Genomic DNA, 41,086 nt, shown 5'->3' on the forward strand with positions numbered 1-41,086 from the left:
CCGTCTGCGGTCGCGGACGGGCTCGGTCGGTGCACCTGTCTGCCAGACGAGCCACGTCCGCACCGCGATCGCAACGTGGTCGAACGATGTTTCACCCGCCTCAAGCAGTTCCGCGCGATCTCGACCAGATTCGACAAGCTCGCCGATCGCTACCGCGCCGGTATCGCCCTGGCCTCCCTGATCCTCTGGCTCCGCGAACCAGCCAGGTGATCATTTGTCAGACACGCCCTAGCCCTGCCCTAGCCCATCCGGCACCACAACGATCACTAGGGCGGCAGGACATCCGGCGGCTTGGCACCGTGCGCGCCGAAGTGCGTCGGCACAAACCGCTCGTGGCACCAGCCGCGCACCGGGCTGGCCGACCGCGCCCGCGTACCTTCGCCACGAGGCCGAGCAGTGCCTGGGCAGATCTTGTCGGCATCGCGCCGGAACTTCGCCTGGGGCCGGCAGTCCGAGATCATCCAGTTCGGCGAAACCAGCCTGCCGTAGCGCTGTCTTGCAGGTCGGGTCGTGTGAGAGATGATGCCTGCGTGGAGGACCAAGGGAACCGGATCGCTGGGGCAGGAGCGCAGATCCCCGAGCGGCTGCGTGCCGTCGGACCGGGTTGGCATCCTCTGCTGGAACGCCTGCACGCGCAGCTCAACGTGGTCGTGCCCGGCTACCGGGTCACCGATGTGTCGGAGAAGCTCGGCGGCTTGCGCATCCATGTCACCGCTGGCACGCAGTCCGTGCCCGAGGCGGCGATGGCGTTGGTGGCGGCGTCTGTCACGGAGGCGGCCGCCACGTGCGAATTCTGCGGGGCGGTTGGCCGACCGCGTGCACGCAAGGACTTCCCCGGAGGTTGGATCAAGACGGTCTGCGAGCCCTGCCACGCGGACTGGTCCGCCCACAAGATCCTGATCGTGAGCGGTGCCGTACGGCGCCGCTCGCTCTAGCCGCGGGGGTGTCCTGCGGGCATCACCCGACGGGATCGTCGAGCCGCAGCTGCACCGGCGTGATCCGGTCGTGCCGGGCTGTCCAGGCCGCGCCGACCCAGCGGCGTTCGGAACGGGCGAGGATGACCGCGATGACGCTGTGGAATCCCAGCTCCGGGTCGTCGAGGAGTTGCCGGTAGGTGGCGGTGTCGCGTGCGCTGGGGACCGGCCGGCTGGTGGGGTGGGTATGCCATTCGCCGACCCAGACACTGCCGTCGGCTGTGAACGCCCGGTCGGCGAGGGCCTGCGCGTGGGCCAGGTCGCGCAGGAAGTAGGTGGGGGTGCGGACGGCGTCGGGGCCGGGGGTCCCGGCGTGGTGGATGGTGACGGTGTCGTGGGTGTGGTGGCCCAGCAGGATGCCTCCGGTTTCTGTGGTGTGGTCGGCCGTGCGCAGCTCCGTGGTGATGACGCGGGTGGCCTGCGCGGTGAGGTGGACGGTGGTGACGGGCTGCTGGGTCATGGTGTTTCGCAGGTGGGGCAGCCGGGTCGGGGCGGGGTGGCGTCGAGCCAGCGCAGTTCGGCAGTGCGGTCGAGGTCGAAGGGTGGGGCCCAGTCGGGTTGGCGGCGCAGGCCGAGCAGGGCGTGTTCGCCCGGCAGGCGCTGGTCGGGGTGTCCGGCGCGTTCCAGGAGGGTGGCGACGGCGGTCTTGGCCGCGAGATGGGCGATCAGGTGCAGGTCGGTGCCGACGGCGGTCATCGGCCGGTGGGTCGTGCCGGTGCCGTAACCGGCATCCAGGGTGGGCTCGGGATCGAGGCCGCCGGCCTCGGCGAGGCTGTGGCGCCGGCAGGTGAGGCAGCCGTGATCAGGCCAAGGGCGCAGTCGGAGGATCTCACCGAGGGCGCCGTCTTCCAGGACACAGGCGAGAACGGCCGTGAGACCTGCGCGGCGGGCCAAGTGGCCGGTGACACGGCGCGCGGCCACCCCGTCTGCCGCGCAGACGACAAGGTCGGTGTCCGTGAGGAGGGCCCGGATCCGGTCGGCGTGTTCGATGACGTCCAGGGCGTGGGCGGCGACTTTCGTGTCGGGGCGCAGTGCGGTGAGTTCCTCGGCGAGAGCGGTGACCTTGTGCCGGCCGATGTGCCTGCGTGCGCTGGTGTGCCGGACGAGGTTGTGCCAGGCGAGCCGGTCGGGGTCGATGAGGGTGAGAGAGCCGATGCCGTAGCCGGCGAGGGCGTGTGCGGTGGCCGAGCCGATGCTTCCTGCTCCGACGAGCATGATCCGCTTGCTCTGCAGCTCGTGCACGGGCCAGTGGTCGTCCAGTTGCCGGATACCGGTGATGTCCGGTTCGACGGACACGGCGATGGGTTGCGCACCGCCGGGCGTGACGTGCCAGGCAAGGAGGTCCGGGAGACCGTGTTCGGGGTAGGCGTCCTTCAGCCCTGGGGCGTAGGTGATGGCCAAGTAGCCCGGCGCTCCGGGTGCCTTGTAGCCGCTGGGCACGGCGGCCCTGAAAGCGTCGAGGGTGAGAGAGGTACCGCGTCGTGCCATCAGAGCCAGCCACATCAAGTGCAGGTCAGGACTGACGCTCAGCCACCAGCCGGTGGAGACGGCCGGGTAGCTGGCCAGCAGACGGTGCTCGGGTGACGGTTCCACCGGAAAGATCGCCTGGCCCTGCTGCGACAAGCCCCGGACAACAGCGAACTGTTCCGGGTCGTTGATGCGCAGGGACAGCCGCCCCCACGATCCCAGAGAGCGCACCTTTTCCGCGGCCTGCTGTGGGATGAGGATCAGCATGCCGGGCCGTCCTGTCCGGCTGTGTCCTGGTCGCTGTGCTCGGTGTTGTCGGGCGGGACCGGAGGCTGGGTGAGGAGGTGGTCGAAGCGGTCGTCGTCGACGATGCCGTTGTCGGTCATCCGCTCGATCTTGTTGTGTTTCATGAGGGCGTACTCGACTCGCCAGCCTGCTGCCTTGAGTAGCAGGTCAACGATCGAGTCGCGGCCGGTCCACAGGGCGGCCTCGCGCAGGAGGCACAGGGTGGCGTCGCCGTTGACGTGCCAGCGGGTCTGGGTCCACTCGTACGGTTCGGGCAGCGGATCCAGCGGGACGAGCCGGGGCGCCACCATGGGGTAGGCCTGGCTGTACTCCACACGCAGCCGAAGTCCTTCCTCACCGACCCAGCTCGTGAGGTGCGCGGGCTCCGGCCGGTCGAACGGCCAGAGGGGCAGTGTTCCCTCCCAGATGCCGGCTCCTTCCTCATTCCAGGCGAGGTTGGGGAAGTGGGCGGCGATCTCCTCGCGGTCGCGGTGCAGCCGGCGCGGTTCGCAGGCCCACCAGGAGTAGTTGGGCGCAGTGCCGGCGGGGGCGGGCGCGGTCGTCATCCCTGGGGTGCGTCCTTGATGGGGCGCGGGGTGATGAACGCGGGCGTCCCGGTGATCAGCGTGGCGGCCTTGGCCGGAGCGGCGGGAGCCGGGAAGCCCTCGCCGAAGATCTCCTGCCACAGCCGCAGCGCGTCGTCGGTGTCGCCCTCGGCCGCCGCCGCGCAGGCCCGCTCGGCGACGTCCGCGACCTCGGCGAACACCGCGGACAGGCCCGCACGGTCCAGGTCCGGCTGGATCTCCCCGCACAGGCCGGCCGGATCCCACACGCCCTCGTTGACCTGGACCGCGGCGGCGGTGAAGAACGTCTTCAGTCCCTGGGACCGGTTGCCGGACCTGGGCATGCAGTTCAGGGCGAGGACCTCCATGACGAGGGACTTGATGCGCCCCTCGACCGGGACGGTGTGCCGCCACTGCTTGAGCACCCTCACCAACGGCCGGAAGTGCGACCAGGCACGCTGGTGGTCGGCCACCTGTGCGATGAGGTACTCCGGGTCGGCCGGCACCCACCGGGTGCTCAGCGTCTCGGGGATGAGCAGCGAGCCGTCCGCCTGGCGCAGTGCGGCCATGACGTCCACGGTGAAGGCGTCCGGGTCGTCCGGGTCGTCGAGGAAGCACTTGACCGCGTGGTTGCGCAGCAGGGTGTGCCTCACCACGTTGCCGTGGGTGCCGCTGCTCTGGCTCAGTAGCCGGTTGACCTGGCCGCGGATGTGCTCAAGGGCGTCTTCCGCGCTCGGCCCGTCGGTTCCCCACTCGGGGTGCTCGTCGAGGTCGTAGATGGCGATGATGTCCACGTCGTGGATGGGCTTGAGCTGCGTGCTGCGGCTCAGCGAGCCCGAGCCGAACGTCTCCAGGACATCCGGCTCACCGCCGAGGGCGCTCTTGAACAGGTCCCGGCGCTCGCGGGCCAATCTGGTCTTGCCGATGTCCTCGTTGACGGTCTTCTGGAGCGCGTCGAACGCGTCGTCGATCCCCATGGTGGCATGCCTCCTCGGGCGGGTCGTCCAGCCCGGGTGCACGCCGCGGCCACAGGCTCCCGGATCGGGTGCCGCGACCGCAACAAGCATCGATGGCTGCTCGTCCACCACCGTAAGACCCACCACTGACAACGCCCCCGGGCCAAGGTCTGCTGATCATCGCGGGGGGTGTCTCCGACGCCACGCCTATAGGCCGAGCAGGGTCTCGGTGATCGGTCCGCCGGTGACACCTGGCTCAAGCACGAGAGCTGGGGTGTAGCGGGGCGGCCCCTCGGGGGTCGCGTTGTCCCATTCGTAGACGACGGTGCGCAGTGTGTTGAGGTATCGCCCTACAAGCAGGGCCATCGCGTAGGGGCCGTGGAAGGCGAGATGCACCTCCGCACGGCCGTTGCGTGCGGCCAGCTCTTTGATCTGTTGTGCGATAGCCGTGCTGAGGCGTGCGGCCTCGCGCGGGTCGAGCCGGTTCTCGCCGACGACAGAGACTACGGCGGCGGCCGCGAAGCCGTCGCTGGACTCGTGCAGGAGTTGTTCGAATGCGGTCCGGTCTGGAGCGGGCGTCAGGCTGACGAAGATCGCGACGCGGTTGTGGCCATCGGATGTCTGGGCTGGCGCGAGGTCAACGGGTTGCGTATGAAGTTCACTGGTCAGCGGGTCGTCGCCGGCTTGTACGGATGTCCACAGGGCGTCGCGGAGGTCGACGGCCTCAACGTTGCCGATCTTCGTCTCGGGCAGGGCGGCTCCCAGGGCCAGGGCCACCGACAGGTGGGCTCCGCCGGTTACGCGTACCGTGTGCGCGCCGGTGGCGTAGACGGCGTCGCTGATCAGGGGCAGTGTGGTCTGCAGGAGTTTGAGTCCCTCTCGTGACGGCAGACGCCCGTCGTCGGCGGCCCTGATGCGGATGTGGAGATCGTCCTCGCCGGCGTCCACGGCGAGGGGGTCAGGGCGGGTCTGGACTCGGATCGTGAAGGCGCGGCCCTCGTTGCGGATGGCGGACTTGCGTTGTTCGACCCGGTGCATCAGCAGGTCCCGCACGATCTCGCGCTCGCCGGACGGCTGGAGCATGTTGCTTTGCTTCTTGTCGGCGAGGGTGCGGGAGGGAGCGAGTCTCAGGAGCCGGTCCGGTGCGTCGTAGTCGCACTGTGCATCGCTTCCCGCTCTGGCGATCTTGTTCGCGATGCACAGGCTGAAGGCAGGGTCCTCGTCCAGTTGTAGCAGCCGAGGCAGCTCACGTTCTCGAACGATGTCGCTGTGGACGATCTCCGGTGTCACGACGAGCACGGCTGCCGAAAGCCCGGTGGTCAGGGCCTGCTCGAGGCGATCGATCGTCGTGCCTGGGCGCAGGTCAGTGCGGTCTCTCCACACGACGAGACCGGCGGCCCTGAGCAAGTTCTCGATCGAATCGGCCTGCGGGGAGCCATCCGACTGCCGGTAGGAGATGAACACCGCGCCATCACGCCGAACCGCGCCCTCCTGTAGTGGCCCCAGTGCCTCGAATCTCTGTGGTGGCGGAAGGACCGTTGCTGCCTTGCTGGTGACGCATCCCCATCGTTGGCGCCGGGTGATCAGCCCGGAGAAGGGATCCGCCCCGCCGGGAGCGTAAACGAGGAGCGCGACCGGGCCGTCGTGCTCCCGGGCCGTCGCCCGCATCGCAGCAACATCTGTCGAACTCGGTCCGGACGGTGCGGGATGGCTGTGCCACTCGCCGACGTAGCCGGTTGGATCGTCATCCGCTCGCTGGGCCAGGAACTCTGCGAGGAGCGCGTTCGCCTTGACGTCATCGCGCACGTACCTGCGGGTGGACGCTCCTTGTCCGTCAACCACGAGGGCATAGGTGACAGCGACGTTGGCGTCTTCCCGGTAGCCGAGGAGGATGCCACCCGTTTCCCGCGGCAGCTGCCGGGCGGTCGCGGACGCGATGACCTCGTATGCCTCCTGGCGCAGCTCGATCCGTGGTGCCGGCCGGGTCACTGGTGGCTCCCTTGTGAGGCGGAGTGGAGGTGCCGCGTCTCCCCAGCAGGATGGAGAGGGCGGTCCACGAGGAGGCCGATGGCGTGGCGGACGGTTGCCGCTGCTGCCTCGATCACCGCGTGGGGCGGCGTTGGGGAGATAGGGCTTCCGCAGCCTGCTTCGAACAGGGGCGCTGCCTCGGTGTCGGCTCCGGTCGTCGAAGGCGGCAGCGGTGCGGCATCTTCGAGCGGTGGCAGTACGTCGATGCGATAGGTCCTGCCGTCGTTTTGAAGCGCCGCGGACAGGACCCGTGTGCCCACTGCCCGGGCGCTTACGTGCAGGAGTGCGGTGGTGGCGAAGTCGGCGGTGGCGTTCACGACGAGGTCGTGGTTCCGCAGATGGTCAACCGCCTCGGCACCCGAGGTAAGCGCGCCATTGATGATGACGATGCCACCGGCCAGCGCCTCGTTCTGCCTGACGAGGTGTCGCTTGACCGCTTCGACTTTCGGCAGTCCGACCGTATCGGGTCCCACGAGGTGGCGGACGAGGTTTCCCGGCATGACGACATCGTCGTCGATGAGAGTGAGGTGACGGACCCCGGAGCGCACCAGCATGTCGGCGATGAACGAGCCCAAAGCGCCGAGGCCGACCACTGCGACCCTGGATTCACGCAGTGCGGGGGCCAGGACGCCTGCGCGAGCAGACCGGGCTGCCTCGGTGTCTGCGCCCGAGCGCAGACGTGTGACGGACGTGCCGTCCTCCTTCGTGGGCGCTACGTCCAGCACGATCGCGCCCTCGCGGGTACCGCGTCGGTAGACCAGCACGACGACTGCGACGGACTGCTGGCGGATTCTGCGGTCCAGCTCCGCGTTCGAGTCGAGCCGGGCACAGATGTCTGCCCAGGTTCGCGGCGGCACGTCCACCTCGCCGAGGTCGGCCACGTACCCAAAGCGGTCCTTGCTCTGCTTGAGAGCCTTCCTGGGGCGGGTGCCGTGCCTGATCCGCATCGTGTTGTTGCTGGATGGGCTGAAGCGGACAGAGCGGTTGAGGTACTGGCCGAGGTCGTCGTAGAGGTAGAGGCGCCGGTCCGCGGACTGATGGAAGTACCGGTCGAGGTCGAGGTCGGGCCGGTCGTCCGTCCAGCCGGTGTCCGCGTGCTCGAACCACGCTGTGACGTGTTCGAGGAACGCCGGTGCCTCCGTCCACCACAACCCTTCATGATCATCCTCGGCGACCAGGCACAGAGCGCCGTCCGGGTCACGGTGCCAGGACCAGGGCACCGCGTCGTGGTCGACCGGCGCCACCCTCGGCGGCCGAAACGGGAAACGGGGCGGCAGGTCGATCACGACGCGAGTCGTGCCCGCCGAGTGCGGGACCGCCCCTTCCCATCCTGCTTCAACCTCGCGGAACCCGGCGCGGATCAGGCCCTCCTCGAAGTGCTGCCGTGCGTGTGCGACGTACTCGTCGAAGCCGACAGAGGTCACCCGAAGGTCCTCTTGCCGGCAGGCACAACGCGGGCGCCGGGCGAGATCGCGGATGCCTTCTTGCTGCCGTCCTCGTTGAAACCGGGAGGCATCGGGAAGACCGTGTCCCCATCGCCATTCGTCCCCAGCAGTTTCCGGAACGCCAGCGCGGCCTGGCCCGCGTCCTCCTCGTCGAGCGCAGCTTCTGCCGACGCCGCGGCGTCGGCGAACCGCGTATGCGCGGTGTTCAGTTCATCGTCGGTCGCACGGATGCGGATGGTGTGCCCGGGCAGGGTCGGGTCGGTCACCGCGATGCCGTAGGTCACGAAGTCATCGATGATCCTGCTGACCTCCCGCAGCGCGGAGACGTAGTACTCCGCCTGGTCGTCGCCCGAGACTGCTCCTGAAGCGAACGCCTGGTAGACGGCCATCTCGAGGAAGAATCCGCCGGGCTTCTTCGTGCCGAGCAGGGCACGACGAGTCTGGCGAAGCAGCTTGACGGTCGGTACGTAGTACTCGTCGTGGTCCGCATTCATCGCGCTCGACAGGCCCGTCAGCCCGTCAGGGTTGGTGCGCACCCACTCGTTCTCGTCGCCCTTTTGCGGGATCTCCCACGTCCCGTCACCGTAGGGACGGGCGGGCACCGCGTCGACATAGAGGTCGTACTCCGGGAAGGAGACCTGCAGGCTCCGGTCCTGACGCTTGGTACGCCGGTGCCCGTCGGAGTCGGTGCCGAACTCCGCATGCAGGACCTTGAAGAACCTGTCGAGGATGTCCTTCGACGTGACATCCCTAGGGACATCGGCAAGACGCACGAACACATCGACGTCCTTGATCCTGCGGATCGACACGTTGCGCTTGTAGGAGCCGATCAGCACAGGGCTGACACCGTACTCGGCGAGCTTCGCGTCGGCCTCGAGGGCATCACGGACGAGGCGATGAGCCTCTGGCGCATTGGCCTTGTCGTCACCGGGCTCGATGGAGCTCAGCGCATCCTTGAACTGCTGCTTGAGGTGAGCCATCGGGCCCTCCGATCCTAGATGTGACTGCTTTGGGTAGCGCTGAGCCTGGCTCACACCCCTGACAGTGCCAGGCCGGCCGGGAGAGGGCTGGCGACCCCGTTGGGCCGTCAGGAACGAGTCAAGAAGCTCGCCGTTCCCCATGCGTTGTGCCTCCTCGGGCGCGTCCAGCCCGGGTGCACGCTGCGGCCGCTGGCTCCCCGGTGGGAGATCCGCGGTCACAAACAGGCATTTACGGCTGCTCGTTCACCACGGTACGACCCGGCACTGACAATCCCTCCTGCACCAGGACCAGATGATCGTTTACGGTGGCGTTCGTGCACATCGAATCCACGTTCTTTGTGCAGGTGGGAGGCACTCGGGCTGCTGTCCCACGGTGAGGAGCAGGCAAGACTCTGGCTCCAGGGCCGATGCGAGCCCGATCAAGTACCCGACGCGGTCGGACAGCAACGTCATCGGATCGCGCTGATCGTACGCCTGGCGTCCGCTGGTTCCACGGTCGACGACGCCCACCTGCCCGACGATTCCGCCCCCCCCTACGCCGCGGTGACCACCTACGTCTGGGAGTGCTGGCAGGCCGCACAGCAGGAGTGGGCGCAGCGTCTCGGCGGCACCACCGCGGTGGAGGGGCTCTTCTTCCACGACCCGCTGCCGATTGCTGTGGCGCTGGGCTGGCTGACGGCGCGTGACCGCCTCACTCTGGCTTCACTACGACCTGCACCTGGCGCAGGGCGCACCGCCGCCGGCAGCGGGGTCGTAGGGCTTGCCAGCGTCTCACGCGTCGATGGTGAACGCCTTCTCGTACAGCTGCTGGGCGTTGACGTCTTCGTACACAGCGGTGGGACGCAGGCGGTTCCACCGGTTGCCCAGCAGCAGGGACAGCCCCATGGGGCCGGCCTGGAAGAGGTGGATCGCGGGGTGCGTGCGGCAGGCACGGCGCAGCAGGTTCCGGATGCCGACGGCCAGGGCGTTGGCCGCCGCGGCGTCCGGGACGGAGTTGTCCTTCGCTCCGCCGGGCGGGCGCAGGACCAGCAGCTGGGAGACGGGAACCTGCTGTTCGCGCAGGAAGTCCAGCACGTCCTGCGTCGGGTCCATGGCGACCGCGACAGCCACGGCGAGATCGGGACCGAGATCGAGGTGGTGCTCGTCCACGGCCGGTGCCAGCGGCGTCTCGTACGCCTCGGCGGATGACCACAGCTGTCCGCGCTGGGCCACGGCCAGGTCGACGCCGGTCACCATGCGAAAGGCGGCGCCGACCGCGAATGCGGGTGCCAGACGCAGGCTGCCGGTGACGGCGATCGCGGACGTGCCCGGCGGCATCCGATACGGTGCGGCTTCGATGTCCGCCTGCAGCTGAGCCCAGGTCGCTGGGGCCAGCGGGCGCCGCTTCCCATACGGTGAGGCGCCCTCGAAGCGATCCACCCAGTCCACCGCGTAGTCGGCGTCCTCCGCCATCGGGTCCGGCTTCAGGGTTGCGATGGATACCACCGCACGCGATGAGCCTGCTTCCAGCCGCAGAGACCGGATTCCTTCTCTGACGTCCGCCAGGGACAACCGGCGCTGGCCGTCGGCGACTTGGCGTGCCACCCAGTCCGCGCCGGCGTGCATCGACTCCTCGTCGAATCGCAGCCCTGCGGCGAACATCAGCATCTGCAGGTGCTCGTGCAGGTGCATCACGTCCCGTGCCAGGTCGAAGCGCAGCACTTTCAACAGGTCCAGCAGCCGCTCCTCGCTGAGCCCGGCGCCCTCGGCCCAACGCGCGCGTGCCTGCCCCTTCTTCGATCTCGGGCCCTGCTGCGCCGCCTTCGGCACGAGTAGTTGGCTACGGGAATCGCGCAGCGAGATCAGCGGATCTTCGGCGTCCGGGGACCGGTTGCTCAGCAACGCGAGATCGACCGGAGTGCCGTCCTCGGTGAGCCTCTGCCAGGCTTGCGCCAGCTTCCGCAGGATCGACGGGCCACCCTGGTCGCTGAGCTTGAGCAGGTAGTCCTCGTTGACCGGGGTGGAACTGTCCGCGGCGTACTTGACCTGCACGTAGGTGTGCGGCGGCGTCTTTCGGTAGAGGACAACGTCATCCACGTTCCCCACGCCGTCGACCTCGACTCCGACCGCCACCACCGGGTTCGGTGCGCGCAGCTCCGCATCCCGGACTGCCGTGACACACCCCTGCCACGCAGCCAACCACTGATACCGGTCACCGGCGATACGAACCCCCGTCGAACTCGGGGCAGGCAGGTCAGGCACGGAACACGATCTCCCACTCAAGCGGCCACCACACCGCAACCAACAACCCGCTCAGTAGAACATCCCGCGCGTGCGCCACACCCGCAACCGGCCGTACCGGAAGTCCATCGCGCTCCTGAGGTTCCAGGCGCGCCGAGGCCATCGATCACGCCCGCCGACGCCACAAGCACTCCCCGAAAGATCGCGAAATGCCCGCATGCGGGCCACTCAAGCCTCCATGATCATCGCCATGTAACACGTCCAGAAGCACTTGATGTCAGTCCAGGGCAAGTTGCGGTGAGCCAGGTCAGAGAGCTCCAAATCAGAGAATCTGCAGGTCAGTTGCTTCCGGGCATCGTCCGCATGTTGTTAAAGCCTTGCAGGTCAAGAGGCACTCAGAACACCAAGATCACTTCATCTGGCTCTGGTCGTGACACAGGTGGACACCCTGGCCGTGCGGGGAGACCGGCTTGCAATTGGGGCTGGCAGATGTGCCGGTTCCGCTGCAGGCGGCACGCGGCTACAGCCGGGGAGTGCACAGCTACGTTCCGCCCGAGCCGGTGCCCCTCGAAGAGGACCCGGTGGTGGTCTGTCTGCTGTGGCTCGATGACCGCCGCATCATCCACGGCCAGGTCGTCCTCCCCTCCCGGGCCTACACTCTGCGCGTCGAGTTCCGCATGGACGCCTGGCCGGACTGGGCCGACCGCCTGGATGTCGAACTGCTATCGGTACTCAGCCCCGACGAACTAGCCGTGCCGTCCTTCTCCCTGCCGCGCCCCACGGCCTGCAGCGACGCGGACCACGGAGCAGAGGAAGGAGTGTCGGTCTGCGGTGAGGGCACGCTGGTGGTGGGATTCACTCTCGGTGCCGGCCAGCCGCCGCAGACCGTGCGCGTGGTGGCACGCTTCAGGTCGGCGGACGGCCGGGTGATGACGGCGGACCTGGCTGGCTACCCCGAGCCGAGGCTGCGCCCCTTCGACGCCACCCGTGACGCGCTGACCGCACTCCCCCAGGTCGATCTCCGTCTGCTGGCGCTGCACGAGAAGGTCCGGGAGTTCACCGACGACGAGGCGACCCTGCAGGCGTTCGGCCGGCTCCTGGCAGCCGTCACTGCCGTGGCCGTCGAGCTCACCTATGACCAGCTCTTCCGGCGCGGCCAGTATGTGTCCGAGGCCCGCTTCCACGACGAGGTCGACCGGCGTCTGAAACAGGATCCGCTGCTCGGCGGCCGGGTCGCCCGCGCCACCCGGCAGGGTCTCGGCATCACCAACGTCGTCCACCACGGCGTGACCTGCGAGCTGAAAGTCGAGCGCCACAAGGCCTTCGACGTCGACCGCTCCCGCCGGTATCTGGGCCAGCCCACCCAGTACGCCGCCGCCGTCCAGCAGCAGCTGTCGATCCTGCTGGTCCTGGACAGCACCAAGAAGCGGCAGCCGGTCGGCATGCGGGAGAACTACCGGTGGCTGATGCGGCCCGAACTGCACGCGTCCGCAAACCCCCCGGCCCCGGCACTGGTGGCCGTGGTCGTGGTCAATAGCTGGCTTCCTGTGCCCAGCAACTGGTCACGCCGCACCATCACGGCTGAGGAAATCGACCTGGACTCCCCCAGGACACCCCGGCAACACAGCACCCGCAGAGCAGACAACCGTGACCATCGGGGACAATGAGGCGTGGCACGCATTCTTCTTCCTTCTCTGGCGCCGGACAGCGAACAAACGCGTAGCTTCCGCACCCACGCTTCCTACATCCGTGCTTTCCGCGAACTCGCTCTGGGAGAGAAGACGTCAGGGCTGGAGGACGTCGTCGCACGGCTGCACGCCTCTGCTGCACCTATCCTCTACCGCCCACCTGCCACCCCGCGGCTGTGCGACCGCGAGCAGTTGTTCGCCTGCCTGCGCCGCGCCTGGGCGACGGCCCGGCTGTTGGAGCACACCCACGAACTGGCCGGAGACTCCGAGATCATCCGGCTCGCCAACAGTTGGGGAGCCGTCCAGGCCTACTACGTCCTGTACGGCTGCGCGCAAGCCCTCATCGTCGCCGAAGGCGGATCCCGCCCGCAGATGCACGAACCCACCAAGCGGCGCTACGTGGACCTGTGGACAACTCGCACCGTGGACGCTGGCCGCCGCCGCGCCCGGGACCCGGCTCGCCGACGCCGACGGCTTCCTCGCCGGCCCCGGACGACCACTCAATCTGGAACTGCACCCGTGGGTGTCCTGGCAGGGCGACCAAGCCTGGGACATCGCCGCCAAGGCGCTGCGCTCCACCCGCCAGCTGCTGGTCGATGACCGCCTCGCCGGCAAACGACGCGAGCTGTTGAGTGCGAAGAAGAAGGCCTGGCGCGCCGACCGAGACGCTCGACTTGCAGCCGGCCGCGCCCCAGTACCAGAGCCGAAGTCGGTCCGACTCACGGCCGCGGAGAAAGACGAGGTCGCCGACGCTGTCCGCCCGGTCACCATGGCGGACTACCTGTACCGGCTGCGCATCAAGGCCAACTACGAAGACATCACAGTGTTCTCTAGCGGACCAACCACTGACCATGAAGCGGCTCAGGTCGGCGCCGACCTCGTCGCCTTGGCTTCTGCCACCCTGCTCGTTCACGAACTACGCATCGCTGCCTTCATCGGTTCCGCCGAACTGGTCAAGGCCATGGATGCCGTACTGCTACAGAACGCCGCAGACTCCGCCAGCGGCATGGCGCAGCGCCGTGAACTCCACGCCCGCATCTGACTCCGCCACCAGCTCCTGTGTGAGGGTCGACGCCCGATACTGAAAGAGGGTCCGGCCGGAATATCGGCTGAACAGGGCAGTTCATCACGATCGACCCGGCACTATGCCGACTTCGGAGAACACACTGTGGGTCGCATGGATGAACCGGGAAGATGCCCCGCATGGGGGGAACACGTACGCGCCGGGTCGCTGTCGTCTTTGTCGTTCTGCAGGCCGCCGCCGCTGCGATGGCGCTATGGCTGTCCAGGCAGTTCCAGGTGGCGCGGATGGCTGCCACCGTCGTCGCCCTCGTGCCCACACTGCCCAGCACCTACCTGGCCTGGGCGGCTTACCGTGCCGACCGCGACGAGGCTTCAGCAGACATCGACGCCAAGGCCAAAACCCTGGCCACAGCCGTGGCCAGGGTCGAAACCCTGCAGCGCGCCCAGCTGATCGGCCCCGGCGCCCACTGCATCCCCCTGGCCTTCACCCACCGGCCCGAGCCCGCCAACAACGCCGCCGGCCCCGCCCCCAACGGACATCTCACCGACATCGTCGCCTACTACCAGAACCTGCGCCCGGGCCGGCTGGTCATCACCGGCGAACCCGGTGCCGGAAAGACCCTGCTCGCCCTCCAGCTCATCCTCGGGCTGCTGGCCCACCCTCAGAACAGCAGCGCCGGCCCAGTTGCGATCCGTCTCTCCCTGGCCGACTGGGACCCCGCACTTCCGCTGCCCGAATGGCTCGCTGAGCGGATACACGATCAGTTCCGCGACATAGGCCTCAGCCTCGCGGACGTCCGGCGGCTGGTGCGGGAGCATCGCGTCCTGCCCGTCCTGGACGGCCTGGACGAGATGGACACCGCCACCACCCCACCCGCCCGCCGCCGCGCCGTGCGGGCCTTGCAGCAGGTCAACGCCTACCAGGACCCCTCGGGCAACGCCCCCGTCATCTTGACCTGTCGCACCGCCCAGTACACCGAACTGGCCATGCTGGACATCCGGATGCGCGAAGCCGCCCGCATTGAACTGGATCCCGTCACTCCTGCGCAGGCCGCCGCGTACCTCACCGCCCGGAGCACAAACCCAGCCCGCTGGCTGAGCGTCCTGCACACGCTGACCGCAGCACCGGAGGGCTCTCTGGCGCAGGCGCTGAGCACTCCTTGGCGGCTCAACCTGGCCGTCACCGCCTACGAGGAACGCCACCCCGCAACCCTCGCGTATCTCCGTGCCCCCGACCTCCTGCCGACTCTCGCCTCCCCCAGCGTGGTCCGGGACCACCTGTTCGCCCTGTACCTGCCGGCCGCCATCAGCCAGCACCCCACCGATCCCGGCCGCTACCGGCCCAATCAGACCCACAACTGGCTTGCCGCGCTCGCCACGTACCTCACCACCACCTCCGCGTCCACCGACATCGTGCTGCACCAGTTATGGCCGATGGCCGGCTCCCGCCGCGTCCGTGGCACGGACGCTCTGCTCGCCACCGCAGTGGCCCTGCTTTTTGCCGGTCTGCTCCTCGCACAGACCTCCGTGAACCTCGGTTCTCTGCGCCAGGTCATGGGCGCGACAGGGTTCACGGCGGTAGCCGCGCTCATCATCATCCGGGCCATGTCAGCGCAGGTAGGCCCGCCCGTGACCATCCCAATACGCCGTCTTCGTACGCCTATTGGCAGACAGCGGCTTGTCCGCATGCTCGTCGTGACGCTGGCCGGAGGGCTGGCAGGAAGCGTAGCGATCGGTATCGCCGCTGGAACCGCATACGCCATCGCCGCCGGCCTGGCTTACGCTCTCGCGGCCGCGCTTGCCACAGGGCTCAGTTGGCGGGCGCACGTTGCAGGACGCGAGGACCCCGTCGTTGCCCACCCCAGCAGCGCTGTCTGGGGAGATCTCGCAGTCGGGCTCGCGACCGGGCTCGTAGCAGGCTGTGCGACCGGGCTCACGGTCGGGCTCACGCAAGGTGTGGCTGGCGGTCTAGCCGCCGGCGTGACCGCCGGCGTCTCGGGCGCGCTTGCCTTCGGGACCGCAGCCGGCCTGGCATACGGGTTGGCCGCCGGGCTCACCACGGGCCTCGCGACAGGTCTTGTCACCGGGCTTGGCACCGGATTCACACTCGGCCTTGCAGGCGGGGTCGTGGGCGGCATCTACCTGTTCACAGGAGCGGGCCGACGGTATCTAGTCTTCCTGTGCTGCTCCCGCGGCCGACTGCCCTGGAGGCTTGGCGGCTTCCTCAACTGGGCCTACGGGGCAGGCCTACTACGGACCTCAGGAACGGCATACCAGTTCCGTCACCGCGAACTCCAGGACTGGCTCACCGCCCACCCCCGCCCGCAGCACTAACCAAACGTCTTCCTCTCGTTGTTGGTCTACCGAGGAAACGCAATGGCCTGTGCAAACGCGGCCTACATGGTGTGGATTTCCCGTGCCGATGCCACCCGACAACCCCACATGCCGCGCCTATACGGTTGTGCAACTCGAGCCTTGCCGTCAGCGGCCCGGCACGCTCATACGGTGGCGAAACTCCCTCGGCCGGGACGTTTCGCCACCGCCGGGCCGTCAGTTCTGAGAGACGGTGAGAGTGCGCTGGTCAAGGTCGAGGTAGACGGTGCCGCCGTTCTGCTCACGCAGCCGACGCCAGGCGGCATAGCCGGTGAGGATGGCGCGCTCCCAGTCTGCGGCGCGGCAGATGCTGACCTCGAGGTGGGCGGTCATGTGGCCGATGGTGGCGAGGAGTTCGTGATCGATGTGCTTGATCTCGGCGAGGTAGCGGTGGCGGGCGGCGTATGAGAAGACGAGCGCGGATATGCCTTCTTCGATGGCGATGGCGCGGCCTCCGTCTTCGGCTTCGTCGGTGCGGGGGTCGCTCTTGCGTTTGCGGCCCAGCAGGAAGCGGGTCACGGGGGACCAGCCCAGCACAGTGGCGTGGGCGAGGTGGAAGATGTCATGGAAGCGGTAGCCGTCTTCGACGTGGGAGGCGCTGGTGAGGGGGTCACCGGCGGGGGTTCCGTCTTCGCGGGTGAGGATGACGACGGTACGGCCGTCGTCGATCTTGGTGGGCGTGAAGGTGAGTGAGGTCTGCCGGGGCAGTTGCTCGTGGGCAGGAGAGCCGGCATCGAAGGGGGCGTGCTCGTGATGAGGGGTGGGGCGCCAGCGGTCCTTGGTCTTCTCCAGGTTGGCGGCAGCCACGTCGTCGAGGTCGAGCCCGAAGCGGTGAGTAAGGGCGGCTATGTACCACAGGACGTCGCCGAGTTCTTCGCGTAACTGGTGTTTTCCCTGTTCGAAGGCGGGTCCATCGCGCAGGAACTTCTTGTAGGCGGTGGTGAGGGATCCGACCTCGCCGGCGAGGCCGAGGAGGGGGACGAGGACGGGATCTGTGCCGCCTACGGGGGGTTGGAGGGTTTTGACGGCCGCTTCCTGGTAGCGCTTGAAGTCCAATACACACACCTGTCTGATCTTGGGACAGCCCTGTTGGCATTCCCGACAGCATGTCGTATGCTACGACAGCGTCGTTGGAAATGCAGACGATTGGGGAGAGTTGTCGAACGCAGGCACACCGAGCATGGACGACATCACCTCGGTCGTCATCGACTTCCTCGCCGAGTACGAGGGCGTATCGCCCGACGAGCTCCGGTCTGAACTGGAGCAGGGTGGTCGGGAGTTGCCCGTGGACTCGCTGCTGGTGGTCGAGATTCTCACGCGCATTGAGGAGCGTTACCACGTCGCCATTCCCGCCGACCGGGAAGCGGCCCAGGCCACCGGGTCGGTGCGGGCATTCGCCGCGGCGGTACTGGACGCCATCGTTGAAAGGCAGCAGTCATGACCCCTCCCCCGGACAGCCGTGACCGTGACCCTGAGCTGGTCCGGCTCGGTGAACGGCTGAAGAAGACCCGCGACTACCTGAACATGTCCCAGCAGTTCGTCTCGGACTCCACCGGCATCCCCCGCTCGGCCATCAGCGACATCGAGCGCGGCGAGCGGCGGGTGGACAGCCTGGAGCTGAAGAAGCTGGCGCGTCTGTACCGGCAACCGGTCGCCTACTTCCTGGCCGAGGAGAAGGACGCCGACGCGAGCGAGTACTCCCTGGCCGGTCTGCCGCGGGCGCTGGCCCAGCTCACCGACGGGGATGCCAAGACGGTGCTGGAGTTCGCCGAATACCTCACGCTGCGGCGGGCGGCAGAACGCGAGGAACAGGACGCCGACGGCGGGAGTCCGACAGCGTGAACTGGGCTTTAGCACACCGGATCGCGTCGATCGCCGCCGTCCAGGCGCACCGCGACCTCGGTATCGACCGCACGCAGTACGTCCACGTGCACCGGGCGCTCGGGACAGCGGAGGTGATCGGGATGGCGCAGCCGATGCCCCGTCTGTTCGGCGTGTACTTCTCCCCCGCCGACAAGGGGCCGGCGGTGATGCTGAACGCCTCGCTGAACGCCATCACCCAGCGGCACACGGCCGCGCATGAGCTGGGGCATCACCGGCTGGGCCATCGCACCGCGGCCGATGAGGAGCTCGATCCCGCGCTGCGCTGGGGCAATGGCAGCTGGCCCGAGGAGGAGAAGACGGCGGAGGCGTTCGCGGCGTGGTTCCTGATGCCCCTGCCGGCGGTGCGGGCGGCCCTGGGACGGATCTGCGGCGGCCGCCCGTCGTCTCCCGAGCACGTCTACCGGGTGGCCCGCGAGCTGGGTACGTCGTACGCCGGAACGGTACGCCACCTGGTCAACCTCCGGCTGCTGGACGCCGGCCGGGCCGGCCAGTGGTCCAAGATCCCTCCTGCCGGCCTGCGCAGTGCGCTGGCGGGCGGGGCCTCGCTGCCCGCGCACGCCCAGGTGCATGTGATCACAGCAACCTCCGCGGAGCAGACGGTGTACGCCGACGCGGGCGATGTGCTGGTGCTGTACCTGGACGACGCGGCCTTCGACGTCCTGCCCAAGGGGCTAGAGCCGTGGACTAGTGACGGCTCGACGCCGCTGGCGAGCGCCGTGGTGACCGACGAACTCCCACCGGGCGAGCAGGGCCTGATCGAGGTCGCGGTGCCGACGCACGGCGCCGCGCTGCGGCTGACGGTGGTGCGCGAAGCCCCGCGTGCCGGGGTCGACGAGACCTGGCCCGCCTGAGCACGACTCCTCGGAACGCACCCGTATGTGTCAGGAGGACTGATGCACACCTTCGCCGTGACCGAACGCGACGTCACCCAGGCCTGGGTCGCCGCCTGCAACAAGCTGGACCGCAAGGACAACCCGGACCGGACCGGCCTGCACACGGTGGTGCGCATCGCCGACCCGACGAGCGACGACCCGGTGTTCCGCGGCGAACTGGACCGGCTGCGCACCGCTCGCGGGCTGTGGCCGCTGGAGACCGTGGCCAGCACCCTGTTCCCCGCGGCCCTGGCGGCACGGTGCGCCAGCCCTGATGACCTCGCCGAGCGCTACCGGCGGATGTATCCGGTGATCAAGCGGTACCCGGGCAATCACCGCGGCACGTACTTCGGCCGCCTGGTGTCCTACCCTGCGGTGTCCAAGAGCGGCGTCGACCAGCTCGGCACCGTCATCAGCCGCCTGCGGGCCCAAGCCGCGGGCGCCAAGATAGCCGCCGCATACGAAATCGACCTGGCCGCAGCCACGGACACGGGAGAGGCTGGCGCGGACCTGCTGGTCCACACCGCCGGGAAGGACAACAGCTACATCGGCTTCCCCTGCCTGAGCCACATCTCCCTCCAGCTGGACCGCGACCGGCGCGTGCACGCCGCAGCCCTGTACCGCAGCCACTTCATGTTCGAGCGCGCCTACGGCAACTACCTCGGCCTGGGCCGCCTGCTGGCCTACATCGCCCAGCAGGCCGAACTGGCCTGCGGCACCCTGACCGTGGTGGCCGGCCACGCCCGGCTGGACGGCCCCATCACACAGCTGCGCCCCCTGCTGACCGGCACCAGCCGCCTGGCGGTATGACGGCAGCCGCCGTACGGCAGGCGGGCGGCGTACGCGGCAACCTCATTGTGCGGGCGGGCCGTTGAGCTGCCACTTGGGCGGGAACCAGGCCGGCATCGCGTCGGCCTGCTGCCGGTAGGTCTGCTTGATGCGGCTGCGGCCGCTGATCCCGGCGATGTCCGGGTGGGCGACCCGGGCGTACTTGTCGACCTCGCAGAACAGGTTCTGGCAGTCGATCAGCTGCAGCGGGCGCCCGCGCAGCCCCGCGAAGGTTAGGCCCAGGCGGGCAATGTGCTCGTCCTGAGTGTCGGCCATGTAGCGGATGACGTCCGCCTCGATGCCGTCGGCCGCTGGCCCGAAGCACTTGCGGATCCCGTCGCGCGCCCCGGGCCCGGGGACGACGAAGTCCATCTCCGAAAACAGCATCGCGGCCGCGTAGTTGAGGTCGATCACGAACTGGTAGGCAAGGAACGGCCCGATCGCCGGGAAGCCCAGCAGGACCTGGTAGGCGCCCTGCAGCGTCGGCGCGGACAGCACGCGCTGCGGTGCGTCCGCCTTCATCATCATCTCCAGCAGCCGCAGGTGGTTTTGGTGCTTGCGCTCCTCTCCGAGCTGCGGCGGGGGCACGATGTAGGCGGCCGAGTACAACCGCTGCCCCGCGGTGAAGGCCTGTGAGAGCACCTGGTCAAAGGCCCGGTAGTCGTAGGCGTCCCACCGCACCTCTCCCAGTGCGCCGTTCAGCAGCCGCCATGTCGAGGTCTTGTTGAAGATCTTGAACAGTAGGGTTCGGAAGAAGACTTCCTCCCACGCCTGCTCTCCCCGGTAAATCACGCCGCCGATCAGGTCCTGGCTGACCCGGTCGGCGGCCCGGAAGCAGTTGGTGAAGCGGTGGCGCTGCAGGATCGGATCGTCCGTGAACGGTCCCGCTCCCCCGGCAAGCCGTGCTTCGTAGACCTTCTGGCGCGCCGCCGCGAAACGCCAGTAGGTGTCGAACACCGGCGTCAACGTCAGCGTGCGGCCTGCCACACGGATCTTCCTTGCCGGGCCGCGGTCTAAGACCCTCTGCTCTGAACGCTCTTGCAGCATCGTCACCATGGGCTCAATATATATTCAATATAGATAGCTGTCAGCGAGGGGGACGTGTGGAACTGCTGTGGCAGCGTCCGCGACGCAAGACGCTGGTCGACTGGCCGGAGGACGTGGACACGAGGCTGGACGTCCTGGTCCGGGCCGCGGCCGCGGCCGGGGAGCAGACATCGCGTTCGCAGGTGCTGGCGGCACTGGTGACGGCGGCCGAGGTCCGTCCCGCCGTCATAGCCGAACTCCTTCACACCTACCGCCAGATGCCCGTCGACGCCCTCGAAGCGGACAACGCGCGCGAGGACCTGCCGTCCGTACGCTCTCCCGGACGCACCCGCACCCGGAGGTGACGGCGAGTCAGTCCCGGTTGACCACCCGAGCCCCTTCGGCGACCCGGTCAACGCCGCCAAACGCCATAAGGTCACGGCTGCGTGCGCCATCCCTCGGCAGGCGGCCGATCGGGTGTCTCTCAGAGCTGGGCCGGTTACCCGAATGCCCTGACCGCCGTCGCCGAGGACAGAGCTAGATGGGCCTCCAGGATGACGGGCTCGGCGCCTGGTGTGCTCCGGGCGGCGCGGTGCCGGTACAGGGCGAGACGACGTGGTCGTTCCTGCATCGTGTCGCCGTCTGCTACGGCCTTGAGGCGGGCGAGCTGCTGGCGTGGGGGTGGTGGCAGTGGGTGAATCCGGTCGCCCAGAGCAGCGGCCGCCGTCCGGACGGCGATGTGCTTCTGAACGTCACGGCCCAGGCACAGGTCGCGGCGTGGGCCGGGGTCCCGGTTGCGCATCTGGCGCGGGCATTGCCGTCGTGGACGGCCGGGCCAGCGTCCCTCGGTGAGCGGGCCCGTGCGGATCGGGGATGGGCACGGTGGCGGGTGGGGGCTCAGGCATGGGGGCCGGTGTCTTTCGGCTGTCGGCTGTGTGCCGCCCGGCGCAGCGGCCAGGTGCAGCGGGTATGGCGGTACGGGCAACGGTGGAATCGGGTGTGTTCCCGGCACGGGCGGTGGCTGCTGGACGTCGGTGATGGCCACGACCTGGAGTATCTGGACGTGGGCGGGTGCCAGGAGCTGGCTGCCGCCCAGGCGCGGTGGCCGCGGGTGGCCCGACGGGCCGTGAGCACGGGAGCGGAGCCGGGGGCTGTGTTCGCGGTGGCTCGGGCGGTGGTGTGCGGATGGTGGCAACAGGAAGCTTTCTGGCAGCGGGAGCATGTGTGGGGCCAGCGCCTTGAGCGCGTCACTCTCGACACCAGCCGCAGAAACGAGGCGGCGGCGCAGTGGCCGGCGGCGTGGTGGCAGCTGGTCGCGCGGGACGCGGTTGTTTTCCCCGAGGTGGTAGCGGTGGCGGCCGCATTGGTGGATCCGGCCCTGCGGCTGCTGGTAACGGATGAACGGCCGCTTGTCCGCCGGTCTCGGCGCCATGACCGTTTCATGACCGCGCTCGGAGACCGGTTGGAGCGCGGCTGGCTGAAAGAGGTGGAGTGGCCGGAGAGGCCGAGCGCCCTGCAGACATGGATGAGGGGTGTGGCCCGCGAGCTGCGCTCACCGTCGCGGTCCGCTTCGCCACACAGCGGGATCTGGTGGGTGCCGGCGGCCCACCAGCCTGCCGAAGTGGGAGCGGGGCTACGTCTGTTGGCCACCACTCCACCAGTCGCCTTCCGAGGGCACGCCGGGGTGGCGGGGTGGCGGGCCGAGCTGTACGTGCCTCGACGCGTGGGGCGGGGCGCCGGGTTGAAGGCCGTGTCCGAGGAACGGTTCTGGGAGGGCCTTGGTCACGCGCGCAGGTATGTGGTCCGGCATGGGCATCTGGCCGTCCCCCACGCCGGCGCCCCACAGGATGGGTTCGACCTGGGCCGATGGCTGGCGAATCTGCGCGCCGCCTCTGCCGGCTTGCCGCCCGAGTTCGTGCGGGCGCTGGCGGAGCTGGACGTGTGGTGGAATCCGCCCTGGCCGATCAGCTGGCAGCGAGCCTGGCACCGGGCCCGTGCTCACGCCCTCGCCCACGGCCTCGTCAGCGGTGATGACAATCTGGCGGGGATGCCGCGCTGGCTCTGGCGGTGGCTGCGCCAGCAGATCGCCGAGTACTCGCGGCTGGCCGCCGAGCAACAGCAACTGCTCGCCCAACTCGGCCTCACAGCCGCAGAGATCGACCGCTTCCACGCCTGGCCCGCGCGGCGCCGCAGCGTGCTGCACGGCCTGGAGGCTGCTCACGACTACGCCGCCCGCCACGGCCACCTGGCCGTCTCCCAGCCCACCTCTCATGACGGGTTCGCCCTGGGCAAGTGGCTCAACCAAGTGCGCCACCGTCAGCGCGCCGCCACCCAACCCACGCGTCTCGGCCGACGACTCACTGCCCTGGACACCTGGTGGAACCCGCCCTGGCCACTGGACTGGCAGCGGTACTACTGGGCCGCCCGCCATCATCTCCATGGCCTGCCCGAAGGTGTGGTGTGGTGGACCGGCGCACCGGACGAAGACCAGGCCCGGCAGTGGTTGCACGCGCAGCAGGCATCATGGCATCTCCTCCAACCCGGGCAACAGGAGCTGGTGAGCGGCGCTGCCCGCGGCGGGGTGGCGCGCTGTCGCTTCAGCAGCGGTGCCTCCGCGCACGAACGCGACACCTGAGCCCGTGTACCGGGCTCATCCGAGGCCTCAGAGATCCCGGTCGAGCACGGGGTTCCAGGCAAACCAGTCCAGCGCTTCGGCTCCCAGCTCGTACGGTGCGTTCAGGAGCGCTCGTTCCACCTCGGGCAGATCGTCATGAACGATGGCAGGGGCCCGTTGCAGGATCTCGGAGAAGTCGATCTTGTAGACGGCCCTGAGGCGTTCCACGAACGCGGGATCCTGTCCGCGAAGTCGGTCCATGGCGGCACGTACCCGTGGCTCCCATGCGGGCATCCCGAAGTGGTCAGAGGCACCGAAGCCCTGAAGCGCGGCAAGGAGGAGGAACTCCTCAGAAGAGAACGTCTCCTGCAGGTACATCAGGTAGTCGATGGACTTCTTGACGTGCTTCTTGATCTCGCCGAGCGCTCCGTATCCGAACCGGGTCAGCGTGCCGGACGTGCCGGGCCAGACGAGCTCGCGGTCGAGGATGCGCTTCTCGAACCGCAGCAGCGCGTACTGCTTGGGACTGTTCACCGCTTCGAGGGCCTGGTGGTAGACCCAGGTGTTGCGGGCGAACATGACGCCATCGTGCAGCTTGTTGCGCCGTCCCCTCGCTCCCGCATGAGCGTCTTCGATGGGCCCGTTGCGCCAGACGAACTCGGTGATACCGACCGCGGCGGCGTTGGCGAGGTTTCCGCTCTCTGCGGTCACGCCCAGTGCGCTCAAGCGCGCCCGTGCATACGTCATCGCGGCTGCGTAGTCGTAGTCCCCCACCAGCTCTCCCATCCGCTCCGGCAGGCTCCGCCCACCGCCCTACTCCATCTTCTCGGAGGAACGGGCTCCCAGTGCCGCCTTTCAGCGGTCTGTACACCGCGTTAGTGCCGGTCCGAGAGGGGTTCTCGGCTCAATGAGGCAAGGAGAAGGTGGATGGGGCCTGTTGCAGTCCTCATGGTGGTGCCAGCGGCCGAGGCGGACGGCGACGTGACGCGCTGATGCGGTATGACCGGCATCACGGTGAGAAGGCGCGACACACAGGCCGGGCTCACGGCTGGGTGCGGCTTTTGCGCGGCGGATGGCATGCTGGGCAGCGTTTACCGGTCCCGCCACGGCGGGACCGGTGATCAGGCGTGGCTTTCCACCGTCCCGGACAGCCAGGCTTCGAGCAGGCCCACCGGCACAGTTTGGTGGAGCTCGGTCTGAGCTCCTTCGCGGTCAGGTTCGGCTCGTCGATCACTTCGACAAGCTCGTCGGCGAGGGCAGGGTGCACGTCCTGCAGGGATTTGCCGGGCTTGGGGCGGACCCTGGCTGCGATGGTGCGTCGGCGGGCGCATCGGGGGCATCCGCTCGACTGACCTGTGCGGCGGTTTGGAGGGGCGGGGTACTCGAAGCGGCAGTGTGGTTCGGGGCACCGCCACTGGCATGTCTTGTTCGACGTGGGGAGCAGGTCGAACGCGGTCCAGCCGGGGTGGCCGACGATCTCGATGAGTTCTTCGGCCATCGTCGGGTTGACCTCGGCGAGTGATTCACCAGGGCCGGGCCTGCTGTTGGCCGCGCCGACCCGTGCGTGACCGCACCGGCTGCAGCCGCGGCCAGCAAGTGCCCGGCTGTGCAGTACGGCCTTCCATTCGTAGCCGCACTCCGGCTTCCCGCACCGCCACAGGCACACGTCGTTGCAGCCGGGCGGCATCCGATCAGGCGCCTTGCCCGGGTTGGTGAGGTTCGCGATGAACTCCTCCTCAAGGTGGGGCGCCACGTCCACCGCCGACACCTCTGGGCCGGCCACGGCCTTCTGCCACAGCTGCGCACCCCTCGTGAGCGCCGCGGTGACCTCGGCCGGTGTGAGCTGCCGCCAGGAAAGGCCGCGGCCCCGCAGTACGGCACCCACCGCCTCCGCCCAGCCCTCGGGGTTCACCCCCGGCCCGGCCTCATGGTGGACCAGGCCGGGCACCGGGACGGGCGGCAAACCGCGGCTTCGGATGCGTTCCACGTCGAGTCCAGCGGCGATCGCTGCCGCGGTCTTGGCGGTGTCACGCTCCAGGCTTCCTGGCCTGTTGTGGGTCCATTCCGGGTCCAGGTCGATGAGCAGGGCCGGCTCGGGTAGGTACAGGTCGAAGCGGTCCTGACGGCGCCCGGGCAGGCGGAGCCGGTGGTCCAGCTCCACGTCAAGCCCGCAGGCGGCCTGGACGAGCATGGCGACGTTGCATTCGAACGGGGAGCGGCCATGCCCGGTGCAGTCCGAACAGCCACGCCCATTGGTGCGATTGGCGAGCCTCGCCGGCCAGAAATGCCCCTGAGCGCACTCCCACACGCACAGGTCATGGGACTGCGGGCGCAGGGTGTCCGGCCCACGGTTGGGGCGGCTGAGATTGCGGCGGAACTGCCGTGCCAGCGCAGGATTCAGATCGGCCAGCGATTCTCCCGGGCCAGGAGCCCGGTTGCGGCGCTTCCAGCACTCAGGGCACCCCGAGGGTTTGACGGTTCGGGTGCGAAACTGCAACCGGGCGGGCCACTGGTGACCGCATCCTTCCGCCGAGCAGCGCCACTGGCACCGGTCCGTAGAAGACAGCGGTATGGCCTCCAGCGCCATATCCGGGCTGGACAGGTTGGACACGAACTCGGCCTTCAGCCGAGCCCGAACTGCAGCCACCTCGGTAGCACTTCGCCGTTTGCCCATGACGGCAGATCCTGACAGCCGCCACTGACAACGGCCCTTCATGGGTCCAGGCTTCCCAGACCAGCTCCCCCGTCATCACCGACGCCGTGCCCGGTGACACCACAGCGGCGCACCCCATACGGGCGCCCGGGCTCCCGGCGGTTACTCAGAGTATGGTGCGAGTCGGGACACCCCGGCAACGACGAGGGCATCAACTACCCGTTGCCAATCGTCAGCCAGGCCCGCGTCGGCGACGGCTCGGCGCAGTTCGATCAGCCATGGTGTCAGGAGATAGGTGCGGTTCGCGATATGGCTGGGATCGGCGAGGACAAGGCTCGCCACCCACGGAAGGCCGACGCGTGCCTGTTCCTCGGCCGGCAGGGGCTTGATGAAGGCGATGAGCTGATCCACGCATGCGACGTGGCCCTGAGCATGGGGCAGCCAGTGGGCGACTGTGTCCTGCCAGGCCAGCGGATCCCACCAGATAATGGGCTTCCCCTGAACTTCCCGGTAGAGGTAGGCGGTTTCGGGGACAGGGTTGGGCAGGAGCGAAGCCAGAGCAGAGTGGTAGTCGCTCCGTCCGGCGAAGGGCGTGTGCCCGGAAGTCTGCAGGGCGATGACGTGGGCGACCACCGTCGGCCACATCCGCCGTGCCGTGGCTGCTCTGTCCGCTGACTCCTCGGCAGCCGAGGACAGCGCGCACAAGAAGCTTTCCAGGCGCGTCGCGTCGTCGGCGTAGGCGTCGAGGTGCTGGAAGACGGGCGCGTCGTCGCCCGTGCCTGCCACCATAAGCAATGCCCGCGCCGCGATCAGGGCGTGGGTGCCGCGACTGTCCATGTCTTGTTCGGCAGCGAGCAGCGCGCGGCGGTGCGCGGCGAGGAGTACCGCGAGGAGTTCGCGGGCCGGGGTCGAAACGCAGATCGACGCCGTCGCTGCCGCGCCGAGGGCCCTGATCGCTGCGTCGAGGCGGTCTACGTAGATGGAGTCGTCGGTGGCTTCGTCGAGTGAGTGCGCGACGGGATCGTCGAGCGCGACGACCCTCCGCCGACTGGTCTGCGGATCCCAGTTACCGAGGATGCAGTCGCGCATCGTCTCAACTGTCAGCTGGAAGGCCGTTTCGTGATGGCAGGCGATGTTTCCGGCTGGGCACGCCGCATGCCAGACAGGGTCGAGGCCGCGGGCCAAGCGCACACGAACCTCGTTGGGGAGGGAACGCGCCAGCTTGCCTGCCGCGGCAGCGGCCTGGCGGTACGTCGTGGAGCCGTCCGTGCCGTCGATCTGGGCGCGGAGCTTCGCGGCGGCGGGCAGAAGAAGGAGCGGCAGTGCCTCTGCGGCAATGCGGTCAGCCCCCTGTTCGAAGTAGGAGTCCTCGGCTTCGAATCGGCGTGGCGATGCCGCGCCCTCCCCGATGCGCAGGAGTGTGTCGACGGCGAAGCGCAATGCGTCGGCGGGCAGTTCAACGCCGTCCACGATCTCCGCGGTGAGTGCCGTCGCGGCCACGACGGCAGGTACGTCCCACTGGCTGGCGGGATCAGGGTCTGGCGGGTTCGCAAGGAGTTCTCGGGCCGAAGCCAGGTCGGAGACCAAGTCGTCCGCGCTGATGTGTTTGTCTGTGCCGTTTCGGGGATCGATGTAGTAGCGGACGCTCAGCCGGATGGCTTCCTGGGCGCGTGCCATTTCCACGTTCCTGACCTGCAACGCTTCGACGACGTCGCTGGGAGGCGAGCTCTTGATCTCCAGGCCGCCTTCCACTTGCTGTGCTTGGTAGGTGTTGCGGTCGAGGCTGCTAGCCCAGGCACGCACAGCCGCGAGTTGTTCTTGGACGGCCGGCTCATCGAGTTCGTCAGGTTCTTCCTCAGCCAGTCGCCTGGCCGTTGCGACAAGTTGTTGCCCGATCAGTCGCAACTCGTCACTGCGCTGGTCGTCAGCGCGTAGCACCATCATCATGGCTGCCTCCCGCAGCGACCAGCGTCGGCGCTCGGGAGCCGCCAGTCCGTCGGCGGATGCCCTCAAGCCGCTCGCTTCTTGGACGACACGCGCGAACTCCAGATGCCAGATCACCGGCTCGGCGAGATAGCGGTCCAGCAGGCGGTCGGCGTGCTCCAGATGGCGAACGAGCAGGCCGACGACCAGGCCGACCATCGCCAGGTTCTCGCAGTCCTCAAGCAAGGTGGCGACCAGTCTGTCCAACGGGACGCCTGCCTCGACCAGTTGGTCACACACCCGTTCCAGAGCTTGCAAGGCGCTCATACAAGGATATGGACCGACGCCGGTTCCGCGGTACCAGAGCCAGACGTGCTCGTCTCCGACGTAGGTCCGGCGAGCCCCTGCGACGTCAAGTTCTGTCCGGTAGGCGTCGAGGTCGTGGTCCTCGATCCGGACACCGTAGGGACGGTGATGGCCTGTGAGGGTGCGTGCGCGCGCCAGTGCGGCGTGGTTGAGCATACGGTTCAGCACCGAGACGCCGTTGTGGAAGTCCGATTGGAACAGCGGCATGAACGGGCCGCGGTACCAGGCCGCAAGGGGATTCACGCCGAGCCCGCGAGCACCATGGCGCCGGATGCCCTCCTCGTGGAATCCTGACCCGTCTTCGTCCTCGTTGAGGTAGTAGGCCTCGGTCAGCTCGGCAAGGAAACCACGCCGATACATGGCCAGAGCCCGGCCGGTCAGCACTTCCTCGACGGCGGGACCAGCCCATGCTGGCGCGTCGCGCGCAACGCGGCGCAGAATAGCCTCGCCGTCCTCACCGAGATCCGGGCCGAGCAGTGCCAGCAGTTCGACCATGAGCTCATCGGTGATCTCACGGGGGAGCTCAAGACGCCTGCGACGGCGCTCGCGCCTACGGTTGTCTCCCATGAAGACCAGCCGCTGCCTCTCCAGGAACTGGCGCTCGGCTTCGGCTTCCTCAGCTGGCTGGGCTGCCTTGGCCACAGCCGCGGCTGCCTGCTCGTCGTTGAACCGGCGCTCGGCAGCGGCGCAGGCGGCAAGCAGGCGGTCGTGCAGCCTGACCCGGAGCGGATACCCAGCGGGTGTTTCCGTGATGATGACGGCGTGGAGCCAGTCCCGCAGCATGTCCTGCACGTGCTTGCCCTGTTGCCAGGGTTCGTCTTCATCGAGGAGCAGGGCGATGAGGGGCTCGGCTGCGGCGATCCGCACCAGGCCCGCTTCGTTGTGTAGCCGCTGGTGCACGAGACGGATCAGTCGCCGCAGGCCGGTGCCAGGCTCAGCGCGCAGCATGGGCCAGGCCTCGCGCAGGACCGGGTCGGGCGCTCCGAGCGTCAGGAGCGCTTCGCCGGGCACGTCGGCCCAGCGGTCCCCGTGGCCTGCCGTGACCAGGTCGTCGAAGGCCTGCTGCAGGCGGGCGAACCTGCCGCGCAGAGGGGCTTTCGGGGTGTCGGGAGCGGCAAGCAGTGCCTGGCAGGCAAGACGTGCGGCACCGAGCGCCCAGCGCGGCACGCCGGCCTCGACCAATTTCGCCGTGAGGTGGCCGGCTGAGAGGAAGAGCCGGGCGATCGCATACCGGCGCACTTCGTCGTGGGCGAACTGCGGGCCGATGGCGAACGGGTCGTCCATGTCCGTGCGCAGCACCCCGTCCTGGCGCAGTCCCGCAAGCGCCGTGGGATCGATTGCTCCGACGACCTCCAGGGGGTCTCCTTGGCCGAGTTCCAGGGCGGCCAGGCGGAGAAGGGCAATGTTTCGGGCGTCCGGGGTCCCGCGTTCAGGACGCCGGCGGAGCACCAGTCCCGACCACACCTGCTGCATGGCATCGGCGTCGCTGAGAGGGGTGCTCTTCACGCCTCCTCGGACGAGCAGGTCCACCACCACAGGTCGGCGCAGCAGCTCACGTGAGCGCGGGTCTGCCGCGAGAGCCGACAACTCGTTAAAGACTGCGACGATTTCGGCTACCTGGGCATCGGTCAACGGTGGTACCTCGAAGCTGGCGACCTCCCCGACGCAGCGATCGTTGATCGTGTCACGGACCACTTGCTGGGCGTCGTTCGCTGTGACGGCGACAACTTTGACGTCGACCTGGCCAGCCGCGTCCATCAGATAGAGGAAGGGGTCCAGCATGCCCTCGGCGAGCGCATCCGCGCCGTCGATGACAAGGAGGCGCCGGGGGGCGCTCAGCTCGCCGAGTAGCGCGGTGAGCGAGGTGCCGAGTACGGACTCCAATTCTACTGTGGTCGGGGGAAGGTGCCGCAGGTTGATGCAGGCCACCTGCGTGGAATCGGGGTCCTGTGCGGCTTCGGTGAGCGTGCGGACGACGAGGGCGCTCTTGCCCACGCCGGAGTCACCGTGCGCGACGACCGCCGCCGCTGGGGACTCCACGAGCTGGAGCAGCTGACTGGCCGTATCGCTCCGGTCAAGATGCACCGTGCGACTGTCCTCGGTGGCGATCTCGTTGCGCACCGAGGCAAGCGCCCGTTCGTGAAGGTGGCTGAGGGCCTTCCATCCCTGCCGGTGGCGGCGTGTGGTCGAGTCGAGGACCTGGTGCGCGTCGCGCCGCAGAAGACTCAGGTCGACGGTGGCTGCCTTCGGCGGGTACTCGTCAGCCAGGGCAACGAGCCGTTCCAGCAACCGTGTTGCCCCGTAGAGGTCAGTGCCGCGGGCCACAGGGATCAAGGAGTTCGTTACTCGGGCCCAGTCCGATTCGTCCGGTGTCTCGAGTCGAGGCATGAGTACGGTCAGCCGTGACAGCAGTTCCCAGGTGCGCTGTTCGACAAGCTGCGGGCTGGGATCGGCGGTCCCGAGCGTGGCCAGGGCGAGTTTGACGAGTTCTTCGATGTGCGTGAGCCGTGTTCGAACGCCGGCCAGGAACTTTTGGTGCGTCCGAATGAGGCCGAAGAAGCTGGGCGCATCCTTTTGCGCGACGGCCTCGGCGGCGAGTGCTGCCAGCTGCTCCGCGTGCTCTTGCGGACCGGCGACAACCAGAGCGGCTCGGTATTCAGGCCCCTCGGCGGGTGCGTTGACGACCTCCTGCACGAACGTGCAGATGAGCTTGGCGCTCGACTCGTTGCTCTTGACGAGATTGGGTGCGCGGCGCATGGCGAGGGCGAGCACCAGGGACGGCTCCGGCTCGTCGGCACGGGCCGCGCGGATGACGAGGTCGTCAACCGAGTGTTCCGGTGCTTGCTGAAAAGCCACGCTGACGACCGACCGACTGTCGCCCAGCTCGGCCGCACCCTCTCCGAGGAGCAGATGGGCAAGGTATTGGACGGCGACTTTGCGCTCGAAGGTGACGCCGCCGCCACCGGTCGCGTACGGGCTCATCCCGGTGGGAGCCGGAGCGTCCGCGGCGCTCACCCGGGTCTCCTCCAGCCACGTGCGCAGCACGTCCTTGTCGGTGTTGAGGCGCCACTGCTTGGCACGCCCGACCTGGCTTGAGGTGGCGAACCCGGCCTCTCTGAGCTTGCCCAGCGCCGCTGTCGCCGTGGTCGGAGACACGTCCAGAGCCCTCGCGACCATCCGGCCGGACATGGGCGTGGCCGTGCTGGCCAATGCCTCCAAGGCCCTGTACGCGCTCTCGCCCAGCATGCCGCGGAGCAGGTCGGCGGTTGAAGTCACACCACCACCATAAGCCTTGATGTCCAGAGCAGTTGGACATCAAGAGGGTTTGCGCGGTTGTGAAATCCGGCGAGCGGGCGAGACCCCGCATGGTCTCAGCCCTGGCCGCAAGCCGTGAAGATCTCAGCGGCCAGGCGCACGACCGCCAGTTCCCGCTTGACGCCAAGTCGTATGCCGGTGCCCTGTTCGCCGGTTCGATGCGACACCGCTGCGCGGGACAGCAGACCGCCGGATACCTGCCGCTCGACTGCAGCGACACCTGCGGCATCAACCACACTGGCCTCTACCTCTCCCGACCCGGCATCCCGATCGCGTGGCCCGTCCTGAGTTTCTCAACGCCCTCGGCGCTGACACACCGCTCCCCTAACGATGCACCATCGCCGTCGGGCGAAGCACTCGCCGCAGTCGCCGACGGTGTGGGGGACGCTGAGAGCCAGGGATCCAGGAAGGCGGCATCACGAGGGCCAGGGCGGATGGGACAGCCATCACGGCAAGGTGCAGCTCGCGCGGTTGGAGCGGCGCCCATCACCCACCAGTTGTGCTCAAGCCACGTACCGAACAGGCAGCCTCACGGGCTGGTCAGAGGAGAGAGCTTCGGTGACGCTCCAAGACCCGTCAGCAGACTGATCCTGGGCACGGCCTTTCCGGCGCGCAGACGTCCCCGGCGTTCTTCGGTGAGCGCTTCAATGGTCGTGTCTGCCCACTGCGTTTTGGCGGTGGCCATGATGAGACCGGACGCGCCGACAGCTGCGCACCCCTCCATGAGCTTGCTGGCCTCGTTTCGCCGCTGGCCAGGGCTCCTGCCGAGAGAGTCGTTGCTCTTGGCCTCCCCCAGCCACAGTTCCTCCGTGGTGGCAAGAGCGAAGTCCATCTCGACGAATCGCTTGTCGTCCTTGAGGAGTTCGAACTCCTCACATACCAAACCTCCTCGCGCCCAGTACTGGTTACGCAGATACTGCGTGGCCAGCAGTGGCACGTCTCCATCGTTCGTGACGAGCTCCAGCACGGCCGGGTGCAGATCGTAGAACCAGCGGGGCTCGTCTGCGGCTGGCTTCCAACGGTTCTTGGCGAGCTGGTTGTCCCCTCCGCAGCGCCTGCAGCGGTAGCTCTGACTGATCTCGGCGAGGGGATAGAACTCCAGAATGGGGCAGTGATCGCAGCCAAGGATCAGCCCGCGCCGCAGCACACCTTGTGACGTCCACTGGTCGATCTGCTCTCTGCGAGCGGCCAGTTCCCAGCTGCTGTCGTCATGCGCTTCGATGGCCTCCCAGGACAGCACGACCGCAGACTTCAGCTTCCACCAACTGCCTTCCGGGCAGCCGGTGTTCGGGGCGTCGGAGGTGAAGCGGTGCAGGAGCGGCCAACCGGGGCTGGCGGCCAGTGCCTCCAAAGCGGCACGGGACCCAAGGAGCCGCTCGGTGATGGCAGCACGTCTGCCGGCAGGGCTGGGCAGAATGGTGATGTCGTTCGCTGCGGCGGCGACCTGCAGGATGCGTTTGATGCCGGGCCAGGCCAGTTTGGGAGACGCCAGCGAGCCAGCCAGCGAAGCCCCGCTCGGTACGAAGTCGTAGCGGTGCGACCAGTAGGTGATGCCTCCGTCGGCTGCGCGGACGAAAGTCTCCCATGGGCTTTGGCCTGTTGCCGTGACGGTGGACGAGTCCAAAACGACGAGAGGTGGGACCGGGTGGTTGGCGGCGGTGAGAGTGACCTGCCAGCGGTGCTCATTCGGGTTGAGGCCGCGTGGGACCTCCACAGCGAGAGACAGCGATGTCTGGAGTGAGCCGTCCGATTCCACGGTCGCGGGAAGAGAACGCGGTTGGTCCCAGGCGTTCTTCAAGACCACCATGAACGGATGGGCCAGGTCGATGTTGCCGGGCTCAACCACGTCGAATGAGCGCTTCTCCTCGTCAGGATCAACGGACCTGACAGGCCGCCTGTCCCACCGCGTGTTGATGCGTTGCTGCGTCTCCTCCAAGCTCAACGACGCGCTCGTCACCAGCAGCCGCTCCGATGCGCTGCCGGGAAACAACCACATGTCGCTGAGGCCTGCTTCTGTCCAGGGGATCCAGGTCACCGCGCCTCGGATCTGCCGGAGGGTCTCGGCCAGTGCGAAGTCTTCGGGCCGGTTTCCCAGGACGGCAATGCGCTCCCGGTGCTGGAAGGCTCTCGTGATCGGGACGCACAGCGCTGCCTCGTGTGACCGGGCCGCGTGGGCTCCATCGGCTTCATCTGGGTGCAGTTGCGACAACAGTGCCGACTCGGCGCCGCGGAGAGCTGCCTCCCGCCACTGCTCAGCTGGAATATCTCCGCTGGCGTCGGATGCCTCGATGCCGACATGCATCGCGTAGGCCAGAGCCTCCGGGGTGGTCACGAGAGTCGCCGGAACACCCATGACAGGGGTCGTGGCCACCGCAGCCAGCGGCGTCAGTTCACGTGCGTTGTCGTAGTCAAACAGACGGCTGCACTGGACGTGGTCATCCCGTCGGTTCGCGCCCAGGCGTGAACGAAGGCTGTCGGCAGCCGCCTCAGCCTCGTGCACGACTGTTCCGTTCCACGGTTCCTTGCGCAGCATCTCCTTGAACTGTGCTGCGATGGAATTGTCAGAGATGTTCTTCTCGGCCAGCAGCCGGTCGATAGTGCCGGGGTACAGGGCGTCGAACGTGGTCCACGACGGACCGTAGGCAACCACGTGATCGGGGTGCAGGCGTGCCAAGCACCGGTCTACTGCGGGATGTCCGACCGCGCTGGACGGCACCACCACACTTCCACTGCAGCCCCACACCCTCGACAGCCGGGCAAGGCCCGCCGCCGTCCACCGAACCCAGCGCTCATCGTCGTGTGGCACCACCACAACGATCCGAGGCGGCCTGGCCGCATAGGACAGCGGAAGGAAGACGAAGGGCTGTTCAGGCACCCGCCCAGTTTGACATCTCGCAGGCATGGGCTGACATCCGACGGGCCTGATCAAAGCTGTACGCATGGCCGGAGGGCGTCATCAGCGGGCGCAGATAGCGGCACATTCGTGGGGCACGGATGACGGCCGTCGCGGCGTACGCACGGTAAGTGATCTTGGGATGGATCACCCGTACACGCTCACCGACCGGACCCGTCAAGTGCCGGTAGCCGCCCCGCATATGGGTCCGGCCCCACCCCCGGACCCTCCCCCACCACCGCCCTCTCATAGAGGTTCTCAGTCTAGATGCAGCAGTCTTATCCAACCTGCAAGACCGCAGGTCAAACAGCCCGTCGTGTCTCTAGAACCCGTCGCGATGTATGTGCGGTACCGCAGGTCAACGACAGACGGTCACAGCAACATCAATGAGACCTCACACCCACCGCGTTTCGGGCCGGATCGGGAAACCCTGGGCCGTCGTCCACGACAGCCAGAAGATCCCGTCCCTGCGCCGCCTGTACATGACAGCCACGCCACGGCTGTGGCAGCTCGGGGACGAGGACACGGCCGGAGCACCCGGCGAGCTGGTCGCGAGCATGGACGACGACCCCGACGGGCCCTTCGGCAGCAGGGCGTTCACTTTGCCCCTCTCGGAGGCCATCGACCGGGAAATCTGTGCCCCCTACCAGGTCGTATGCGTGGACGTCACCGACACCGCGCTCCAGGCCGCACAGCTCCTCGGCGCCGAAAGCCGCTCGGCAGAGGTACGCGTGGCCCGGCTCGCAGCCCTGCAGACCGCCCTGGTGAAAGCGTCCGCCGAGGAAGGCTTCCGCCGCACGCTCGTCTTCCACCACGTGGTGGAAGAGGCCGAGGCGTTCGCGGCCGGCCTCCCGGACGTCGCCGCGCAGCTGCACACATCCGACCCCGGGCTGTACCCGGCCACGATCCGGGCTGACTGGCTGTGCGGCGACCACAAACCGCTCCACCGCCGCCGCCTGCTCGGGGAGTTCGCCGCCGGGACCGCCACGGACGGCACCGTGGCGGAGAAATGCTTCCTGTGCTCGGTGAAGGTGCTGGGCGAAGGCGTAGATACCCGAAATTGTGACTCTGTGTACTTCGCGGACGTCCGCGGCTCGATGCCAGATCTGGTCCAGGCGGTGGGCCGGGCGCTGCGGATGCAGCCGGGCGAGGGCAAGGTCGCCTCGCTCGTGGTACCAGTGCTGCTCGGTCCCGGCGAGACGGCCGACAGCATGCTCACCTCCCGGGCCTACGGCGGGCTGGCCAAGCTGCTGGAGGCACTGCGGGCACACGATGCGAGGATCGTGGAGACTCTCGCGGAGCAGCAGGCCCCGAGCCGCTACCAGCCCGTCAGCAAGGACGACGACGGGAAGAGTACGGGCGGGAGCGGCGAGGGCTCCGGAGACGTCAGCGCCCCCGCCAAGGCCCTGCTGAAGTTCTCCACCCCCCGCGACCCGGCGCAGCTGGCCGCATTCATCACCCTGCGTGTCCTTAATCCGGAGCACGAGCATTGGCGGCGCGGGGTGGAGGCCGCCGTCATCTACGCCCGCGAACACGGCGACCTGCGCGTCCCGTTCACGTACCGCGTGCCCGCCGTCGACGACGGCCAGGAGGCGGAAGCCACGGGGTGGCCGGCCTCGCTCGCCGGGTTCCCACTCGGACAGTGGACCGCCGACGCCAGGAGGTTCTATGCCCGCGGGGACATGGACGAGGACCGCGTCGCGCAGCTGGAGAAGTTGGGCATGATCTGGTCGCACTTCGACGTCGCGTGGGAGGAGGGTCTGTCTGCCGCGCGCGGGTGGGCTGCCGAGAACGGGCACCTCCTGGCGCCGCTGGACGCCACGTACCAGGGGTACCGAGTGGGCGCCTTCTTGAAGAACGCGCGGGCAGCCGCCCGGAAGGCCGCCGAGAACGGGCAGCGGCGTGCCGAGGGGCTGGCGGTCGGTTCGGTGGCCGGAGTGCTGTCGGACGAGCGGCGCGAGCAACTGGAGGACATCGACCCGTCCTGGTGCCCGCACTGGCCGGTCACCTGGCAACGCCACTTCCACCTCGTCCGGATACACCTGCACGCCGGCGAGGCGCTGCCCACCGAGCCGGGCCAGGTGCTCGTGCAGTCCGGGGATCTCGGGCGGTGGGTGCGCGCCCAGCGTCTGGGCTGGGACAAGCTCACCACCGTCCAGCAGTGGATGTGCGAGCAGGTCCTCGGGATCACACCCGCCACCGAGGACGGGCAGCCGAAACCGCGCCGTACACAGGCCGGCAGATGGGCACTGAACTACAAGGCCGCCAAGCAGTTCTACGAACGCGAGGGACACCTGCGAGTGCCGCGCAAGCACGTCGAACGGATCGTCGTCGGCGAGGACCAGGAGGAGCAGGAGCTCCGGCTCGGGGCATGGGTCGGCAACCAGCGCAGCCGAGCCGCCACGCTGACGCCCGAGCGGGTGGAGCTGCTGTCCACCATCGGCATGCGATGGACGTAATGGGCGGGAGCAGCCCGGGCATCGTGGCGGCCGCCACGGGTCTGGTGGCGGGCTGCGCGCGATGGGGGCGTGTCGATTTCGGTGGGCGGTCGGCGGGCGAGGGCTTTGAATTCGGCGGCCTCCAGCGCGGTGGACACCGGTGGGTTGCCAGTGCGTTCGCGGGCCGACGGTCCGGGCAGGCCGTGCACAGGTGCGGCTCCGCCCTCCAGCACGTCGGCAGCGACCTGTTGCGAAGACTCTCCGCTGCCCGCCGGTGTCCTCACCAGATCCGTCCCGGTGCCCCGGTGCCTGGCGGGACGGCCCGTGCGCCATCGGACCGGAAAGTCCCCGCCGAAGGAAGCGGCCGACCCCAGGACCAGCCGTCCGCGGAGGCTGCCGGAACGGGTGTCCGGCGTCGGCTACGTCCTGCCCGTGCCATGAGAACGCCCGCTCCCCGCCTGCCCCGCGCCGTCTGCACCGGTGTCTGGCCCTGCGACGGCTCCGAGCAGCCGGTAGGGCTGCGCGCCGGCAACGCCGTTCGTCCGTGTCACCGGTGCATAGAGCAGGCCACGCGCGCCGTCCTCGCTCACGAACATGTGCGCGGTGCCCATGCCCGGGGGCGGAGCCGTCTGCAGCCGGCCGGCCATGGTCTCAGCCCATCGCGCAGCGTGGGGCGCGGGCCCGTTCCCGGCGTGCGTGACGACGATGACGTCGGTCGTGTCGTCGTCGGCGCCGTCCGCCACGACCGTGTGCGCCAGCCGGTAGCGGACCAACCCAGGACGCTCGATCCCCGGGATCTCGCGGTCGATACGGCCGACCATCCCGCTCCGGTGCTCGCGCACGAAAGCGAGGTGGGCCTCGTCGCCGGTCCACTGCGCGACACAGAGAAGCACCCGCCCGTCCGCGCTTGCGAAGCAGCTGAGCCGCAGGAAAGCCTCGGGGCGCAACCTGGCCGACAGCTCGCCCCACTCCCCCAGCAGCGCACGGCCCGCCCGGTCCTGCCGGTCCGGCCCGTCCACGATCCACTCGCTGACCAGCGTGGTCCCGGCATCAGACCGGGCCAGATCCGGCAGCTGAAGCGTCGTCACACGCACCTCCCGTCGTCGGTGTCTGCCCAGCAGCCTGGAACATCAAGCCCGGTTGAGGTCAAACCGAGGACCGGATCCCGGCAGAGTGGTGCCTCCGGGCGACGGATCAGGCCCACATCTGGTTGTGCCGGGCCACGTGGCCGTACCAGCGGGCCGATGGTTTGACGAACCGCTCCTGAGTGGTGCGGTCGACCGCTGCGAGGCCGTACTTGGGACGGTAGCCGTCCCACCACTCGAAGTTGTCCAGCAGGGACCAGTGGACGTATCCGGTGACGGGCAGTCCGTCGCCGATCAGCTCGTGCAGGGCGCGCAGGCCCGCTCGGATGTAGTCGACGCGCTCGGTGTCCGTCTCGGTCGCGACGCCGTGCTCGGTGATGACGATCTCCTTGCCGGGGTGCAGGTGCGCCACTCGCCGGATCGTCGCCGCTACGGCTTCCGGGGCCCACGGATACCCCATCTGTGTGCGGCGGACCCCGTCGCCGGCTCCGTCCACAGGCACAGCGGCAGCGGCGTTGCGGCGCAGGTAGGGGACCACGAGCGACTGTGCCAGGCGGCGGCTGCGCAGCAGGGCAGCGCTCAAGTGCCCCAGGACGCGGGGGGGGCGTTGACGTCGAGCCGGGTGCAGGTCTGGACGCCGAGGAAGTCGTCCTCGGCGGTCTCGGCGAAGAACCGGTCCTCGTGGAGTTCCCGGGCCCAGTGCAGGACGGGGCTTCCGCCCGGGTCGGCGTGCCAGTCCTGCAGCGCGTGAGCCATGCCGGCCTTGACGCCGGGTGCGAGTTCGCGGACGACCTCGCGAGCGCTGCGGTGTGCGGAGTTCAGTCCCGCCGCGGCGGCGCCGAACGCGTCGAGGTTCCGGACGAACGGTGGCGTCGGGAAGGTGCCCAGGTACCCTCGCGTGATCATGTTGCCGGGTTCGTTGATCGTGCAGATGCAGGGAGCGCGGGTCCGCAGGTGTTCCATCACGTGCCTGGTGCAGCGCGCGAACCAGGACGGGAGGCCGGGGTTCGTCCAGGCGCCGGCGCGGGTGACCCAGGCCGGCAGTGTGAAGTGCTGGAGCGTGATGACCGGGGTGACACCGTGCTCCAGGCAGGAGTCGGCCATGCCGAGGTAGTGCCGGAGCGCCTCGCGGTCGAACTCTCCCTCGCGGGGCTCGACGCGTGCCCGCTCCACGGAGAAGCGGTAGGTGTTCAGCCCGAGTTCCGCGAGCAGGACGATGTCGTCCTTGCAGCGGTGGAAGTGGTCGCAGGCGGCGCCTGACGGGTCCGCCATGGGCGCCTTGGGGTTCGGGCCGGTCTCCCATTCCCACCAGCCGCTGGTCGTGTTGTTGCCTTCGACCTGGTGCACGGCGGTCGCGGCGCACCAGTGGAAGCCGTCGGGGAAAGTCAGGGGGTCGGGCATGCTCAGCTCCTGGGAGAGGGGCTCGGTCTGGATGGCACGGCGGCCCGGGCGCCGGGGTTCGCGGCGCCGGCGGCCCGGGCTCTCCGCTTCTGCTCGCGGCGGTCCAAGAGGCGGATGTCCTACGGGAGTTCGAGTGGGGGTGCACCGGCGACCCGCAGGGCCGGGCCGGTACCGGAACAGGACGGGCCCCGGGCCGAAGCCGTTCCCCACGCGCCGGCCGCCGGCCGGATCCGCCTGCGAGTGCCAGGCGGTTGACGAGGCGGGCCCGAGCCGCGCCCGTACGGCCGTCGACGGTGTGTCCACGGCCGTACGGTGACTCGCCCGGGCCGCTACTCGGACTCGATCGCCGTGAGCATGTCCGTCCGGGCCGCGCCGTGGGCCGGCCACATGGCGGCGGGCAGCCCGACCACTGCGGCCAGCAGCAGGAAGAGCCCGAACCGGTCCCACGGCAGGGCAAAGGCGTATCCCGGTATCTCCGCCTTCGTGGCCTCGCAGACCGCCCGGCCCAGGAAGGCTCCGACCGCGGTTCCGACCGCCGCGCCGAAGACCGAGACGACCACAAACTCCAGCCGGATCATCCGCGTCACGCCCTGCCGGCCGAGTCCGACGGCGCGCAGCATACCGACCTCCCGCTGCCGTTCGAAGACCGACATCGCGAGAGTGCCCACGACCCCGAGCACCGCGATGACCAGGGAGATCGCCAGCAGTGCGTACAGGACGTCCAGCACGGTGCCCAAGGCTCCGCCGAACTCCTCGCGAACGCCCTGCCGGTCACCGGTCCTGACGCCAGGACGTCCGGCGAGGGCCCCGGCGAGGGCCCCGGCAATCGTGCTGCCGTCCGTCTTGAGGTACGCCTCCGAGAAAGTCCAGGAGGCGGGGCTCGGATCGATGACGGCCGAGGAGACGACGAGCGGCATGACCACTTCGTCGGACTCGAGGACGGCTCCGACGGTCAGCCTGCGGCTCTTGCCGGAGTCTCCGTACACCGCGGGCAAGGTGTCCCCCACATTCCAGCCATGCGCCCGTGCCTCGTCCTCGGCGACGGCGACCTGCCCCTTCGCCGGCGCGTCCTGCGAGCCTGGGACGACCGGGAGGCGGAGGGTCCTGCCGAAGTCCGCCGGGGTGACGGCGGAGACATCCTCCTGGATGCCGTCGAACTGCATCCAGGAGTGCTGTTCCTGCGACACCCTCGTGACGCCCGGGACCTTGCGCAGGGCAGCAGCAGCCGACCTGTCCGGGCCCGCGCCGCTGTCCGTGACCATGCAGTCCGCCTTCACGATGTCCGCGGTCATCCTGTCCGTGGACCGGCCGACGGTGGTGGCGAGTACGGTCAGAGCGCTGACCAGCGTGAGGCCGACGGCCAGCGCGGAGGCGGTGGCGCCGGTGCGGCGGGGGTTGCGCACGGCGTTCCGGCCGGCGAGCCCGCCGACGACCCCGAAGCCGGCCCGCAGCAGCGGCAGTACGCCCGCGATGACGGGCCGGGACAACAGCGGGACCAGCACGAGGACGCCGGTCACGGCGAGGAAGGCACCGAACCCGACGAGCGTCCTGCCCCTGGAACCACCGGCCCCGGCACCGGCGACCGCCGTCCCGAGCAGCGTGACAAGGCCGCCGAGCAGGTTCCGTACCAGCAGGGACCTGGCCGTGGCAGGCAGATATGCACCGCTGATCGCCGCGACCGGCGGGACCCTCCCGGCACGGCGAGCCGACCGCCAGGCCGCCAGGCCGCCAGGCCGCCAGGCCGCCAGGCCGCCAGGCCGCCAGGCCGCCAGGCCGCCAGGCCGCC

At 68.7% G+C, this 41,086-nt stretch carries 31 protein-coding genes and 1 pseudogene; 12 read left to right on the forward strand and 20 right to left on the reverse strand.

Translation table 11 applies throughout. From position 1 onward, the window contains the following. Positions 1 to 60 precede the first annotated feature (60 nt). Positions 61 to 232: pseudogene (locus ACLZOT_RS29985) on the forward strand (transposase); the annotation flags it as partial. Between the two features lie 298 nt (positions 233 to 530). After that, a complete protein-coding gene (locus tag ACLZOT_RS29990) occupies positions 531 to 935 on the forward strand; it encodes a hypothetical protein (RefSeq protein WP_416972250.1) in 405 nt (134 codons plus the stop codon). A gap of 22 nt (positions 936 to 957) precedes the next feature. Here ACLZOT_RS29990 and ACLZOT_RS29995 read toward each other — a convergent pair whose 3' ends face one another. The 8 genes from ACLZOT_RS29995 to ACLZOT_RS30030 all read right to left on the reverse strand — a co-directional run bounded on the left by ACLZOT_RS29995 (position 958) and on the right by ACLZOT_RS30030 (position 10,810). Then, entirely contained in the window at positions 958 to 1,434 is a 477-nt protein-coding gene (locus tag ACLZOT_RS29995) for a Mov34/MPN/PAD-1 family protein (protein WP_416972251.1), read from the reverse strand. Continuing rightward, complete coding sequence (locus ACLZOT_RS30000) at positions 1,431 to 2,708, reverse strand: HesA/MoeB/ThiF family protein (RefSeq protein WP_416972252.1); 1,278 nt, start codon at positions 2,706 to 2,708, stop codon at positions 1,431 to 1,433. The genes ACLZOT_RS29995 and ACLZOT_RS30000 overlap by 4 nt, the downstream gene beginning before the upstream one ends. Next, on the reverse strand, positions 2,702 to 3,292 hold the full coding sequence (locus ACLZOT_RS30005) for a hypothetical protein (protein WP_416972253.1): 591 nt from the start codon (positions 3,290 to 3,292) through the stop codon (positions 2,702 to 2,704). The genes ACLZOT_RS30000 and ACLZOT_RS30005 overlap by 7 nt, the downstream gene beginning before the upstream one ends. Further along, entirely contained in the window at positions 3,289 to 4,266 is a 978-nt protein-coding gene (locus ACLZOT_RS30010) for a hypothetical protein (protein WP_416972254.1), read from the reverse strand. Before ACLZOT_RS30010 ends, ACLZOT_RS30005 begins: the two co-directional genes overlap by 4 nt. A 186-nt stretch (positions 4,267 to 4,452) precedes the next feature. Further along, positions 4,453 to 6,234, reverse strand: a complete 1,782-nt coding sequence (locus ACLZOT_RS30015; protein ID WP_416972255.1) for an SAVED domain-containing protein — start codon at positions 6,232 to 6,234, stop codon at positions 4,453 to 4,455. Beyond that, positions 6,231 to 7,559: a HesA/MoeB/ThiF family protein gene (locus tag ACLZOT_RS30020; RefSeq protein ID WP_416972256.1), complete on the reverse strand. Its 1,329-nt coding sequence runs from the start codon at positions 7,557 to 7,559 to the stop codon at positions 6,231 to 6,233. Before ACLZOT_RS30020 ends, ACLZOT_RS30015 begins: the two co-directional genes overlap by 4 nt. Before the next feature lie 134 nt (positions 7,560 to 7,693). Then, a complete protein-coding gene (locus tag ACLZOT_RS30025) occupies positions 7,694 to 8,698 on the reverse strand; it encodes an SMODS domain-containing nucleotidyltransferase (protein ID WP_416972257.1) in 1,005 nt (334 codons plus the stop codon). Between the two features lie 771 nt (positions 8,699 to 9,469). Further along, complete coding sequence (locus ACLZOT_RS30030) at positions 9,470 to 10,810, reverse strand: SAVED domain-containing protein (protein ID WP_416972258.1); 1,341 nt, start codon at positions 10,808 to 10,810, stop codon at positions 9,470 to 9,472. Positions 10,811 to 11,451: 641 nt separating this feature from the next. On the opposite strand from ACLZOT_RS30030, the gene ACLZOT_RS30035 reads away from it, so the two are divergent. The 3 genes from ACLZOT_RS30035 (at position 11,452) to ACLZOT_RS30045 (ending at position 15,963) form a co-directional block, all read left to right on the forward strand. Then, a complete protein-coding gene (locus ACLZOT_RS30035; RefSeq protein WP_416972259.1) occupies positions 11,452 to 12,585 on the forward strand; it encodes a hypothetical protein in 1,134 nt (377 codons plus the stop codon). A 544-nt stretch (positions 12,586 to 13,129) separates the two neighbouring features. Further along, positions 13,130 to 13,648, forward strand: coding sequence for a hypothetical protein (locus ACLZOT_RS30040; RefSeq protein ID WP_416972260.1), 519 nt, complete (start codon positions 13,130 to 13,132; stop codon positions 13,646 to 13,648). Between the two features lie 266 nt (positions 13,649 to 13,914). Next, positions 13,915 to 15,963: an NACHT domain-containing protein gene (locus ACLZOT_RS30045; protein WP_416972261.1), complete on the forward strand. Its 2,049-nt coding sequence runs from the start codon at positions 13,915 to 13,917 to the stop codon at positions 15,961 to 15,963. 216 nt (positions 15,964 to 16,179) lie between these two features. On the opposite strand, the gene ACLZOT_RS30050 is transcribed toward ACLZOT_RS30045, so the two are convergent. After that, positions 16,180 to 17,067 carry a nucleoside triphosphate pyrophosphohydrolase family protein gene (locus tag ACLZOT_RS30050; RefSeq protein ID WP_416972262.1) on the reverse strand — a complete coding sequence of 296 codons (888 nt, stop codon included), beginning with the start codon at positions 17,065 to 17,067 and terminating at the stop codon, positions 16,180 to 16,182. A gap of 115 nt (positions 17,068 to 17,182) precedes the next feature. Between ACLZOT_RS30050 and ACLZOT_RS30055 the strand changes: the two genes are divergently transcribed. From ACLZOT_RS30055 to ACLZOT_RS30070, 4 genes are read left to right on the forward strand one after another with little or no spacing between them, the layout of a single operon-like run. Next, positions 17,183 to 17,443 carry a phosphopantetheine-binding protein gene (locus ACLZOT_RS30055; RefSeq protein ID WP_390984500.1) on the forward strand — a complete coding sequence of 87 codons (261 nt, stop codon included), beginning with the start codon at positions 17,183 to 17,185 and terminating at the stop codon, positions 17,441 to 17,443. Next, complete coding sequence (locus ACLZOT_RS30060; RefSeq protein WP_416972263.1) at positions 17,440 to 17,844, forward strand: helix-turn-helix domain-containing protein; 405 nt, start codon at positions 17,440 to 17,442, stop codon at positions 17,842 to 17,844. Before ACLZOT_RS30055 ends, ACLZOT_RS30060 begins: the two co-directional genes overlap by 4 nt. Continuing rightward, a complete protein-coding gene (locus ACLZOT_RS30065; RefSeq protein WP_416972264.1) occupies positions 17,841 to 18,737 on the forward strand; it encodes an ImmA/IrrE family metallo-endopeptidase in 897 nt (298 codons plus the stop codon). The genes ACLZOT_RS30060 and ACLZOT_RS30065 overlap by 4 nt, the downstream gene beginning before the upstream one ends. A 42-nt stretch (positions 18,738 to 18,779) precedes the next feature. Next, positions 18,780 to 19,568, forward strand: a complete 789-nt coding sequence (locus tag ACLZOT_RS30070) for a hypothetical protein (protein WP_416972265.1) — start codon at positions 18,780 to 18,782, stop codon at positions 19,566 to 19,568. A 42-nt stretch (positions 19,569 to 19,610) separates the two neighbouring features. On the opposite strand, the gene ACLZOT_RS30075 is transcribed toward ACLZOT_RS30070, so the two are convergent. Further along, complete coding sequence (locus tag ACLZOT_RS30075) at positions 19,611 to 20,642, reverse strand: nucleotide kinase domain-containing protein (protein ID WP_416972266.1); 1,032 nt, start codon at positions 20,640 to 20,642, stop codon at positions 19,611 to 19,613. A gap of 47 nt (positions 20,643 to 20,689) precedes the next feature. On the opposite strand from ACLZOT_RS30075, the gene ACLZOT_RS30080 reads away from it, so the two are divergent. Then, a complete protein-coding gene (locus ACLZOT_RS30080) occupies positions 20,690 to 20,977 on the forward strand; it encodes a hypothetical protein (RefSeq protein WP_416972267.1) in 288 nt (95 codons plus the stop codon). A 134-nt stretch (positions 20,978 to 21,111) separates the two neighbouring features. On the opposite strand, the gene ACLZOT_RS30085 is transcribed toward ACLZOT_RS30080, so the two are convergent. Continuing rightward, the gene (locus ACLZOT_RS30085; protein ID WP_416972268.1) at positions 21,112 to 21,414 is read right to left on the reverse strand and encodes a hypothetical protein; all 303 of its coding nucleotides are present in this window, start codon (positions 21,412 to 21,414) and stop codon (positions 21,112 to 21,114) included. 639 nt (positions 21,415 to 22,053) lie between these two features. Between ACLZOT_RS30085 and ACLZOT_RS30090 the strand changes: the two genes are divergently transcribed. Next, entirely contained in the window at positions 22,054 to 23,247 is a 1,194-nt protein-coding gene (locus ACLZOT_RS30090) for a helicase associated domain-containing protein (protein WP_416972269.1), read from the forward strand. Positions 23,248 to 23,274: 27 nt separating this feature from the next. On the opposite strand, the gene ACLZOT_RS30095 is transcribed toward ACLZOT_RS30090, so the two are convergent. The 5 genes from ACLZOT_RS30095 to ACLZOT_RS30115 all read right to left on the reverse strand — a co-directional run bounded on the left by ACLZOT_RS30095 (position 23,275) and on the right by ACLZOT_RS30115 (position 34,157). After that, a complete protein-coding gene (locus tag ACLZOT_RS30095; RefSeq protein ID WP_416972270.1) occupies positions 23,275 to 24,000 on the reverse strand; it encodes a hypothetical protein in 726 nt (241 codons plus the stop codon). A 268-nt stretch (positions 24,001 to 24,268) separates the two neighbouring features. After that, positions 24,269 to 25,837 carry a zinc-ribbon domain-containing protein gene (locus tag ACLZOT_RS30100; RefSeq protein ID WP_416972271.1) on the reverse strand — a complete coding sequence of 523 codons (1,569 nt, stop codon included), beginning with the start codon at positions 25,835 to 25,837 and terminating at the stop codon, positions 24,269 to 24,271. A 204-nt stretch (positions 25,838 to 26,041) separates the two neighbouring features. Next, positions 26,042 to 31,444, reverse strand: a complete 5,403-nt coding sequence (locus ACLZOT_RS30105) for a hypothetical protein (RefSeq protein WP_416972272.1) — start codon at positions 31,442 to 31,444, stop codon at positions 26,042 to 26,044. Between the two features lie 95 nt (positions 31,445 to 31,539). Next, positions 31,540 to 31,719 carry a hypothetical protein gene (locus tag ACLZOT_RS30110; protein ID WP_190216024.1) on the reverse strand — a complete coding sequence of 60 codons (180 nt, stop codon included), beginning with the start codon at positions 31,717 to 31,719 and terminating at the stop codon, positions 31,540 to 31,542. A 293-nt stretch (positions 31,720 to 32,012) separates the two neighbouring features. Continuing rightward, on the reverse strand, positions 32,013 to 34,157 hold the full coding sequence (locus tag ACLZOT_RS30115; RefSeq protein WP_416972273.1) for a hypothetical protein: 2,145 nt from the start codon (positions 34,155 to 34,157) through the stop codon (positions 32,013 to 32,015). Between the two features lie 605 nt (positions 34,158 to 34,762). On the opposite strand from ACLZOT_RS30115, the gene ACLZOT_RS30120 reads away from it, so the two are divergent. Beyond that, positions 34,763 to 36,835 carry a Helicase associated domain protein gene (locus ACLZOT_RS30120; RefSeq protein ID WP_416972274.1) on the forward strand — a complete coding sequence of 691 codons (2,073 nt, stop codon included), beginning with the start codon at positions 34,763 to 34,765 and terminating at the stop codon, positions 36,833 to 36,835. A 398-nt stretch (positions 36,836 to 37,233) separates the two neighbouring features. Here ACLZOT_RS30120 and ACLZOT_RS30125 read toward each other — a convergent pair whose 3' ends face one another. The 4 genes from ACLZOT_RS30125 to ACLZOT_RS30140 form a co-directional block, all read right to left on the reverse strand. Then, positions 37,234 to 37,902, reverse strand: a complete 669-nt coding sequence (locus ACLZOT_RS30125; RefSeq protein ID WP_416972275.1) for an antibiotic biosynthesis monooxygenase — start codon at positions 37,900 to 37,902, stop codon at positions 37,234 to 37,236. Between the two features lie 106 nt (positions 37,903 to 38,008). Beyond that, positions 38,009 to 38,482, reverse strand: a complete 474-nt coding sequence (locus ACLZOT_RS30130; protein WP_416972276.1) for a family 1 glycosylhydrolase — start codon at positions 38,480 to 38,482, stop codon at positions 38,009 to 38,011. Then, complete coding sequence (locus ACLZOT_RS30135) at positions 38,479 to 39,300, reverse strand: family 1 glycosylhydrolase (RefSeq protein WP_416972277.1); 822 nt, start codon at positions 39,298 to 39,300, stop codon at positions 38,479 to 38,481. Before ACLZOT_RS30135 ends, ACLZOT_RS30130 begins: the two co-directional genes overlap by 4 nt. Before the next feature lie 329 nt (positions 39,301 to 39,629). After that, the coding region (locus ACLZOT_RS30140; protein WP_416972278.1) for an FtsX-like permease family protein at positions 39,630 to 41,086 on the reverse strand (1,457 nt) is incomplete at its 5' end.

This window comes from Streptomyces sp. 4F14 (assembly GCF_048159485.1).
In the GTDB taxonomy this organism is placed as follows: domain Bacteria; phylum Actinomycetota; class Actinomycetes; order Streptomycetales; family Streptomycetaceae; genus Streptomyces.

What these genes read in the sequence shown, in the direction of transcription:
- ACLZOT_RS29995 (WP_416972251.1), bottom strand. Translation starts at nt 1,434, where the DNA reads ATGACCCAGCAGCCCGTCACCACCGTCCACCTCACCGCGCAGGCCACC.
- ACLZOT_RS30000 (WP_416972252.1), bottom strand. Translation starts at nt 2,708, where the DNA reads ATGCTGATCCTCATCCCACAGCAGGCCGCGGAAAAGGTGCGCTCTCTG.
- ACLZOT_RS30005 (WP_416972253.1), bottom strand. Translation starts at nt 3,292, where the DNA reads ATGACGACCGCGCCCGCCCCCGCCGGCACTGCGCCCAACTACTCCTGG.
- ACLZOT_RS30010 (WP_416972254.1), bottom strand. Translation starts at nt 4,266, where the DNA reads ATGGGGATCGACGACGCGTTCGACGCGCTCCAGAAGACCGTCAACGAG.
- ACLZOT_RS30025 (WP_416972257.1), bottom strand. Translation starts at nt 8,698, where the DNA reads ATGGCTCACCTCAAGCAGCAGTTCAAGGATGCGCTGAGCTCCATCGAG.
- ACLZOT_RS30045 (WP_416972261.1), top strand. Translation starts at nt 13,915, where the DNA reads ATGGCTGCCACCGTCGTCGCCCTCGTGCCCACACTGCCCAGCACCTAC.
- ACLZOT_RS30055 (WP_390984500.1), top strand. Translation starts at nt 17,183, where the DNA reads ATGGACGACATCACCTCGGTCGTCATCGACTTCCTCGCCGAGTACGAG.
- ACLZOT_RS30060 (WP_416972263.1), top strand. Translation starts at nt 17,440, where the DNA reads ATGACCCCTCCCCCGGACAGCCGTGACCGTGACCCTGAGCTGGTCCGG.
- ACLZOT_RS30070 (WP_416972265.1), top strand. Translation starts at nt 18,780, where the DNA reads ATGCACACCTTCGCCGTGACCGAACGCGACGTCACCCAGGCCTGGGTC.
- ACLZOT_RS30075 (WP_416972266.1), bottom strand. Translation starts at nt 20,642, where the DNA reads ATGGTGACGATGCTGCAAGAGCGTTCAGAGCAGAGGGTCTTAGACCGC.
- ACLZOT_RS30085 (WP_416972268.1), bottom strand. Translation starts at nt 21,414, where the DNA reads ATGCGCAACCGGGACCCCGGCCCACGCCGCGACCTGTGCCTGGGCCGT.
- ACLZOT_RS30090 (WP_416972269.1), top strand. Translation starts at nt 22,054, where the DNA reads ATGACCGCGCTCGGAGACCGGTTGGAGCGCGGCTGGCTGAAAGAGGTG.
- ACLZOT_RS30120 (WP_416972274.1), top strand. Translation starts at nt 34,763, where the DNA reads ATGAGACCTCACACCCACCGCGTTTCGGGCCGGATCGGGAAACCCTGG.
- ACLZOT_RS30135 (WP_416972277.1), bottom strand. Translation starts at nt 39,300, where the DNA reads ATGCCCGACCCCCTGACTTTCCCCGACGGCTTCCACTGGTGCGCCGCG.